The sequence below is a fragment of the Rhodopseudomonas faecalis genome, assembly GCF_003217325.1.
GTDB classification, from domain to species: Bacteria; Pseudomonadota; Alphaproteobacteria; order Rhizobiales; family Xanthobacteraceae; genus Rhodopseudomonas; species Rhodopseudomonas faecalis.
Map to the genome: position 1 here is coordinate 1 of NZ_QJTI01000006.1, position 57671 is coordinate 57671.

At 63.8% G+C, this 57671-nt stretch carries 50 protein-coding genes, 2 tRNA genes and 1 pseudogene; 18 read left to right on the plus strand and 35 right to left on the minus strand.

Annotation, left to right across the window (positions count from 1 at the left end):
• Positions 1 to 168: pseudogene (locus BJ122_RS19865) on the plus strand (IS110 family transposase); the annotation flags it as partial.
• A 77-nt stretch (positions 169 to 245) separates the two neighbouring features.
• On the opposite strand, the gene BJ122_RS06615 reads toward BJ122_RS19865, so the two are convergent.
• The 4 genes from BJ122_RS06615 to BJ122_RS06630 all read right to left on the minus strand — a co-directional run bounded on the left by BJ122_RS06615 (position 246) and on the right by BJ122_RS06630 (position 5354).
• Complete coding sequence (locus BJ122_RS06615) at positions 246 to 1151, minus strand: hydroxymethylglutaryl-CoA lyase (RefSeq protein WP_110780327.1); 906 nt, start codon at positions 1149 to 1151, stop codon at positions 246 to 248.
• Between the two features lie 114 nt (positions 1152 to 1265).
• Complete coding sequence (locus BJ122_RS06620) at positions 1266 to 3278, minus strand: acetyl/propionyl/methylcrotonyl-CoA carboxylase subunit alpha (protein ID WP_181418892.1); 2013 nt, start codon at positions 3276 to 3278, stop codon at positions 1266 to 1268.
• Positions 3278 to 4882 (minus strand): carboxyl transferase domain-containing protein, encoded by a 1605-nt coding sequence (locus tag BJ122_RS06625; protein WP_110780328.1) that lies wholly within the window; start codon positions 4880 to 4882, stop codon positions 3278 to 3280. Before BJ122_RS06625 ends, BJ122_RS06620 begins: the two co-directional genes overlap by 1 nt.
• 166 nt (positions 4883 to 5048) lie before the next feature.
• Positions 5049 to 5354: an ETC complex I subunit gene (locus tag BJ122_RS06630; protein ID WP_110780329.1), complete on the minus strand. Its 306-nt coding sequence runs from the start codon at positions 5352 to 5354 to the stop codon at positions 5049 to 5051.
• A 199-nt stretch (positions 5355 to 5553) separates the two neighbouring features.
• Here BJ122_RS06630 and BJ122_RS06635 point away from each other — a divergent pair, with 199 nt between their 5' ends.
• Positions 5554 to 6819 (plus strand): OpgC domain-containing protein, encoded by a 1266-nt coding sequence (locus BJ122_RS06635; RefSeq protein WP_110780330.1) that lies wholly within the window; start codon positions 5554 to 5556, stop codon positions 6817 to 6819.
• A gap of 159 nt (positions 6820 to 6978) precedes the next feature.
• Here BJ122_RS06635 and BJ122_RS06640 read toward each other — a convergent pair whose 3' ends face one another.
• The 5 genes from BJ122_RS06640 to BJ122_RS06660 all read right to left on the minus strand — a co-directional run bounded on the left by BJ122_RS06640 (position 6979) and on the right by BJ122_RS06660 (position 11209).
• The gene (locus BJ122_RS06640; RefSeq protein ID WP_110780331.1) at positions 6979 to 8427 is read right to left on the minus strand and encodes a tryptophanase; all 1449 of its coding nucleotides are present in this window, start codon (positions 8425 to 8427) and stop codon (positions 6979 to 6981) included.
• Between the two features lie 310 nt (positions 8428 to 8737).
• Positions 8738 to 8814, minus strand: a tRNA-Pro gene (locus BJ122_RS06645).
• 76 nt (positions 8815 to 8890) lie between these two features.
• Positions 8891 to 9373 carry a DUF192 domain-containing protein gene (locus BJ122_RS06650; protein ID WP_110780332.1) on the minus strand — a complete coding sequence of 161 codons (483 nt, stop codon included), beginning with the start codon at positions 9371 to 9373 and terminating at the stop codon, positions 8891 to 8893.
• A gap of 189 nt (positions 9374 to 9562) precedes the next feature.
• Positions 9563 to 10222, minus strand: a complete 660-nt coding sequence (locus BJ122_RS06655; RefSeq protein ID WP_110780333.1) for a cold-shock protein — start codon at positions 10220 to 10222, stop codon at positions 9563 to 9565.
• A 225-nt stretch (positions 10223 to 10447) separates the two neighbouring features.
• Positions 10448 to 11209 carry an SIR2 family NAD-dependent protein deacylase gene (locus BJ122_RS06660; RefSeq protein ID WP_110780334.1) on the minus strand — a complete coding sequence of 254 codons (762 nt, stop codon included), beginning with the start codon at positions 11207 to 11209 and terminating at the stop codon, positions 10448 to 10450.
• 291 nt (positions 11210 to 11500) lie between these two features.
• Between BJ122_RS06660 and BJ122_RS06665 the strand changes: the two genes are divergently transcribed.
• On the plus strand, positions 11501 to 11950 hold the full coding sequence (locus BJ122_RS06665) for a VOC family protein (protein ID WP_110780335.1): 450 nt from the start codon (positions 11501 to 11503) through the stop codon (positions 11948 to 11950).
• A gap of 224 nt (positions 11951 to 12174) precedes the next feature.
• On the opposite strand, the gene BJ122_RS06670 is transcribed toward BJ122_RS06665, so the two are convergent.
• Complete coding sequence (locus BJ122_RS06670) at positions 12175 to 12432, minus strand: PilZ domain-containing protein (RefSeq protein WP_110780336.1); 258 nt, start codon at positions 12430 to 12432, stop codon at positions 12175 to 12177.
• 292 nt (positions 12433 to 12724) lie between these two features.
• Here BJ122_RS06670 and BJ122_RS06675 point away from each other — a divergent pair.
• Positions 12725 to 12799, plus strand: a tRNA-Glu gene (locus BJ122_RS06675).
• Positions 12800 to 13174: 375 nt separating this feature from the next.
• Here BJ122_RS06675 and BJ122_RS06680 read toward each other — a convergent pair.
• Positions 13175 to 13441, minus strand: a complete 267-nt coding sequence (locus tag BJ122_RS06680; protein WP_110780337.1) for a DUF3551 domain-containing protein — start codon at positions 13439 to 13441, stop codon at positions 13175 to 13177.
• A gap of 310 nt (positions 13442 to 13751) precedes the next feature.
• Between BJ122_RS06680 and BJ122_RS06685 the strand changes: the two genes are divergently transcribed.
• On the plus strand, positions 13752 to 14258 hold the full coding sequence (locus BJ122_RS06685; protein WP_110780338.1) for a collagen-like protein: 507 nt from the start codon (positions 13752 to 13754) through the stop codon (positions 14256 to 14258).
• 271 nt (positions 14259 to 14529) lie between these two features.
• Positions 14530 to 14664, plus strand: a complete 135-nt coding sequence (locus BJ122_RS19755; protein ID WP_283808430.1) for a hypothetical protein — start codon at positions 14530 to 14532, stop codon at positions 14662 to 14664.
• Between the two features lie 372 nt (positions 14665 to 15036).
• Here the strand turns inward: BJ122_RS19755 and BJ122_RS06690 are convergent, their stop codons facing one another.
• Positions 15037 to 15300: a DUF3551 domain-containing protein gene (locus BJ122_RS06690; protein WP_110780339.1), complete on the minus strand. Its 264-nt coding sequence runs from the start codon at positions 15298 to 15300 to the stop codon at positions 15037 to 15039.
• A 305-nt stretch (positions 15301 to 15605) separates the two neighbouring features.
• Between BJ122_RS06690 and BJ122_RS06695 the strand changes: the two genes are divergently transcribed.
• Positions 15606 to 16193, plus strand: a complete 588-nt coding sequence (locus BJ122_RS06695) for an HdeD family acid-resistance protein (protein WP_110780340.1) — start codon at positions 15606 to 15608, stop codon at positions 16191 to 16193.
• 121 nt (positions 16194 to 16314) lie between these two features.
• On the opposite strand, the gene BJ122_RS06700 is transcribed toward BJ122_RS06695, so the two are convergent.
• From BJ122_RS06700 to epmA, 3 genes are all read right to left on the minus strand, one after another.
• The gene (locus BJ122_RS06700) at positions 16315 to 16578 is read right to left on the minus strand and encodes a hypothetical protein (RefSeq protein WP_110780341.1); all 264 of its coding nucleotides are present in this window, start codon (positions 16576 to 16578) and stop codon (positions 16315 to 16317) included.
• Positions 16579 to 16828: 250 nt separating this feature from the next.
• Complete coding sequence (locus tag BJ122_RS06705) at positions 16829 to 17956, minus strand: lysine-2,3-aminomutase-like protein (protein ID WP_110780452.1); 1128 nt, start codon at positions 17954 to 17956, stop codon at positions 16829 to 16831.
• A complete protein-coding gene (gene epmA, locus BJ122_RS06710) occupies positions 17953 to 19005 on the minus strand; it encodes an EF-P lysine aminoacylase EpmA (RefSeq protein ID WP_110780342.1) in 1053 nt (350 codons plus the stop codon). Before epmA ends, BJ122_RS06705 begins: the two co-directional genes overlap by 4 nt.
• Before the next feature lie 138 nt (positions 19006 to 19143).
• Between epmA and efp the strand changes: the two genes are divergently transcribed.
• Genes efp through BJ122_RS06730 form a run of 4 tightly spaced genes read left to right on the plus strand, consistent with a single transcriptional unit; the run spans position 19144 to position 23831 of the window.
• On the plus strand, positions 19144 to 19710 hold the full coding sequence (gene efp, locus BJ122_RS06715) for an elongation factor P (protein WP_110780343.1): 567 nt from the start codon (positions 19144 to 19146) through the stop codon (positions 19708 to 19710).
• Positions 19711 to 19744: 34 nt separating this feature from the next.
• Positions 19745 to 21451, plus strand: a complete 1707-nt coding sequence (locus BJ122_RS06720) for a M23 family peptidase (RefSeq protein ID WP_110780344.1) — start codon at positions 19745 to 19747, stop codon at positions 21449 to 21451.
• A 58-nt stretch (positions 21452 to 21509) separates the two neighbouring features.
• Complete coding sequence (locus BJ122_RS06725; protein ID WP_110780453.1) at positions 21510 to 22733, plus strand: lytic murein transglycosylase; 1224 nt, start codon at positions 21510 to 21512, stop codon at positions 22731 to 22733.
• A gap of 6 nt (positions 22734 to 22739) precedes the next feature.
• Entirely contained in the window at positions 22740 to 23831 is a 1092-nt protein-coding gene (locus tag BJ122_RS06730; RefSeq protein WP_110780345.1) for an FUSC family protein, read from the plus strand.
• Positions 23832 to 23999: 168 nt separating this feature from the next.
• On the opposite strand, the gene BJ122_RS06735 is transcribed toward BJ122_RS06730, so the two are convergent.
• The 7 genes from BJ122_RS06735 to BJ122_RS06765 all read right to left on the minus strand — a co-directional run bounded on the left by BJ122_RS06735 (position 24000) and on the right by BJ122_RS06765 (position 33039).
• The gene (locus BJ122_RS06735; protein ID WP_110780346.1) at positions 24000 to 25844 is read right to left on the minus strand and encodes an amidohydrolase; all 1845 of its coding nucleotides are present in this window, start codon (positions 25842 to 25844) and stop codon (positions 24000 to 24002) included.
• A gap of 162 nt (positions 25845 to 26006) precedes the next feature.
• Positions 26007 to 27845: a single-stranded-DNA-specific exonuclease RecJ gene (gene recJ, locus BJ122_RS06740; RefSeq protein WP_110780347.1), complete on the minus strand. Its 1839-nt coding sequence runs from the start codon at positions 27843 to 27845 to the stop codon at positions 26007 to 26009.
• 213 nt (positions 27846 to 28058) lie between these two features.
• Positions 28059 to 28778: a haloacid dehalogenase type II gene (locus BJ122_RS06745; RefSeq protein WP_110780454.1), complete on the minus strand. Its 720-nt coding sequence runs from the start codon at positions 28776 to 28778 to the stop codon at positions 28059 to 28061.
• 44 nt (positions 28779 to 28822) lie between these two features.
• Positions 28823 to 29821 (minus strand): class II fructose-bisphosphatase, encoded by a 999-nt coding sequence (gene glpX / locus BJ122_RS06750; RefSeq protein WP_110780348.1) that lies wholly within the window; start codon positions 29819 to 29821, stop codon positions 28823 to 28825.
• Positions 29822 to 29882: 61 nt separating this feature from the next.
• On the minus strand, positions 29883 to 31202 hold the full coding sequence (locus BJ122_RS06755; RefSeq protein WP_110780349.1) for a homoserine dehydrogenase: 1320 nt from the start codon (positions 31200 to 31202) through the stop codon (positions 29883 to 29885).
• Positions 31203 to 31307: 105 nt separating this feature from the next.
• Complete coding sequence (locus BJ122_RS06760; RefSeq protein WP_110780350.1) at positions 31308 to 32525, minus strand: LL-diaminopimelate aminotransferase; 1218 nt, start codon at positions 32523 to 32525, stop codon at positions 31308 to 31310.
• A 175-nt stretch (positions 32526 to 32700) separates the two neighbouring features.
• The gene (locus BJ122_RS06765) at positions 32701 to 33039 is read right to left on the minus strand and encodes a transposase (RefSeq protein WP_245407639.1); all 339 of its coding nucleotides are present in this window, start codon (positions 33037 to 33039) and stop codon (positions 32701 to 32703) included.
• Positions 33040 to 33298: 259 nt separating this feature from the next.
• On the opposite strand from BJ122_RS06765, the gene BJ122_RS06770 reads away from it, so the two are divergent.
• Together BJ122_RS06770 and BJ122_RS06775 are read left to right on the plus strand one after the other, a co-directional pair.
• Positions 33299 to 35104, plus strand: a complete 1806-nt coding sequence (locus BJ122_RS06770) for a PHA/PHB synthase family protein (protein WP_110780456.1) — start codon at positions 33299 to 33301, stop codon at positions 35102 to 35104.
• Between the two features lie 274 nt (positions 35105 to 35378).
• Positions 35379 to 37808, plus strand: coding sequence for a bifunctional diguanylate cyclase/phosphodiesterase (locus BJ122_RS06775; protein WP_245407640.1), 2430 nt, complete (start codon positions 35379 to 35381; stop codon positions 37806 to 37808).
• 12 nt (positions 37809 to 37820) lie between these two features.
• Here BJ122_RS06775 and BJ122_RS06780 read toward each other — a convergent pair whose 3' ends face one another.
• From BJ122_RS06780 to BJ122_RS06800, 5 genes are all read right to left on the minus strand, one after another.
• Positions 37821 to 38183, minus strand: coding sequence for a hypothetical protein (locus BJ122_RS06780; RefSeq protein ID WP_110780352.1), 363 nt, complete (start codon positions 38181 to 38183; stop codon positions 37821 to 37823).
• 116 nt (positions 38184 to 38299) lie between these two features.
• Positions 38300 to 38908 (minus strand): class I SAM-dependent methyltransferase, encoded by a 609-nt coding sequence (locus BJ122_RS06785; protein WP_110780353.1) that lies wholly within the window; start codon positions 38906 to 38908, stop codon positions 38300 to 38302.
• Entirely contained in the window at positions 38905 to 39963 is a 1059-nt protein-coding gene (gene argC / locus BJ122_RS06790; protein ID WP_110780354.1) for an N-acetyl-gamma-glutamyl-phosphate reductase, read from the minus strand. The genes BJ122_RS06785 and argC overlap by 4 nt, the downstream gene beginning before the upstream one ends.
• On the minus strand, positions 39960 to 40427 hold the full coding sequence (locus BJ122_RS06795) for a hypothetical protein (protein ID WP_146227163.1): 468 nt from the start codon (positions 40425 to 40427) through the stop codon (positions 39960 to 39962). The genes argC and BJ122_RS06795 overlap by 4 nt, the downstream gene beginning before the upstream one ends.
• A 288-nt stretch (positions 40428 to 40715) precedes the next feature.
• On the minus strand, positions 40716 to 41246 hold the full coding sequence (locus BJ122_RS06800) for a DedA family protein (RefSeq protein WP_110780356.1): 531 nt from the start codon (positions 41244 to 41246) through the stop codon (positions 40716 to 40718).
• Between the two features lie 232 nt (positions 41247 to 41478).
• Here BJ122_RS06800 and parE point away from each other — a divergent pair, with 232 nt between their 5' ends.
• From parE to BJ122_RS06815, 3 genes are all read left to right on the plus strand, one after another.
• The gene (parE, locus tag BJ122_RS06805; protein ID WP_110780357.1) at positions 41479 to 43539 is read left to right on the plus strand and encodes a DNA topoisomerase IV subunit B; all 2061 of its coding nucleotides are present in this window, start codon (positions 41479 to 41481) and stop codon (positions 43537 to 43539) included.
• A 126-nt stretch (positions 43540 to 43665) separates the two neighbouring features.
• Complete coding sequence (locus BJ122_RS06810; protein ID WP_110780358.1) at positions 43666 to 43854, plus strand: hypothetical protein; 189 nt, start codon at positions 43666 to 43668, stop codon at positions 43852 to 43854.
• Between the two features lie 17 nt (positions 43855 to 43871).
• Positions 43872 to 45308, plus strand: coding sequence for a DUF6880 family protein (locus BJ122_RS06815; RefSeq protein WP_110780457.1), 1437 nt, complete (start codon positions 43872 to 43874; stop codon positions 45306 to 45308).
• Between the two features lie 28 nt (positions 45309 to 45336).
• Here the strand turns inward: BJ122_RS06815 and BJ122_RS06820 are convergent, their stop codons facing one another.
• The gene (locus BJ122_RS06820; protein WP_110780359.1) at positions 45337 to 46815 is read right to left on the minus strand and encodes a caspase family protein; all 1479 of its coding nucleotides are present in this window, start codon (positions 46813 to 46815) and stop codon (positions 45337 to 45339) included.
• Between the two features lie 614 nt (positions 46816 to 47429).
• On the opposite strand from BJ122_RS06820, the gene BJ122_RS06825 reads away from it, so the two are divergent.
• Complete coding sequence (locus tag BJ122_RS06825) at positions 47430 to 48905, plus strand: DEAD/DEAH box helicase (protein WP_110780360.1); 1476 nt, start codon at positions 47430 to 47432, stop codon at positions 48903 to 48905.
• A gap of 146 nt (positions 48906 to 49051) precedes the next feature.
• Positions 49052 to 50119, plus strand: coding sequence for a GGDEF domain-containing protein (locus BJ122_RS06830; protein ID WP_110780361.1), 1068 nt, complete (start codon positions 49052 to 49054; stop codon positions 50117 to 50119).
• Positions 50120 to 50290: 171 nt separating this feature from the next.
• Here BJ122_RS06830 and BJ122_RS06835 read toward each other — a convergent pair whose 3' ends face one another.
• From BJ122_RS06835 to BJ122_RS06865, 7 genes are all read right to left on the minus strand, one after another.
• On the minus strand, positions 50291 to 50695 hold the full coding sequence (locus tag BJ122_RS06835) for a HesB/IscA family protein (protein ID WP_110780362.1): 405 nt from the start codon (positions 50693 to 50695) through the stop codon (positions 50291 to 50293).
• A 43-nt stretch (positions 50696 to 50738) separates the two neighbouring features.
• A complete protein-coding gene (locus tag BJ122_RS06840) occupies positions 50739 to 51110 on the minus strand; it encodes an SUF system Fe-S cluster assembly protein (RefSeq protein ID WP_027277056.1) in 372 nt (123 codons plus the stop codon).
• Positions 51107 to 52348 carry a cysteine desulfurase gene (locus BJ122_RS06845; protein ID WP_181418896.1) on the minus strand — a complete coding sequence of 414 codons (1242 nt, stop codon included), beginning with the start codon at positions 52346 to 52348 and terminating at the stop codon, positions 51107 to 51109. Before BJ122_RS06845 ends, BJ122_RS06840 begins: the two co-directional genes overlap by 4 nt.
• A 2-nt stretch (positions 52349 to 52350) precedes the next feature.
• Entirely contained in the window at positions 52351 to 53667 is a 1317-nt protein-coding gene (gene sufD / locus BJ122_RS06850) for a Fe-S cluster assembly protein SufD (RefSeq protein ID WP_110780364.1), read from the minus strand.
• Between the two features lie 16 nt (positions 53668 to 53683).
• On the minus strand, positions 53684 to 54439 hold the full coding sequence (sufC, locus tag BJ122_RS06855; RefSeq protein WP_110780365.1) for a Fe-S cluster assembly ATPase SufC: 756 nt from the start codon (positions 54437 to 54439) through the stop codon (positions 53684 to 53686).
• A gap of 248 nt (positions 54440 to 54687) precedes the next feature.
• Positions 54688 to 56208 (minus strand): Fe-S cluster assembly protein SufB, encoded by a 1521-nt coding sequence (gene sufB / locus BJ122_RS06860; protein WP_110780366.1) that lies wholly within the window; start codon positions 56206 to 56208, stop codon positions 54688 to 54690.
• Between the two features lie 93 nt (positions 56209 to 56301).
• Positions 56302 to 57468, minus strand: coding sequence for a cysteine desulfurase family protein (locus BJ122_RS06865; protein WP_110780367.1), 1167 nt, complete (start codon positions 57466 to 57468; stop codon positions 56302 to 56304).
• Between the last annotated feature and the right edge of the window lie 203 nt (positions 57469 to 57671).

Below are 57671 nucleotides of genomic sequence, written 5' to 3' on the forward strand. Positions count from 1 at the left end.
GTCGCCGCCCGCCACCACCCCAAGCTCCGCGACGACTACAACGCCCTTCGCCTGCAAGGAAAACCCGGAAAGGTCGCGCTCATCGCAATCGCCCGAAAACTGCTCGTCACAGCCAACGCACTCGTCAAAGCCGACACGCCATATCAAGGTAAGACCCTTGACACCTGAGACAGTCGCCGGGTTCGCCCGCCGCTGACGCGGCGGCCGCCCCGGAATGACGGGGGAGATGTTCCCCACCTGATGAGCTAAGACGCCCGCTTGTGCTTGGCGTTGAGCGCCGCGGTGACGCGGCTCGGCGCCGGCCGGCCGATTTCTGCGGCAATGGCGTTGCTGGCCGCCACCAGCCGCTCGAGATCGACGCCGCTCGTTACACCGAGGCCATTGAGCATGTAGACCACGTCCTCGGTGGCGACATTGCCGCTGGCGCCCGGCGCATAGGGACAGCCGCCGAGCCCGCCGGCGGCGCTGTCGATCACCCGCGCGCCCTCCTCCAGCCCGGCATAGATATTGGCGAGCGCCTGGCCGTAGGTGTCGTGGAAGTGCATCGCCAGGCTGTGCATCGGCACCGCCTCGGCGCAGGCACGCAGCAATTCGCGCACCTTTTTCGGGGTGCCGACGCCAATGGTGTCGCCGAGTGAAATCTCATAGCAGCCGAGATCCCACAGCAAGGTGGTGACATCGACCACGGATTGCGGATCGACCGCGCCGTCGTAAGGACAGCCGAGCACGCACGACACATAGCCACGCACCTTGATGCCGTCGGCAGTGGCGCGGGTAATCACCGGCTTAAATCGCTCGACCGATTCCGCGACCGAGCAATTGATATTGGCGCGCGAAAAACCTTCCGAGGCCGAGGCGAACACCGCGATCACCTTGGCGCCGGCGGCGCGGGCGGCCTCATAGCCCTTCTCGTTCGGCACCAGCACATGGAACTCGGCCGGCAGATGCTGCACGGCGCGCAGCACCTCATCCGAGCCCGTCATCTGCGGCACCGCCTTGGGCGACACGAACGAGCCGACCTCGACGGTGCTGAGCCCGGCGCCGACCAGCGCTTTGACGAAGGCAATACGCGCCTCGACGCTGATCGGGGTTTTCTCATTCTGCAGCCCGTCGCGCGGGCCGACTTCGACGATGCGGACGGTGTCGCTCATTGTGACGCTCCGATGGGGATGACGTCATGCCCGGCCTTGTGCCGGGCATCCACGTCTTGGCCAAGCGAACGGGACGCAGATGGCCGGGACGCGCCCGGCCATGACGGGGAAGGTTTACTCAGCCTCGGTCGGCTCGACCTCGGCGAGTTCGGCGCCTTCCTGGACGATGTCACCGACCTTGCAGCGCAGGCTTTTCAGCACGCCGGCAAACGGCGCCCGCAAGGTCTGCTCCATCTTCATCACTTCCAGCGTCAGGATCGCGTCGCCCTTCTCCAGCACGGCGCCCTCCTTGGCGAGCAGCGCCACCACGGTGCCGGGCAGCGGCGCGACGATGCGGTCTTCGCCGACATGCTCCTCATCATCGCCGCCGAACGGATCGACCCAGTGCAGATCGAAGCGGCCGTTGCGGGTGCGCAGATAGAGCTCGTGTCCTTCGATCACCGCCATGACATGGCTGCGAACGCCGCCAAGCGACAGGTCAAAGCCGCCGGTCGGCCGCGCCGCGTAGTCGAGCGCAATGGTGCGATCGCCATATTCCAGCTCGGCCGGGCCGCTGCCATAGCGCAGCGTCACGACCTGCTCCGGCCCATGGCCGATCCGGAACACAAAACGCCGCTGCCGGCGCCCGACCGGCATCCAGCCAGCGGTGCTCCAGGGCGAGCTTGTGTCGTGCTGCGCGGCCCCCTGTTCCTGAACCAGGATCGCGGCCACCGCGGCACAGCACTCCAGCTCGCCGGGCTGCACGCCGTCTTGCGTCAGCGCACTCAGCTCGCGCTCGATAAAGCCGGTGTCGATCCGGTTGGCACGCACCTCGTCGTGGGTGATCAGCGCCGACAAAAACGGGATGTTGGTGACCACGCCGCGGATGTCGCACTGCTCGAGCCCACGATTGAGTCGGTCGATCGCGGCATCGCGGGTTGGCGCGAAGGCGATCACCTTGGCCAGCATCGCGTCGTAATAGGGCGACACGGTATCACCGGCGCGGTAGCCGAGATCGAGGCGCAGCCCGTCGGTTTCCGGCGGCATCTGCCAGGTCTTGATGCGGCCGACCGACGGCATAAAATTCTTCTGCGGGTTTTCCGCATAGACCCGCGCCTCGATGGCGTGGCCATGCAGGCACAGCTGATCCTGCTGCAGCGGCAGTTTTTCGCCGAACGCGACGCGCAGCTGCCACTCCACCAGATCGATGCCGGTGATCAGTTCGGTGACCGGGTGCTCGACCTGCAGACGGGTGTTCATCTCGATGAAGAACACATCCTTGCCGTCGGACACGAATTCGATGGTGCCGGCGCCGACATAATTGACCGCGCCCGCCGCCTTGCGCGCCGCGGCGCACACCGCCTCGCGCTGCTCGGCATTCAAGGTCGGCGACGGCGCCTCCTCGATCACCTTCTGATGGCGGCGCTGCAGCGTGCATTCGCGCTCGAACAGCGACAAGAGATTGCCGTGGCTATCGCCGATCACCTGCACTTCGATGTGGCGCGGATTATCGACATAGCGCTCGATCAGCACGCGGTCATCGCCGAACGCAGCCTGCGCTTCGCGCTTGGCGCTGACGATCGCCGCGGCGAAATCGGCCGCTTCGCGCACGATGCGCATGCCGCGGCCACCGCCGCCGGCCGACGCCTTCACCAGCACCGGAAAGCCGATCTTCTCGGCAGCGGCGAGCAGCGTCGCCTCGTCCTGAGCCTCGCCGTGATAGCCCGGCACCAGCGGCACGCCGGCCTTTTCCATCAGCTCCTTGGAGCCGGATTTCGAGCCCATCGCGGTCATCATCGCCGCGGTCGGGCCGACGAACACCAGATTAGCGGCGGCGCAGGCCTCGGCGAATTCGGCGCGCTCCGACAAGAAGCCGTAGCCGGGATGAACCGCTTCGGCGCCGGTCTGCTTAGCAGCGGCAATGATGCGCTCGATATTGAGGTAGCTGTCACGCGCCCTCGCCTCGCCGATCAGCACCGCTTCATCGGCGAGCGTGACGTGCAAGGCGTCGCGATCGGCCTCGGAATAGACGGCCACAGTGCGCAAGCCCATGGCACGCGCGGTGCGGATAACGCGGCAGGCAATCTCGCCGCGGTTGGCGATCAGCAGGGTGCGGAAACGCCGGTACGGAGCCAAAACTTGCATCATTACATCCTGAAAACGCCAAAGCGGGTGGGCTCGACCGGCGCATTGGCGGCGGCCGACAATCCAAGACCAAGCACAAGCCGGGTATCGGCGGGGTCGATCACCCCATCGTCCCACAGCCGCGCCGAGGCGTAGTAAGGATTGCCCTGCGTTTCATATTGCGCCCGGATCGGCGCGCGGAATTCGTCCTCCTCCTCGGCCGACCAGCTGCCGCCCTTGGCTTCGATATTGTCGCGGCGCAGCTGGCTCAGCACCATGGCGGCCTGTTCGCCGCCCATCACCGAGATGCGGGCATTGGGCCACATCCACAGGAAGCGCGGGCTATAGGCACGGCCGCACATGCCGTAATTGCCGGCGCCGTACGAACCGCCGATCACCACGGTGAATTTCGGCACGGCGGCGGTGGCAACCGCGGTCACCAGCTTGGCGCCGTCGCGGGCGATGCCGCCGGCTTCGTATTTCTTGCCGACCATGAAACCGGTGATGTTCTGCAAGAACACCAGCGGAATCTGGCGCTGACAGCACAGCTCGATGAAATGCGCGCCCTTCAGCGAGCTTTCACTAAACAGGATGCCGTTATTGGCGATGATGCCAACCGGGAAGCCCCAGATATGCGCGAAGCCGCACACCAGGGTCTGGCCATACAGCTTCTTGAACTCGTCGAATTCAGAACCATCGACCACCCGGGCGATGATGTCGCGGATGTCGAACGGCTTGCGGGCATCGGCCGGCACCACACCATAAATGTCCTCGCGTGCGAAATTCGGCTCGCGGGGTGGCCGCCAGCCGCCAAGCGCGCGTTGTGGCGGTTTGAGGGTGGCGACGATCCGGCGCGCGATGCCGATCGCATGGGCGTCGTTGTGGGCGTAGTGATCGGTGACGCCGGACTGCCGCGAATGCACGTCGGCGCCGCCGAGTTCTTCGGCGCTGACCACTTCGCCGGTCGCGGCCTTCACCAGCGGCGGGCCGCCGAGGAAGATGGTGCCCTGATTGCGCACGATCACGCTCTCGTCGGACATCGCCGGCACATAGGCGCCGCCCGCGGTACACGAGCCCATCACCACCGCGATCTGCGGAATGCCCTGCGCGGACATCTGCGCCTGATTGTAGAAGATCCGGCCAAAGTGGCGTTCGTCTGGAAACACCTCGTCCTGCTGCGGTAGGAACGCGCCGCCGGAATCGACCAGATAGATGCAGGGCAGATTGTTCTGCCGCGCGATATCCTGGGCGCGCAGATGCTTCTTCACCGTCAGCGGATAATAGGTGCCGCCCTTCACGGTGGCGTCATTGGCCACGATCATGCATTCGCGGCCTGCGACCCGGCCAATGCCGGTGACGATCGAGGCGGAATGCACGTCGCCGCCATAAAGCCCGTAAGCGGCCAGCGGCGATGTTTCCAGAAAAGCGGTGCCGGGATCGAGCAGCAGGTCAACGCGCTGGCGCGCCAGCATCTTGCCGCGCGCGATGTGCTTGGCACGGGCGGCCTCGCCGCCACCATTGGCCACCTCACTCAGCTTGTCGCGTAGCTCGGCCACCAAGGCGCGCATCGCCTCGGCATTCTTGGCAAAATCCGAGGAGGCAGGGTCGATCGAAGAACGTAGCTGCATGCGTTTCCAGTCGTTTCTTGTTGTGCGCCCTCATGGCGGGTCGCTCATCGTGTCATTGCGTGCATAGCGCACGCAACCCAAACTTTTCGGCGAGGCTTGAAAAGATCGCACGCCGTCGCGGCGCCGAAGCGCCAGCATCCACTGTCACAAGGCGGCGCAGGCCGCCTTAGTGCGTCCAGGGCTCGGTACGGCGGAAGGCGAAATTGTCGGAATAAGCGACACGGCGACGCACCGCCGGTTTCGGTTCGATCACCTGGTAGGCGATACCGTTGCGTTCGCAATAAGCGACCGCGTCCTCGCGGGTCGCAAAGCGCAGCGAGAGCTGCTGGCGCATATCGGTCGAACTGGTCCAGCCCATCAGCGGCTCGATCACGCGCGGCTGCTCCGGCTCATAGTCGAGCTGCCATTCCTTGGTCTTGGCGGTGCCAGATTGCATCGCGTTCTTGGCGGGCTTGAAGATGCGTGCGGTCACGGAAGGAGCCTCATCGGTGCGTGTCGTCGGACCGATCTGGCGCTCGTATCGGTCCTCGTATATGATTGTTGTTTAGGGAAATTTCTATGATTCCCGACAAGCGTTTGCGTTTCCTTGTTTCGTATAGTCCTTCCGGCCGCCCCTGACAATCACGCCGGACCCGCAGCACCGCTCCGCAGGATCAGCCCGAAGCGCGCCCATGGAAATCCACGCGACCCTTCCCCCCAAAGGACGAGACCTGCGGCTCGATCTGTTCCGCGGTTTGGCGAATTGGGCGATCTTCCTCGACCATATCCCCAACAATGTCGTGAACTGGGTCACCACCCGGAACTACGGTTTTAGCGACGCCGCCGACCTGTTCGTGTTCATCTCGGGCTACACCGCCTCGTTCGTGTACGCCAAGATGATGCTGGAGCGCGGCTTCGTGGTCGGCGCCACCCGGCTGATCAAGCGGGTCTGGCAGCTTTATGTCGCGCATGTGATTCTGTTCGTGATCTACATCGCCGCGATCGGCTATGTCGCGCAGCGCTTCAACGACGTCGACATCATCAGTGAGTTCAACGTCGCCGGACTGATCGCCGATCCGATCCAGACCCTGACGCAAGGGCTGCTGCTGAAATTCAAGCCGCTCAATCTCGACGTGCTGCCGCTGTACATCGTGCTGATGGCGCTGTTTCCGCCGGTGCTGTGGCTGATGCTGCGCAAGCCGGACCTGACCATGCTGGCGTCGCTGGCGCTGTATTTTGCCGCCCGGCACTATGGCTGGAATCTGAACGCCTTTCCGGAAGGCCAGTGGTATTTCAACCCGTTCACCTGGCAGTTGCTGTTCGTGTTCGGTGCCTGGTTCGCGCTCGGCGGCGCCACCTCGTCGCGCTGGCTGATTACTTCGCCCTATGTGCTGTATTTCGGCGTCGCCTATCTGCTGTTCGCGCTGGTGATGACCATGGCCGGCCGTTTCCCGGCATTCGGCGAGATGTTTCCGACCTGGCTTTATGATGCGTTCAACCCGAACGACAAGACCTTCCTGGCGCCGTATCGGGTGCTGCACTTCGTGCTGATCGCGTTCCTGGTGGTGCGATTCCTGCCCAAGGAATGGCCGGGCCTGGAGTGGCGGGTGTTCCGTCCGCTGATCAAATGCGGCCAGCAATCGCTGGCGGTGTTTTGCGTCGGCATCTTCCTGTCATTCGTCGCGCATTTCCTGCTGACGATGAGTTCGGGTTCGCTGACCGCACAGGTGCTGGTCAGCGTGATCGGCATCGCGATCCTGTGCGGCGTGGCCTATTACATTTCCTGGTCGAAACAGCAGGACAAGCCGCGGCCGAAGACGGCGCCGAAGCCGGCGGTGCCCGTGGTCGCCCCCGCCCCGGCCGAGGCCGAGGTCGCCCCGGCGCCGCACACCCCGTCCGGCGTGCCGGTGATCGTTGCGAGCCAGACCAGCGATTCCGCCGACGCAGGCAAAGCGTGAGCGCTCCGCCGTAGCGGCGTCCAACACGCCCTGCCCGTCCAGCCGACAACTTCGAAGCGACAACCGCCCAACCGCCAACAAAAAAGCCACCCCGCAACGCGGGATGGCTTTTCAGATTGATGGCTGCCGCGCCGGCTTGGCCGGCGCGCGCTGTTGTTGTTAGAGGCTGTCGCCGAAATCTTCGCGGAACTTGGCGACCAGCTTGTTCTGCCAATCCGACACCGGCTTCAGCCGGCCGTAGAAGAAGCGCAGCACTTCCGGTTCTTCGATGAACTGCAGGCCGCCGATCAGCTTGCGGTTGTCATAGAGCCAGGCCAGCCGGTCGACCGCATATTTGACCTGCGACAGCGTGAACACGCGCCGCGGCATCGCGAGCCGCACCAGTTCCATATTGGCGAAGATCTCGCGGCCATCGGGCTCGCGCTGCTCCGACAGGGTGCCGCGCTCCATGCCGCGGATGCCCGAGGCGATGTACAGCGCCGCGGCCAGCGCGCCGGCCGGATACTGCGCCTGCGGGATGTGATCGATGAAGCGGCCGGCATCGACGTGGCAGCCGAGGCCGCCGGCCGGGGTGATCACCGGCACGCCGCGCTCCTGCAGTTGATCGACCATATAGGCGATGAACTGCGGGCCCTGGTTGATCATCTCCTCGTCCATGGTCTCTTCGAGACCGACGGCGAGCGCTTCCATTTCGCGGACCGACATGCCGCCATAGGTCAGGAAGCCTTCGTAGAGCGGCACCAGCGGCCGCATCTTCTCGAACAGCGCCTGGTCACGAACGCAGATGCCGCCGCCGCGGGCGCAGCCGAGCTTGCGCGCCGAGAAATAGATCACGTCGCACAGATCAGCGGTGCGGCGGGTGATCTCGCGGATCGACAGCGACTTGCAGTGTTCTTCGCGGGTCTTGTTGAAATACAGATTGTCGGCCAGCAAGCTGGCATCGAGCACCAGCGGAATGCCGTTTTCCTTACAGACATTGCTGACGTCGGCGAGGTTTTGCAGCGAGAACGGCTGACCACCGATCAGGTTGGTGCCGGATTCCATCCGCACGAACGCGATGCCCTCAGGACCATATTTCTCGATGGTGGCGCGCAGCTTGCCGATGTCCATATTGCCCTTGAAGGGGTTGACGCTGACCACTTCCAGGCCCGCGTCGGACACCAGCTCCTCGACCACGCCGCCCTGCAGGGTGATGTGCGCCTTGGTGGTGGTGAAGTGATAGTTCATCGGCACCGCCTTGCCCGGCGACACCAGCACCTTGGCCAGGATGTGCTCGCAGGCGCGGCCCTGATGGGTCGGCAGGAAGTAGTGCATGCCGAAGATGTCGCGCAGCTGGTGCTCGAGCCGGGAATAGGTGGCGCTGCCGGCATAGGAATCGTCGGCCACCATCATCGCGGCCTGCTGACGATCGCTCATGGCGTTGACGCCAGAGTCGGTCAGCATGTCCAGGAAGATGTCGTCGTTCCTGAGCAGGAAGGTGTTGTTGCCGGCCTCGGTCATCTTTTCGAGGCGGCGCTCGACCGGCGGCAGGTTGAGCTTCTGGACAATGCGGACCTTGTGCATTTCCAGCGGCACTGGCTCGTTGCCGTAAAACTTCACTGTCGCCATATGGGTCTCCTTGCGCCCGCGCGGCTGCGCACGCAGGGCTATGCCTCGTTTGCCGTCTCAGATGTCGGGAAGAACCGCCGGGTCACATCAGGGCCGCAGTGACAGCGGCCGACGGCCGCCACATCCGGCAGCCCCCCGATGCGCGGTCAGTGGCTTTCCTCTCAGCGCGAAGGCCCTGACATATCCAGCCACCAGCCGCACGAAATTGCTTTGAATCAAACAGCCGGCGTCAGCCGCAGGTTCTCAACCGTTGCGACGCCACTCGCCCATGGGGCGAAAAGCTGTTCACTGGCAATCAGAAGGCGTGGGATGGTCGGGGCAGCTGGATTCGAACCAACGACCTGCAGTACCCAAAACTGCCGCGCTACCAGGCTGCGCTATACCCCGATAGTACGAAGCGATTACACGGTTCGGGCCGCGGCGGCAAGGTATCGCAGCGGTGTGCCGCTAGCTGGAACCGGGCTCAACGACGGGTGAACCATGGGTGCGCCACCCGGTCGCCAACCGCGATGCCATATTTCTGCGCGGTGCCGGCGATCACCTCGAGCACGGCCCGGGCCGGCGGCCCGGAGGCGATGATCGCCAGCGATTGCGGCTCGGTGTTTTCCGCAATGCGCGAAATGCGGCCGTCGCTGCGGATGAAGATCATGTCGAGCGGAATGAAGGTGTTCTTCATCCACATCGAGATCGGCTGCTCCGGCGAGAAGTCGAACAGCATGCCGCGGCCGTCGGGCAGCTCCTGCCGGTACATCAGCCCGGTGGCCTTCTCCTGCTCGGTGCTCGCCACCTCCACCGTAAACACGTGCACCCCGGATTTGGTGACGATTTCCAGCGTCTGAATGTTCTTGGCGGCGGCATCTTTGGCGAAGGCGCCCGTGATCCCGACAACGCAGATCAGCAGCGCTAGCCCCAGCAACGAGCCCGCCACACGAATCACTCGCGACATTGAACAACTCTCGGATCAAACAGGAGCACCGCCCCAAGCGGGCGGCGCAGTAACGGCAGGCTGCATTAGATGGCGGCCGGCTGCAAGCCACGCCACGGCGAGGAGGCGTGCGCGCACCAAACCCGCGGCGCGGACTGGCAGCCGCCAATAGACAACACCGCGGACCAGCACGGTCCGCGGCTTGCGCGATCAATGAGAGGACAGGCCCGGCGCGCCGTTTTCCGGCTGGATTTCGGCGGCCATCATGCCCTTGGAGCTAGGCCCGAACCGCACCAGCACATATTGTCCGGGGCGCAGCTCGGTCATGCCGAAGCGCCGCAGCGTCTCCATATGCACGAAGATGTCGGGCGTGCCCTCGCCGCAACTCAGGAAGCCGAAGCCGCGCAAGCGGTTGAACCACTTGACCTGGGCGCGTTCCAACCCGCTGGTCGGGGTGACCGACACATGGGTGCGCGGCGGCAGCATCTGCGCGGGGTGGATCGCGGTCGACTCGTCCATCGACACCACGCGGAACGCCTGAAAGCCCTTGGCGCGCTGCACGCATTCGCAGACGATGCGCGCGCCTTCATAGGCGGTCTGGAAACCGTCACGACGCAGCACCGTGACGTGCAGCAACACGTCGGGCATGCCATTGTCCGGCACAATGAAGCCGTAGCCTTTGGAGGCGTCGAACCATTTGATGACGCCCCTCATCTCGACGAGGTTTGCAGCGTCGCCCAGCTCGAGCGGATCGATCACGCCCGCACGATCAAGGCCGGACGAGTAATCGCCTGCCCCACGCCGGAACGGATTGGACCCGCCCGCCGGCGTTCCCCCTGGCCTCTTGGACTCAAATCCGTCCGACCCCATGACCCCCGGACCTCACATTCGCATCTTCGTTCACGCGGCTCCGCGAAAAGCGGAGAGATCGTCAGTCCCGTTCACGATGTCTCAACGACAATCGTTCCCGGCGACCGCGAATCTACCGATTTGAAGATAACATTCTGCCGAGAGGCGCAAAGCCTAAAAAGCCGTGCCATTGCAGCTATGAACAGCCTTGCTTCCACAGCAATCGACTTGGCATCACTGCTGAGGTCAGTTTCCGACGAACGGACCTAGTACTTCTCCGATATCGTAACGAATCACCAAATCGGCCAGCTCATCTTGGTCAGTCGATTCGTTGTTGATGATCACCAGCTTGGCGCCGCTGTTTTTCGCGGTAATCGGCAGACCGGCGGCGGGCCAAACCACCAGCGACGAGCCGATCGCCAGCATCAGATCGCATTGCTTGGCAAGCTCGGCCGCGCGGTGCATCTCGGCCTCCGGCATCGCCTGGCCGAACGAAATCGTCGCGGTCTTCACCGGCTCGTCGCAAGCGGTACAATGCGGCGCGTGCCCGGTGCGATCCCAGCACCATTTGACCCAGTCGATTTCGTAGCGTTTGCCGCAGCCGATGCAGCGGGCATAGGTGGTATTGCCGTGCAACTCGACCACGTCGTGCTCAGCAAAGCCCGACGCCTGATGCAGATTGTCGATGTTTTGGGTCAGCACCGCCGGGATCTTGCCGGCGCGATACAGATTGGCGAGCGCGCGGTGGCCGCGCCCCGGCCGTGCCGTCTTGAACACCGATTCCATCGCAAAACGGCGCCGCCATGCTTCGTCGCGGGCATCCTGGCGAGCGACGAACGCATCGAACGGGATTGGTTGGTTGCGGCTCCACAGGCCGCCGGGGGATCGGAAATCGGGAATGCCGCTTTCGGTGGAGATGCCGGCCCCAGTAAACGGCACCACAACCGAAGCTTCCGCAATCATGTCACCGAGCCGATCGATGGCACTCCGAAGATCAGACGCAATCATGACACACGCTCAATTCACACGGCGAGCCATCGCAGTTTAGCCGGCCGGCCGCAAGATCTGTCGGCGCGATCGCCGCAACAAAACGCCAGTTCCGGTAACATGGAACGGAGCTCCGCCGACCCCACATTGTTTTGATTTGCGAAATGAACGGGCTCAGCCGACAACAGGGCTGGCAGCACGCCATCATGATCCATCTTCTCCCACGAAGTAGAGCCTCGTATCCTCCATACGGGGCTCTTTTCGTTTGGGAAGAGCGAAGCCCCGCACCACCACCTGCACGATGGAGTCCCCATGCGCTTTCTTCACACCATGCTGCGCGTCCACAAGCTCGATGCCGCCATGGCGTTTTATGTCGACATGCTTGGCCTCAAGGAGGTGCGTCGCATCGACAGCGACAAGGGTCGCTTCACGCTGGTCTATCTGTGCGCGCCCGACGACGAAGCGGCGTTGCAGCGCCGCGATGGCCGCGGCTCGCCGCTGATCGAACTGACCTACAATTGGGATGAGGAAAGCTATGGCGAGGACCGGTTCTTCGGCCACCTCGCCTTCGAGGTCGACGACATCTACGCCACCTGCCAGCGGCTGATGGACGCCGGCATCACCATCAACCGGCCGCCGCGCGATGGCCAGATGGCGTTCATCCGCTCGCCGGACCTGCATTCGATCGAGCTGTTGCAGAAGGGCGAGGCGCTGCCGCCGCAGGAGCCGTGGGCCTCAATGGCCAACACCGGTCATTGGTAAAGCACGCCGCCAATCGCCGGAACACCACTGCGCACGCCGCGTTGTCCTCCAAAGCAACAGCCCAGGAGGACCTATATGACGCGCAGCATTCTGTTGTGGCTTTTGGGGGTGCCGATCCCGATCATCATCTTGCTCTGGTTCTTCATGAAATAAGGGGCAGCGCGGCCAGCCGCGTGCCCCTCTCCCCATCATCATGACAAACCAGTTCGCCCGCTGACGCCGCGTCAGCGGGTGAATTTCAATCCCGCCATCTTGCCTTCGCGCCACACCACTTCGCAGTTGCGACCGCTGCGGGCATCTCGCGAAAAAGCCAGCCTCAGCTTGGAATTGAGCGCCTGCGGCGCCTCGACCACAATCTTCGCTCCCGACGGCGACAGATCGAGCACCGTACACGGACGGGCAGCAAAACCGCCCTCCAGCGTGATCCAGGCTTCTTGTCTCACTGATTTGCGCGGCTCGCGCTTTTTTCGGATCGGCGTCATCTGACCAACACTCCCACTCGCCTTTGGAGTTACGGGAAAGCCGTTGCAGAACGCTTGCATTGTTCTCGAAAATGCGTGGACCGATGTTAACGTTTCGGTGGTAAATAAAGATGCGTCACAGAACGCTTGCTCCCCGCCAAAAACGCCACTATACGTTCGCCCGCTCACGGCAACGCAGCGACTCGTCCTGCTGAGATTGTGGGTGAGACAATGCCCAAAAGACATTGATCTCGTGAGAATAAACGGCTTGATTTGCCGCAGTTGGTTCCGCTAGAAGCAACTGCCGATTTAAGCTCCCTTCGTCTATCGGTTAGGACGCCACCCTTTCACGGTGGAGAGAGCGGTTCGATTCCGCTAGGGAGCGCCACCCCTTCTGAAATCAATGATCTGCCAGCAATCCGGCCAGTTTTGGCGCGGGTTGAGTGTTCCTGCATCTGTTGCGGCAGGATCGCGGCGCTCATTGCTCCAGATCGCTCGCATCTCACCAATGGCTATCACGCCTTTGGCAGCGCGGCGGCACCGCCCCAAATTTCGAGATCTTCCGCCCAACGATGGGCCGCTGCCGCCCCACCTCAAGCAAGCGGAACGCACGCCCTCAGACCGATCCGGCAGCGACCATGGTGCCCATCGTCGCGCTGGGAGCTGCGCACGTTCGGCCAGACGATCAGCAGCTCCCACACACGATCAAGCCGCCGCAGCAAGTCGCGGCGGCGGCACATCGATCACTCCAATGCCCCGCCGATTAGTACGGTAGCGGCGCGCGCCACTGATCGGCCGGCGCGTAGAACGCTGCGCCATAGGCAAAGCGCGGATTGATGTCGCAATAGGAGTTGGTGCCGGAGGCCGCGGCCCGGCACTGGCCATAGCTGACAAAACTGCAATTACCGGGATAACCCGGCTGCGCGCCGCGCAAGCAGTACGGGTAGTCCCAGGCCGCAGCGGGCGTGCTGCTGGCAGCAAAACCGGTCAGCGAGGCCGCCGTGGCAGCAGCAATCAGCAATGAGCGCATCGGATCATCCTCCCTCGATGGTTGCGGGACGAAAACCCCTGCCCGGCGCGTTCGTTCCCTGTGATTGCCCGAGGACCGCCGGCCTCCGGCGCCAGCGCCCAGATAACGGCTTGCACCTTGGCAACCGCGCGCGAAGATCGACAACCGATGGAACCAGAGTGATTTGGCTCAAGGCATCGTAAAGGCGTCGGTGCTATCTGGTTGGTCGTGGGGGAACCGTCCGCAGACGTCGGTCGCTTTTGGCGTTCAGCAGGTCGGCGTTCAGCAGGTTAATGTCGAGCCGCCATCGCGGCTGAGATGGAAGAAACAGATGGAATTTCTAGCGGCGATTGGATCACTGCTTTTGGTGCTGCTGTTCGGCGGCGGCACGATCATGGTTGGTTACTTTGCCTGGCGGGAATACAGCGCGTCAGACCGTCCCGCGTGGCGGCGGCCGGAATTGCCGAAGCTGACCTGGGAACAGATCCGCAATCGGGCGATGATCGGCTTCATTCTGCTGGTGGCATTCAGCGTGCTGGCGCTGGCGATCAGCAACCGCAACCTGCAAGGTCCGCAGGGCGACCCGGGCGTGCAAGGCCCGCAGGGTCCCGCTGGTCCGGCCGGCACCGCGGTCCGCACCATCGTCTCGACGTCGTGCGCCAAGGATGGCTGCCCGGTTTCGTGCGAGCCCGACGAGACCTTGGTGACGGCGTTCTGCATCAGCCGTAACGGCGCCCGCCTGACCGACAATCTGGTGGTCGATCGCGGCCAGCTGCGCGCCAAATGCTCATCGAGCGCCTTGAGCATCTCGGTGACCTGCACTGCCACCAAGCAATAACGCCAAAACCGCTGCGGTCCTGACACCATCAGGGCCGCAGTTTTTAAGCGTCGCGCCGCGCGCCCGCCGAGGCCGCCGCGCGCCTGTCGGAGCGCAGCAGCGTTCTTTATTGACCTGCGTTGTTGATCATCATCACAGCGCGAACGCGATCGCCGTGCCCATGCGCGCAACGCTGGCGCACAATGATACAATGCGCCTGTTATTTGATCGGCATCAACGAACCCGCCCGATTTCGGACACAGACTTTTAACGAAATCGAGGGGGTAACATGATGGCTTTCGAGATTCTGTTGCTATCAGCAGCCGCAGTGTCCACCGTCGTCATTCTGTTCTCAGTAGTGATCGTCGGGGACATTCAGGACCATGCGACTCGTCGCCAGTCCTATCGTCGGCAGGTCAAGCACTAGAGCCGCCGCTCCGCTAGATGCGACCGAGACTCTGGTTTCTTGATGGATGCGCTGTCTTGACGCGAGCGAAACGCGAAGGTTGACGTTTCGCCCGAGGAAAGCTCCTTCGCTCGAAGAACGCCACTTCGTCCGAAGTAAGTTATCTTTGTCTGTCAGCAGACTTGGTTTGTCAGCAGACTTGGTTTGTCAGCAGAGTTGGTTTGTCAGCAGAGTTGGTCTGCCGGCAGCTATGCCTGCCAGCCAACGGCTTTTTGCATCCACTCAATTAGCGCCGCTCAAGTAGCGCCGCTCAAATGACGTCGCATCACTGCGACAGCGCCAGCTCGCTGGGCCAGCGCATGTGTTCGCGGCCCTTGTGGAACGGGCGGCTTGTTACCAGCGCGGCTCGCGATAACGATAGCGCCGATCGTCACGATAGCTGTTGCGCGGCCCGAAAGCGGTCCTTGGATTGATGATGCAATCCGCCAGCCGCCCGGAAGCCGACGCCCTGCATTGCGCATAGGTCGAATAGCTGCATTCGCCGGGATATCCGTAGCCGGGCGACGTCAGACAATACGGATAGTCGCGCGCCTGCGCTTGCACCGAACTCCCTGCGGCAATCGCCAGCGTGAACAAGCCCACAGCCAGATATTTCATGATGCACTCCTTCCCACAAACCAAAGCGGTCACGGCGTTGTCGAGGCAAATTGGCGCTGATCGTCAGGGAACCGTCGGCCAGCGTCCCGCATTCTAATGCCCAGAGTTCTTTCTGGTTCAATTTCGAAGATCGCCCCCTTGGAGACAACAGTGCCGCTGGTATCCCGCCCGTATGAATGTCATCATCACGCGCTAACCAACGCAGCCTGGTGACACCAGACTGTCAGATCACAGCGTCGCGCCATGCTGCGCAATGGATCATCAGCTTGTAGCCGTCGAGCCGGCACAGACCGACGAGGCCTATTATGTCCATTCCCGACGATACCAATCTCAATAGCACCAATCCCATTTCTGAAGCGATGGAAGCCGAAGCCCGCAAATACTGGAAGTCGCTGCTATTCGAGGGCATCCTGCTGACGGTGTGCGGCCTGGCTGCGATCCTGCTGCCGGTGGTGGCGAGCCTCGCCATCACGGTGCTGCTCGGTTGGCTGCTGATTCTGAGCGGCGGCTTTGCGCTGGCGCTGACGTTCTGGTCGCGGCAATCGCCGGGCTTTTGGTGGTCGCTGCTGTCCGCCGTGGTGGCGCTGATCGCTGGCGTCGTGCTGTTGCTGCGCCCGATCGAAGGCACGCTGACCCTGACCATCATCGTCGGCGCTTATTTCCTGGCCGAAGGCGTGGTCACCGTCATGTATGCGATCCAGAACCGAGAGAAACTGACCGAGCGCTGGGGCTGGCTGCTGGCGGCCGGCATCGCCGATCTGTTGGTGGCGGCCATCATCATCTCCGGCTTCCCGGGCACCGCGCTGTGGGTGATCGGGCTGCTGGTCGGCATCAACCTGCTGTTCGGCGGCGCGTCGATGATCGGCGTCGCGCTCGCCGCCCGCCCTCGTTAGCTCGAGGACGCGCCTGACGCCCCCTTTGGCGGGCGTCAAAGGATAACGGGTGTTGCGGTTTCTGATCTTTCGAAAACCGCGACACCCCTCAGCTCCGAGGCGTGATCAGCAACCGACCTGATCAGCAGCCGCGGCAGATGCTGCGGATCTTGCGATCGAGCACGACGTCGGCCGGATCGCGGGTGGTCTCCGACGATTCCAGCTCAGGATTGCGGCGCGGCTGCCGGTGTCCGATTGGCGCATTGCCGATCAAGGGCGTTCCCGAGATCGACGGGTCGGAGGCCGGAGGCCGGGTGCCAGTAGATGTAGATGATGAGGTTTGCGCGAGCGACATCCCGCCAGCCGCCAGCAGCAGCGCCGTCGCGATCGTGGTAATTCTGAGCATGGTTCTCCCTCCCGGCAACCGATTCGGCGGTCGCCTCGCTCGACGCATGCTATCGCGTTTTTGAGCGAAGTGGATTCCGGTTCGCGTCTTGAAAACGCGCCAGAACAGGAAACAACACTCCTTGCACCCATAACTATAGCACATAACCGGCCGCCGCACGCCGCTTGCCGCTAATGACTACTGCTTGAATACAAGCCTGCCGGGCAGCGTTCTCCAGGTTCCATCCCCTGCCCTGCATGGCCACTAGCGATTACGCCGCCGATGACCTGACCTCAGAGGAACCGGTCTCGTCCTGCGTTTGCGGCTCCGGCGGATAGGCATGCAGCTCGCCGCCATGGTCCGCGACCTGGTAGCGCATAGAACCAGCCTGATCCTGCATGTGCAGATAGTCCGGGCCGACCGGCGCCTTGCCGTAACCGCCAGGAATATCGAGCACATATTCCGGCTGGCACAGGCCGGACAATTTTCCGCGCAATTGCCGCATCAATTCGCGGCCCTCGGCGAGCGTGGTGCGCAGATGCGCGGTGCCATGCGCCAGATCGCCATGATGCAGATAATACGGCTTGATCCGGCATTCGACGAAGGCGCGCATCAGCGCCGCCAGCGTGTCGAGGTCGTCATTGACGCCGCGCAGCAGCACCGATTGGCTGACCAGCGCGATGCCGGCGTCCACTAGGCGCGCACAGGCTTGCCGCGCGCTTGCCGACAATTCGCGCGGATGATTGGCGTGCACCGCCATCCAGACCGCGGCGCCCTTTGGCTGCAGCGCCGCTACCAGCTCGGCGCTGATCCGCGCCGGATCGGCCACCGGCACCCGGCTGTGAACCCGCACAATCTTGACGTGATCGATCGCGGCGAGATCGGCCATCACCTCGGCCAGCCGCCGCGGCGACAGCATCAGCGGGTCGCCGCCGGTCAAAATCACTTCCCAGATTTCGGGATGGCAGGCGAGGTAATCGATCGCGGCCCGATAGGCCTGCGGCGACAGCGCGCTGTCCTTGCCCGGCCCGACCATTTCGCGCCGGAAGCAGAACCGGCAATAGACCGCACAGACCCCGACCAGCTTGAACAGCGCCCGGTCGGCATGGCGATGCACGATGCCGGCGACCGGCGAATGCGCGTGATCGCCGATCGGATCGGATCGCTCGACGGCGCTGACCTCAAGCTCGCGCGCGCTTGGAATGTATTGCCGCGCGATCGGGTCGTTGGGATCGGCGGGATCGATCAGCTCGGCGACCGCGGCGCTGACCGCGACCGCGTAGCGCGACACCACTTGATTGAGCACGGCGAGGTCGGAAGCCGGCGCGAGGCCATGCGCCACCAGTTCGGCCGGCGAGCGCAGCGTAGCGCCTTCGGGGACAGGACGGCGAACGGTCATGCCGCGCCCGCCGGCGGCGTCCACACCACCTGATCGATCCGGGTCGCGCCCGCGGCCAGCATCACCAGCCGGTCGAAGCCGAGCGCCACGCCGCTCGCTTCCGGCATTTCGCCGAGCGCGGCCAAAAACTCCTCATCGAGCGGGTAGCATTCGCCATAGCGGCGCTGCTTTTCCGCCATCGCGTGGTCGAAGCGGGCGCGCTGCTCGGCTGGATCGGTCAGTTCGCCAAAACCGTTGGCGAGTTCGACGCCGCAGGCATAGACCTCAAAACGCTCCGAAACCCGCCGGTCGGCGGCCGACAGCCGCGCCAGCGCCGATTCGGGCGCCGGGTATTCGTGCAGCAGCGTCAGCCGGCCCTGGCCGAGATTGGGTTCGATATGCTCGACCAGAATTTTGCTAAAAATGTCGGACCAGTCGTCATCGCCGGACAGCCGCACCCAGCGATGCGCCGCCGCCGCCAGCGCGTCGCGGTCGCCGCGGCCGTCAACGATGGTCGCCAACAGATCGATGCCGGTGAAATCGGCAAAAGCCTGCGCCACGGTCAGAAGCTGCGGTTCGGCGTGCGGATCGGCGATGCGGCCGCGGAATGAGAACAGCCGGGTGCCGGCGGCGCGCGCGGCACGCACGATCACCGCGACGCAATCGGCCATCACCGCCTGATACGGGGCGTTGGCGCGATACCATTCCAGCATGGTGAATTCCGGCAGATGCAGGTCGCCGCGCTCGCGGTCTCGAAACACCCGGGCGAATTCCACAATGCGCGGCTCGCCAGCCGCGAGCAGCTTTTTGCAGGCGAATTCGGGCGAGGTCCGGAAATAGCGGGTCAGCGGATCGCCCTCGGGACCGTGCAACACGGTGCGCGGGGCGTGCAAATGGGTTTCATTTCCTGGAGAAACCTGCAGGATTCCGGTTTCGACCTCGACAAACCCCTCTTGCACGAACCACTCGCGGACCGCCCGGGTGATGTCGCTGCGGGCGCGCAGGAACGGCCTGCGGTCGAGGTGGCGGAGCGGCGTCCACCAGGGTGAAACAGGCTCGATCGCGGTCATTGAGCATGTTCTCCAAGCCGCCGCAAAAGGCTGGCATCGGCACCGGAAATCAGTATGTTGCCCCCCGAAACGGCTTCGCCGGCCACGGAGCACAGTCCCCCGGCGCGGTCCCCGACCGCAACCTTAGGAAAAAGTCCTTTGAGAGTCATCGCCAGTTCTATTCGCAAGGGCAACGTCATTGAGCAAGATGGCAAGCTGTACGTTGTCCTTTCCGCGGAAAATATCCACCCCGGCAAGGGAACTCCGGTCAGCCAGATCGAGATGCGCCGCATCAGCGACGGCGTGAAGATTTCGGAGCGCTACAAGACCACCGACCAGGTCGAGAAGGTCACCATCGAAGAGCGCAACTACACCTACCTATATGAGGACGCCGAAGGCTTCCACTTCATGAACGGCGAAACCTATGATCAGGTTCAGGTGCCGAAGGATGTGGTCGGCAACGCCGCGCCGTATTTGCAGGAAAACATGGTGGTGAAGCTGTCGATGCACGACACTTCGCCGGTGTCGATCGCGCTGCCGCAGCGCGCGACGCTGGAAGTGGTCGAGACCGAGCCGGTCACCAAGGGCCAGACCGCGTCGTCGTCGTACAAGCCGGCCGTGCTGTCCAATGGCGTGCGCACTGCCGTGCCGCCGCACGTCGCGGTCGGCACCCGCGTCGTGGTGATGACCGAAGACGGCTCCTACGTCGAGCGCGCCAAGGACTGACCTGACACCAAGCGAATGTGAGCATGGGAGCATCATGGGTGTAAGCTTCACGGCAGCGGGACATCTCCGCAACCGAGCCGTCAAGCTCATTGCTGGTGTGCTGCTGTCAGCAGCCGTGCTCGCATCCGCCGATGCCAGCGAATTCCGCACCGCCGCGGTGTCCGTGGCCCGTGTCGATTGGCGGGCCGCCGCCGAACAGTTGAAGGCCGAGATCGGCCCCGATAGCGCGGCAGCGTCGCGCTTCAACTTTACCCCGCAGCGCCGTTTCCGGCCCTATGACCCCCGTTCGCTGCCCGCGATCGTACAGTTGAACGGCGTCACCGCGACGCTGTTTACCGGCATCAGCCGCAGTACGGTGCCGGTGCTGCTACCCTTCGACACCGCCGCCTATTTTGCCGACCGTGCCCGCGGTGTGCCCGAAAGCCTGTCGATCGGCCATTATCAATCGGGCTTCCGCACCCTCGATCTGTTCGATCCCGGCCCCGCCGGCTACAGCGCGCTGTTCACGCTCGAGCCCGGCAAGGACGCCGCCGAAGGGCTGCCGCCGCGCACCTTCACCAAGCCGGTCGAGGTGCAGATCACCGGCTCGCTGCTGACTTACGACATCAACGACCCGCAGGCCGGCAAGGGCGAGCCGGTGAAGGCGCTCGCCGCGCAATATCCCGATCTGCGCCGCACCGTGCGCGAGGGCTTTGTGCGCTATGCCTTCACCAGGTTCGGCGTGCCCTATGTGGTGTCGATCCAGTGCCTGGATTCCAAGCCGCGCGCCAAGCGCCTGGCGTGCCGCGAAGCCAGCCCGATCGCCGAGCGCTTCATCAAATCGCTGCGCATTGTTGGCGGCAAGCCATCGCGGCCGCGCGGCTATCTCGCTTCGCAGCCGGCCGAGCGGCCGGCTACGCCGTCGCCCGACTTCACCTATCGGCCGAGCGGCGCGATTCTGCCCGGCACCGGCTATCGCGGCCAGCCCGGCCATGCCGATTTCACGGTGTATTCGCAGATCCGCTTTCCGCTGCAAGGCGCGCCGGCCTATGCGAATTCGCAGTCGTTCCTGAACTGGGGCGACTGCTTCCATCGCGGCCGGGTGCCGCGCCCGACCGGCAAGGGCGCCAGCTATCGCTGCAAGTCGAGCGACAAGAAGCTGGTGCTCGATGAAACCGCCGGCGAGAACTACGCCTATCCGTGGCAGGACAATTTTTGCGAAGCCCGCGATTTCAATGTCGGGCAGTGCGCGCAGGGCTATGGCCATCAGGGCCAGGACATCCGCCCGGCGAGCTGCCCGCAGCGCCATGGCAATGCCGACCGCTGCGAGCCGAACCATTTTGGCGTGGTGGCGGTGCGCGATGGCGTGCTGCTGCGCTCACCCAAGCAGCAGGCCGCGACCTTGCTGGTCAACACCTCGGCCGAACACATCCGCTTCCGCTACATGCACATGAACCCGTCGATGATGGATGCCGACGGGGTTTTGCATGGCCGCCGCGTCAATGAGGGCGAACGGCTCGGGCTGGTGTCGAACTATCAAGACTATCCGGGCGGCACTACCACCCACCTGCATTTCGACGTCCAGGTGTTCACCCGCGAGGGCTGGCTCTGGGTGAACCCCTACGTCACCCTGATCGCCTCCTATGAGCGCTTGCTTGGCCAGCGCGGCCGCGAGGTCGCGGCCGAACCCGTTGAAATGCCGGCCGGTCCGCCGCCCGACGACGTCGCCAAACCGGAAGAGGCGGTCGAAGGCAGCGAATAATCGCCGCCGCTCGTCTCAGGCTTTGCCGCAGCGGCGCCAGTACCGCTACACTGTGGCCATGTCCCAGAGCGATTCCAGCTTCGCCCTCACCCGCCGCAGCCTGCTGGTCGGCGCCGCCTTGAGCTGCGCGCTGCCGCAAGCGGCAGCCGCCGAGCCCGCCGGCTTTGATCAATGGCGCGAGGCGTTTCGTGCCAAGGCGCGCGCCAAAGGCATCTCCGATCAGACCTACAGCCGGGTGATGGGCCGCATCGAGCCGGACATGAGCGTGTTCCGCAAGATGCAGAAGCAGCCCGAGTTCCACGAGCAGCTCTGGCAATATATCAACCGCCGGGTTTCCGACTGGCGCATCACCGCCGGGCGCGAGGCGCTGCGCCAGAACGAGGCGGTGTTCGGCAAGATCGAGCGCGATTTCGGCGTCGAGCGCGGCACGCTGCTGGCGCTGTGGGGCGTCGAGAGCGCCTATGGCGATCCGTTGGTGCAGCAGAACCATATGCGCCCGGTGTTTCCCTCGCTGGCCGCGCTGGCCTGGAACGAGCCGCGCCGCCGCTCTTATTGGGAGACCGAGCTGATCAACGCGCTGACTATCGTGCAGCGCGGCTGGTCGACACCCGATGAAATGCGCGGCTCCTGGGCCGGCGCCATGGGCCACACCCAATGGATGCCGGAAGTCTGGCTCAATGTCGGCATCGATTATGACGGCGACGGCCGGGTGTCGCCTTTCGGCCGCCCGGATGACGCGCTCGGCTCGACCGCCCGCTTCTTGGTGAACCGCGGCAAATATCGGCGCGGCGAGCACTGGGGCTATGAAGTGCGCGCGCCGGGCCTGAGCGGCGGCGCAACGCGCAGCTACGCGGCCTGGGCCGAGGCTGGGGTGACGCGCGCCGACGGCCGGCCGTTTCCGCTGCCGGGCGCCAGCGCGCAGCTCTGGATTCCGGTCGAAGGCGGCCCGGCGTTCCTGATCGGGCCAAATTTCATGGCCGTGAAAAGCTACAATCCGTCGATGAACTACGCGCTGGCGATCTGCCATCTCGGCGATCGCATCCTGGGCGCGCCGCCGTTCCTCAATCCGTTCCCCGGCTCGGAACGGGCGTTGACGCTGGCCGAGGTCAAGGAGCTGCAAACCCGGCTGACCGCACTCGGCTTCGACACCGGCGGCACCGACGGCCGGGTCGGCAACGACACCATGAAGGCGGTGCGCGACTTCCAGCTCAAGGCCGGCCTGCTGCCGGCCGACGGCTATGGCGGCCTCAAAGTGCTGGCGCGGCTGCGGCAGGGCTCGTAGCACCCGATGCAGAAATCGGTGCTGCATAAGGTCGTCGCCCAGCTAAGGCTGGAATGGCACGAGCTGATCACCATCCATCCCAGCGACCGGCCATGGCAGATGGCATTGGCCGCCGCGCTCGCCACCGGCCTGCCGCTGATGGTCGGCGCCTGGTTCGATCATCTCGACTACGGGCTGATCTCCTCGCTCGGCGGCCTGAGCTTCCTGTATCTGCCGGCAACGCCGCTGCACCATCGCATGGTGTCGATGATGGCGCTGAGTTTTGGCATGATCGCCTGCTACGCCTGCGGCGTGATCAGCCATTTCTTCCCGATGCTGCTGGTGCCGGTGCTGACGCTGGTGGCGATACTGGTGACCATGCTGTGCCGGTTCTATCGCGTCGGCGCGCCGGGCAGCATGTTCTTCGTGATGGCGGCCTCGATCGCGGCCTACACGCCGACCACGGTGACGGACGTGCCGCTGAAAGTCGGCCTGCTGACCATGGGCTGCCTGCTGGCAACGCTGATCGCGTTTTTCTACAGCCTGGTAATCCTGCGGCTGCGCGAACCGCAGCCGATCGCGCCGCTGCTCAAGGCCGATTTCGACTTTGTGGTGGTCGACGCCGTGGTGGTCGGAACCTTTGTCGGCGTGTCGCTGGCGCTCGCCCAGGCACTGCAATTGGAGCGGCCCTATTGGGTGCCGGTCAGTTGCCTCGCGGTGATCCAGGGCATGTCGCTGCGCGCGGTGTGGATGCGGCAGCTGCATCGCCTGCTCGGCACCATACTCGGCCTGCTGGTGGCGTTCGCACTTCTGATGCTGCCGCTCGGCAAATGGAGCGTCGCGCTGCTGCTGACCACCTTGTCATTCATCATCGAGACCGCGGTGATGCGACACTACGGCTTTGCGGTGATCTTCATCACGCCGCTGACGATCTTCTTGGCCGATGCCGCAACGCTCGGCCTTGAACCGCCCGGCCAAGTGATCGAGGCGCGGCTGATCGATACCGTGGTCGGCTGCGCGGTCGGTCTTGTGGGCGGCGTCTGCCTGCACAGCACGCGGTTTCGCGGGATCATTACGCCCCTGATCCGGCGCGCAATCCCGAGCCGACTGGTGCCGTGACAGCGACCAGATCAATCGCCGTCGTGCTCCTGACTACGCGTCATGGCCGGGCTCGTCCCGGCCATCTACGTCTTCAATCTTGCGCAGCCTTCAAGACGTGGATGCCCGCGACAAAGCGCGGGCATGACGGCACCCAATTGACGACCATTGGTGTTACTTCGCTGTCGGCTATCCGCGCGCCACCGGATAGACCCTGCCCTCGAACACCGTGCCCCAGATCGGCACGTCGTGCAGCTTGAGCGGATCGACCGCGTATGGGTCCTGCCCCAGCACCGTGAAATTGGCGATTTTGCCGGGCGCGATCGAGCCGAGCCGCGTTTCCTGCCGCCAGGAATGGGCCGCGCCGATGGTAATGGCGCGCAGCGCGTCATCAACGCTGATGCGCTGCTCCGGCCCGGCAACGCGGCCCGACGCCGTCACGCGATTGACGCCATAGGACGCCAGCAGCAGCGGCGCCGCCGGCCCCATCGGCAGATCGGAATGATAGGACAACGGAATGTTGTGCTTCAGCACCGAGGCGGCCCGCACCATCACGTCGGCGCGCTCTGGGCCAAGACCGACCTTGGCGTATTTGTCGGCAAAGCCGACCGGATAATACGGATTGGCGCTGACGATCGCGCCGAGCCGCGCAATGCGCGCCACCTGATCTTCCGATGAATTGGCGAAATGCACGATCACCGTGCGATGATCCTGGCGCGGCTTCTCGGTCATCAGCTTCTCGATAATATCGAGCAGCACTTCGAGGCCGAGATCGCCATTGACGTGGATATGGATCTGATAGCCGGCATTCCAGAACAGCCGCATACGCTGTTCGAGCTGATCGGGCGGAATGATCCATTCGCCCTTATGGCCGTCGAGATAGCCGTCCTTCATCTGCATCAATTGGGAGATGATAGCGCCATCGGCAAACAGTTTGATCTGCTTGTCGAAGAACATCACCTTCTTGCCCGGCGCCGCCGGCGCCACCGCGATCTGCTGTTCGACCGCTTGCAGCCCATTGTCGAGACCGACGCGGTCGATAATGCCGCGGCCATCGGCGAGAAACGTCGAATACATCGGCGTGTTCGGCGCGCCGAGGATCTGCTCATAGAGCGTCCACATGTCGGGCGTGTACAGCGCGCCCGGCTCGTTATAGGCGGTGACGCCATTGGCGTGCAGATAGTCCACCATCTGTTTCAGACCGAACGTCAGCCGCTCCGGCGTCGCCAGTGCTTTCATCATCGGCGTGATGATGAAATTGAGCCCGCCCTCCCAGAAATGACCGCTCGCGAAATCGACCTGCGTGCTCCACTCGCCTTTGCCGCGGGTCGCGTCCTCGGTGATGCCAAGCGCGGCGATCGCGGCATCATTCAAATAGAACTCGTGGCACGAGCGCTGCCACACCGCGATCGGCTGGGTGGCGCTGAGCGCGTTGAGATCGGCGCGCGACAGCGGGCCATGCCAGAGCGCGTGATAGCCCCAGGTAAAAAACCAGTCCTTGGGATTGGACGCCGCGATCGCGGCCTGCAGCCGGGCGCGGTACTGATCCTGCGAGGACGCCGCCTTGATGGTGCGGCCCGGCAGCACCCAATCCTCCGGCGCGATCACTTCGACCGCCAGCGTCAGCGCGCCGAGGATCGGATGGAGATGCTGATCGATGAAGCCGGGGAGCACCACCTTGTCAGCAAGGGTCTCGTCGATGCGATATGCACTATTGCCGAGCGCGGCCTTGACCTCATCGAGCGATCCGGCGGCGACGATGGTCTGCCCCGACACCGCAACCGCCGTTGCGGTCGGCCGGTCGCGCTCCATGGTGATGATCTTGTTGGCGACGAAGATCGTGGCCGGCGGCTTTGCCAGTCCGGCGGCCAGGGTCTGGTTCATCGCGCCATCGGCCTGGGCCGGGCCGGCGACGGCTTCGGCGACGAAGGCCCCGGTACTGAGCGCGGCGGCGCCGATCAGGAATTGCCGGCGAGATTTGAAGCTGAGGGCGCGGAAGGCATTCGCTAGTTCGGGACTACAGACGATGCACATGGCTGATCTTCTCTGCGAACTGTGCGAGTTTGCAGAGCCGAACCACCGCGGTCAACGGAACAGGTGCGATCCGCCCCTCTATTGCAACGAATATGGGGTCAATTCCGTCAATGCCCCGCCAGGATCGGACTGATCAGCACACCAAGAAGCCCGCAACGCGAACTATCTGATCATGTTCGGACCCGGGTCCGGCACCGCGACGTCGATCACCCGAAACTGCACCCGCTCGGCACCCTGCCAGCGATCGACCGCGAGGCAGCCGGCGACATGCAGCTGCTGACCACGGTTTTCGGTGAGCGCCTGGCCGAGCTTCTGACCCAGCACCCGGAACGCGATGCCATTGACCATCGCGCCGTCGCCGGACTTGAAGCGCAGCCGCAGATGCGCCTGGCCGACCTCCTCGGCATAGACCAGCTCATGTGACGGCAGCGCGATCACCGGCTCGGGATTGGCGCTGCCGAACGGCCCGGCACGGTTGAGCGTTGCGGCAAGCTGCGTCGTCACCCCGCGCGCCGACACCGCGCCGTCGATGAACAGCTCATTGACGTGGCGGGCCTGCGCGACCTCGGCCGAAAGCGCCGCTTCGATATAGCCGCGGAATGCCGCGAGCTTGTCCTTGCGCAGCGTGACGCCGGCCGCCATGGCGTGGCCGCCGCCCTTGACCAAGATGCCCTCGTTCACCGCCTGCCGCACCGCTTTGCCGAGATCGACGCCCGGGATCGAACGCCCCGAGCCGGTGCCAAGCCCGCCCGGCTCAAGCGCGATCGCAAAAGCCGGCCGGCCGAACTTCTCTTTCAGGCGCGACGCCACCAGGCCGACCACGCCCGGGTGCCAGCCTTCCGACGCGGTCACGATCACCGCGCCCTTGTCCTCCAGACCGAGCGAGGCCAGCGCCTCGGCCTCAGCCTGCGCTTCGGCCATCTGCTCGATCTCGCGGCGCTCGGTGTTGAGACGGTCAAGCTCGGCGGCGATCTTGGCGGCTTCCGAGACGTCGTGCTCCAGCAACAGCCGCACGCCGAGATCGGCGCGGCCAATCCGGCCGCCGGCATTGATGCGCGGGCCGAGCATGAAGCCGAGATGCCAGGCCTCCGGCGGGCCGTTGAGCCGCGCCACATCCATCAGCGCGGTGTGGCCGACATGGTCGCGGCGCCGCATCGCGATCAGGCCCTTGGCGACGAACGCCCGGTTCAGCCCGATCAGCGGCGCAACGTCAGCGACGGTGCCAAGCGCGACGTGATGCAGCATGTCGAGCAGATTGGGCTCGGGCCGCTCGGCGTTCCAGAAGCCGCGCTGGCGCAGCTCGCGGTTGACCGCGACCAGCGTGACGAACACCAGCCCGACCGCGGCGAGATGGCCAAGGCCGGACAGATCGTCTGGCCGGTTCGGATTGACCAGTGCATCGACGATCGGCAGCTCATCGCCGCATTGATGATGATCGATCACCACCACCGCCATGCCGAGCCGCCGCGCTTCCGCCAGCGGCTCCAGGCTGGTGGTGCCGCAATCGACCGTCACCAGCAGCTTGGCGCCTTTTTCGGCGAGGCCGCGCACCGCGTCGACATTGGGGCCGTAGCCTTCAAAAATCCGGTCCGGAATGTGGATCAGCGGATCGAGCCCGCAATGGCGCAGATGCCAGGCGAGCAACGCCGCCGAAGTCGCGCCATCAACGTCATAATCGCCAAAAATCGCGATCTGTTCGCCGCGCATCACCGCATCGGCCAGCCGCTTGGCGGCCGCTTCCATCTCGGTGACCGTGTGCGGATCGGGCAGCAGCTTGCGGATGGTGGGATCGAGGAAATCCGGCACCGCGTCGAGTTCGACATCGCGGCCGGCGACCACGCGCGCCAGCATTTCCGGCAATTGATAGCGCTGCACGATCGCGAGCGCGCGCGCCGCGCCGCGGGCGTCGAGCCGGTCGCGCCAGCGCCGTCCGGTGGCCGAACGGGTGACGCCAAGGAACGCCGGCACCGACTCGGTCGGCAAAGCAATCGGGGGAGACATCAGTCGAAGCATCCTACGTCGCTGACCATCGCGACCAACCACACAAGGGATGATAGCTCGAATTGCCAAGGCGCAGCAGCCAAGGGCCACGCTGCCCACAAGCGTTGTTTGGACCCATAGCGTTTTCGAGCGACGAGGAGACCGGTTCGCGTCAAGAAAATGCGTCAATGAATAAAGTTTAGCTTTGGTTCTGATTCCATCAGAACCAAAGTTCTAACAGCCCATCTTGTCGGCGAGATCGACAAAATCCTTGGCGACCAGGTCCCAGCTGCCTTCCGGCTGGAAATCGCGCACCTGCAGCGGGCCATATTCGGTGCTGCGCGGCACGAATGCGGTCTTCAGGCCGAGCGCCTGCGCGGCGAACAGATCGTCATTATGGGCCGCGACCATCATCAGCTGGTCGGGCCGCAGGCCGAGCAGCCTCGCCGCACCGAGATAGGTTTCCGAATCGGGCTTGTAATGGCCGAACAGCTCGGCGCTCAGGATCAGATCCCAAGGCAGGCCGGCATATTTCGCCATATTGGTCAGCAGCGCGACATTGCCGTTCGACAACGGCGCGATGATGAAATTGCGCTTGAGCGCGGTCAGCCCGGCCACGCTGTCCCGCCAGGGATCGAGCCGGTGCCAGCCGCGGGTCAGATAATCGAGATGCAGATCGGTAAGATTGGCGATGCCGAACTGCTCGACCAGCCGTTCCAGCGAGCGGCGATGCAGCTCATCGAGTGGCACAAAGCCGTTTTCGGGATGCCGCCGCACCTCGTCCATCGACGGCACATAGGCCTGCCGCCAGGCATCGACCAGCGCAGTCCAATCGGCCTTAATGCCGTGGGTTTGCGCCCAGCGCGTGAAGTCAGCAATCAGACTGCTACGCCAATCGACGACGGTGCCGAACACGTCGAACACCATTGCCTTCACTGCGTGTAAATCCGGCATGGCGCGCATTGCGTTGATCCTGCAGAGCGCGCCATCAGCGCGGCTCAGTCGAGATGGAACTTGTCGAGCTGGCGGTGGTCGGCCTTGATGTAACGCACCGTGCCGGTGACGGAGCGCATCACCACGGTTTCGGTCTGGATCACGTCCTTGCGGAATTTTACGCCGGACAGCATCGAACCGTCGGTGACGCCGGTGGCGGCGAACAGACAGTCGCCCTTCACCATGTCTTCGATGCTGTAGATCATGTCCGGATCGGAGATGCCCATCGACTCGGCGCGGTTGCGCTTCTCATGGGTGTCGAGGATCAGCCGAGTGTACATCTGGCCGCCGATGCAGCGCAGCGCCGAGGCCGCCAGCACGCCTTCGGGGGCGCCGCCGGTACCGATATAGATATCGACGCCGGTGTTGTCGGAGTCGGCGGTGTGAATGACGCCGGCGACGTCACCGTCGCTGATCAGGCGTACCGAAGCGCCGGTCTTGCGGATCGAGGAAATCAGCTCGGCGTGGCGGGCACGATCGAGCACCAGCGCGGTGATCGACGAAGTCGGCACGCCCTTGGCTTGCGCCAGGCGGCGGATGTTGTCTTCCGGCGGCGCGTCGATGTCGATCAGGTGCTTGTCATAGCCCGGGCCGATCGCGATCTTCTGCATGTAGACGTCGGGCGCATGCAAGAGCGTGCCGCCTTCGGCCATCGCCATGGTGGCAATGGCGCCCGGCATGTCCTTGGCGCACAGCGTGGTGCCTTCCAGCGGATCGACCGCGATATCAACCTGCGGGCCGGCATTGATGCCGACCTTTTCGCCGATGAACAGCATTGGGGCTTCGTCGCGCTCGCCCTCGCCGATCACCACGGTGCCCTCGATCGGAATCCGGTTGAGTTCGCGGCGCATCGCGTCGACGGCGGCCTGATCGGCCGCTTTTTCATTACCCAGGCCGCGCAGCCGGGCCGCGGACACCGCCGCGCGCTCGGTAACGCGCACGATTTCGAGCGTCAGAATGCGCTCCAGCAATAGCTGCGGCGGAACGGAAATCGTCGTCGACATTATTAAACTCCTCAAAAGCGCCCGCCTCTCGCGTCCGGAATGGACGACCTGCGGCGGACGATTAGTTCTTCTCGATCCGGATCACCTGCGGCCGACCGCTGATCACCTTGTCGCGCTGCACGGCCGCAAGCGCGCGCCGCACCGCATCTTCAGTGGTGGCATAAGTAATCAGGATCACAGGCACCGGCACGGATTTCTTGCCGGTACCGACCTCGCGGCTTCCATCAGGATGCCGCTGCACAATGGACTCGATGGAAATACCCTGCTCCGCCAGCCGCGCCGCAATGGTCGCCGCGGTGCCGGGCAGATCGCGCGCCAAGAGCCGGATGTAGTAGCCACCTTCGTGACGCTCCATCGGCGCCTTCTTCGTGGTGCCGAGCTTGGCAACCGGACGGCCAAACGGCAGCGCACGCAGACCGCGCGCGGCGTCAGCGATGTCGGCCACCACCGATGCGGCGGTCGCCGCCGCGCCGGCGCCGGGACCGACCAGCGTGATCGGCGAAAATCCTTCGCCATCGACGGTCACCGCATTGGTGACGCCCATCACCTGGGCAATCGACGACGAGCGCGGCACCATGGTCGGATGCACGCGCTGTTCAATGCCGGTCTTGGTGCGCACCGCGACGCCGAGCAGCTTGACCCGGTAGCCGAGGTCCTGCGCGGCGTTGAGATCTTCCGGCGTGATCGACGAGATGCCTTCGACCGACACCGCGCCTTCGGCGACCTTGGTGCCGAACGCCAGGCTGGCCAGGATCGACAGTTTTTGCGCGGTATCGTGGCCATCGACGTCGAACGACGGATTGGCCTCGGCATAGCCGAGCCGCTGCGCGTCCTTGAGACAGGCCTCGAACGACAGCCCCTCCTGCTCCATGCGGGTCAGGATGTAGTTGCAGGTGCCGTTCAGGATGCCATAGATGCGATTGACATCCGTTCCGGCCAAGCCCTCGCGCAGCGTCTTGATCACCGGAATCGCCGCGCAGACCGCGGCTTCAAAATTCAAGGCAGCGCCTTGGCGCTCAGCCAGTTCGGCGAGCTTGGTGCCATGCTTGGCGATCAGCGCCTTATTGGCGGTCACAACCGATTTGCCGGCGCGCAGCGCCGCTTCGATCGCCGACAGCGCCGGTTCGTCGGCACCGCCCATCAATTCCACGAAGCAATCGACATTGGGATCGTTGGCGAGCGCCAGCGGGCTCTTGGCCCACACCACGCCCTTGAGATCGAGGCCGCGCTTCTTGGCCTTGGAGCGCGCGGTCACCGCGGTCACTTCGATGCCGCGCCCACAGCGCTGCGCCAGAGTTTTCTGCTGCCGTGCGATGACACGGACCACTTCGGCACCAACGGTGCCAAGCCCCGCGATACCCAATTTCAGGGGAGCGACCATAACGCGATCTAACCTGCCGGAACGTTGCTACTGGAGCATGATCGGCACCGGGCTACAGCGACTCCGCGGGGGCATCCCCGCGGAGAACTGTCGGAACGATCATGCCTATCGCCGGGTGGCGATCGGGACGACGTTGTGCAACGTTTCGACGCCGCATTCAAGGAACCGGCGCACACCGCGCGCCGCTTGCCGGATGCGCTGTTCGTTTTCCACCATGGCGATGCGGACGTAACCTTCGCCGTGCTCGCCGAAAGCGACGCCCGGCGACACCACGACGCCCGATTTTTCGACCAGCAGGGTCGCGAACTGCATCGAGCCGATGTCCTTGAAGGCCGGCGGCAGCGGCGCCCAGGCGAACATCGAGGCGCGCGGCGGCGGGATCTCCCAGCCGGCGCGGCCGAACGATTCCACCAGCGCGGCACGGCGCTTCTTATAGGTCTCGCGCATCTCGCGGATGCAGTCGTCCGGGCCATTGAGCGCCGCGGTGGCCGCGACCTGGATCGGGGTGAACGCGCCGTAGTCGAGATAGGACTTCACCCGCGACAGCGCAGCGATGATGCGCTCGTTGCCGACCGCAAAGCCCATGCGCCAGCCGGCCATCGAGAAGGTCTTCGACATCGAGGTGAACTCGACGGTGACGTCCATCGCGCCCGGCACCTGCAGCACCGACGGCGGCGGCTCGTCGTCGAAATAGACTTCGGAATAGGCCAGATCGGAGAGAATGAAGATCTCGTGCTTTTTTGCGAACGCGACCAGATCCTTGTAGAAATCCAGCGACGCGACATAGGCAGTCGGGTTCGACGGATAGCAGACGATCATTGCGATCGGCTTCGGAATCGAATGGGTAATCGCGCGCTCGCAGGCCTCAAAGAACTGCGGGGTCGGCTCCGACGGCACCGAGCGGATCACGCCGCCCGCCATCAGGAAGCCGAAGGCGTGAATCGGGTAGCTCGGATTCGGACAGAGCACCACGTCGCCCGGCGCGGTGATCGCCTGCGCCACGTTGGCAAAACCCTCCTTGGAACCGAGAGTCGCCACCACCTGGGTGTCCGGATTGAGCTTCACGCCGAACCGGCGCTCGTAATAGGCGGCCTGCGCCTTGCGGAGCCCGGTGATACCGCGCGACGCCGAATAGCGGTCCGTGCGCGGCTTACCGAGCGTTTCCTTCATCTTCTCAATGACATGGGCCGGCGCAGGCAGGTCCGGATTGCCCATACCGAGGTCGATGATGTCCGCTCCGGCGTTGCGCGCGGCGGCCTTGGCTCGATTGACCTGCTCGAACACGTAAGGCGGCAAACGGCGGATACGGTAAAATTCTTCCATGGCTGCAACTCCCGAACCTTCAAGGACAGGACCGTTAGCGCGTTCTTACCCGAAGGGAAATCCGATTCGCGTGAAGATTCGCGCAACTTGACGTTTTGGCGCAGGTGACCGGCTTGGCGGGCTGACCTGCTATGCGCACTGGTTGTTCCTGCCGGCGGCAGGTCTGGCGCGGTGACTATTGTGCGGTCGCGGTGGTTGCGCCGGCAGCAGCTGCGGCGGCCGCGGCCGCCTGTCTCTCCCGTGCTGCAATCAACTCGTTCTCGACCTTGGCGCGCTCTTCCGGCGGCAGCACCTTTTCCGGGCGCTGCGCCGGGGTGAGATTGACCGCCATATAGCCGTCGGCATCCCTGGCGGTCGCCGGATCGCTGCCCCCCAGCGACGGCAATTCAGCCAATGGAATCGAACAGCCGGCCAGCGCCAGCGATGCCAGCACGGCAGCCGTGACATGCGCAGCAGCGCGGGCACCGCGCTGGCCTGTGTTCAGTCCGGACAATCGCACGTCGTTCTCTTGCATCTGGCATCCAATCTCTCGGCGGCACACGACCACCCCCACGTCCCTCGTGGGCCGCCTTCCCCGGCGCACACAATCCTTCCTCCGCGTTCCGAATGCAAGATCGGCGCTCTCCGCCATCCCCCGCCAATCGCCCGGGCCCGCCATCTTTTGCCGCAGTGCAACACATTGAAATCAACGGAATTAACCGAACTGTGTCATGATGCCATGCAAGCGGTGGAAAACCGCACCGGGAAAACCGAAACGCACTTAGAGTGGCATGATGACTGACGTGATTGTTGCCGACCCCAAGGATCGCCCTAGCTTCAATCCAGACGCCTTCGCCCTCAATCTTGCGAAAGCGATGCAAGCATCCGGTCAGGCGCTCGCTGCCTACCTGAACCGCAGCGCCACCCAGCCCCCGGACAAGCCGCCGCCGGAACTGGCGGAAGTGGTCAAAACCTTCTCCCAGGTCGCCGAATACTGGCTGTCGGATCAGAAGCGCGCCGCCGAACTGCAAACCAAGCTTGGCCAGTCCTATCTCGATCTGTGGGGCCAGGCGATGCGCCGGATGGCCGGCGAAAAGGCCGAAGCGACCATCGATCCGCCGCCGCGCGACAAGCGCTTTGCCGATCCGGAATGGCGCTCCAATCAGTTTTTCGATTTCGTGCTGCAGGCCTATCTGCTGACCACGCAATGGGCCCATGCGCTGGTGCGTGACGCCGAAGGCCTCGATCCGCATACCCGCAAGAAGGCTGAATTTTACATCCAGCAGATCACCAACGCGCTGGCGCCCTCGAACTTCGTACTGACCAATCCCGAAGTGCTGCGCGAAACGCTGTCATCGAATGGCGACAATCTGGCGCGCGGCATGCGCATGCTGGCCGAAGATCTCGCCGCCGGCAAAGGCATGCTCAAGATCCGGCAATCCGACCCGAGCAATCTCGAAGTCGGCGTCAATATGGCCACCACGCCGGGCAAGGTGATCTATCAGAACGAGCTGATGCAGCTCATTCAATATCACCCGACGACTGAGACCGTGCTGCGCACGCCACTGCTGATCGTGCCGCCCTGGATCAACAAATACTACATTCTCGATCTGAAGCCGGAAAAGTCGTTCATCAAATGGTGCGTTGATCAGGGGCTGACGGTGTTCGTGATCTCCTGGGTCAACCCGGACAAGTCGCTCGCCCATAAATCGTTCAGCGACTACATGAAGGAAGGTCCGCTGGCGGCGATGGACGTGATCGAAAAGATCACTGGCGAACTCAAAGTGCACACGCTCGGCTATTGTGTCGGCGGCACCCTGCTCGCCACCACCCTCGCCTGGCTCGCCGAACAGCGCCGGGTGCGCGTCACCTCGGCTACCTTCCTGACCACCCAGGTCGACTTCACCCATGCCGGCGATCTGATGGTGTTCGTCGACGAGGAACAGGTCGCGGCGCTCGAGCAGGAGATGCAGGTCACCGGCGTGCTCGAAGGCTCCAAGATGGCGATGGCCTTCAACATGCTGCGGCCCAACGACCTGATCTGGTCCTACGTGGTCAACAACTACCTAAAAGGCCAGCAGCCCTCAGCATTCGACCTGCTGCATTGGAATTCCGATGCCACGCGCATGCCGGCCGCCAACCACTCCTACTATCTGCGCAACTGCTATCTCGATAACCGGCTGTCGGCCGGCAGCATGGTGCTCGACGGCGTGCAGCTCGATCTCAGCAAGGTCAAGGTGCCGATCTATAATCTCGCCACCCGCGAGGACCACATCGCGCCGGCGCAATCGGTGCTGTTCGGCTCCAAATTCTTCGGCGGCCCGGTGAAATTCGTGCTGTCAGGCTCCGGTCATATTGCCGGCGTGGTCAATCCGCCCGCGGCCGGCAAGTATCAATTCTGGACCAATGAGTCGATTGCCGCTGACACGGTCGAGGAATGGCTGAAGGGCGCCGAGGAAACCCGCGGCTCCTGGTGGCCGGACTGGCGGCAATGGCTCGAGACCCAGGACGCCGAACAGGTACCGGCCCGCACCGTCGGCACCGCCGAACTGCCGCCGATCGAAGACGCGCCGGGCAGCTACGTGCGAATCCGAGCCTGACAGGCTTGTTTCAAGCTAAAGTGAGCGCGGCGGCCTGCGCCGCGCCATTTGGCGACACTGGTCAGCGGCCGTTGGGATCACGACCGCGAACATCATCGCGACGTCTCAACGAATCTCGTGTCGCGCGAGCAAAGATCAAAACGCTCGCCCTAGTGGTTCCACGTATTCGGCACTCCCTCGTACGACTGCGCACTGCTAGAACTTGTTGTTAGTCAATTCATCGAAAACGACTGCTGTCTTTACTGCTCTGTTACCACTCTGGTCGGCTAATTCCGTGAAACGCGAGATCAGCCACCGGATGCTCAAGATCTATACTTGCTTAGCTGTGGACCACGACCTCCGCCTGCTGGTGGTGGCCTCGGCGATTTGCCTGTTTGTGTCGACCGTCGGGGTCGCCCTGTTCAACCGGGCCAGGGCCGCATCCGGTCGCATGCAACTCGTCTGGCTGACTTTCGTCGCGATGTCGGCCGGATTTGGTGTCTGGTCGACCCACTTCATCGCCATGCTGGCCTATATCCCGGCGGCCCAGGCCAGCTATGACCCAGGCTTGACGCTGGTGTCGCTGGCGCTGGCCATATTGGTGATCGGCGCCGGCGCCGCGATTGCGTTGGTCGGTCCGTCGATCTGGTACGTCGCAACGGGTGGCGCGGTTGTCGGTCTCGGTTTTGCGGCCATGCATTTCTGCGGCGTTACCGCAGTGCAGCGTCCGGCACTGATGATCGCCTCGCCAGAATACGCCTCTCTCGCGGCGACATTGGGGGTGTCGCTGTCGATCCCGGCCGCTGTGATCGCGGTACGCCGTGACGACATCATTCACACCGTTATCGCCGCACTGCTGTTCTCGCTGGCGATCCTGTCGCTGCATTTCACGGCGATGGCCTCGCTTGCAGCCGTGCCTGATCCCGATCAGCTGACAATCGACTCGTCGATGTCCGCCGCCACATTGGCGCTCGTGATCGCGGGCGCCGCAGCCGCCATTCTTGGCGGCTGCCTGATCGCGGCGCTGATCGACCGCCGTTCGTCGAGCGTCATTCAACGGCAAAAAATGCTGCTCGACATCGCCACCGAGAACATTCCGCAGGCACTGTGCATGTTCGACGCCGAAGGACGGGCGAAGCTGTTCAATACCCGCTATGCCGCGCTGATCGACATCGATCCGGAGCAGCTGAAGGGCATGAAGCTCACCGATCAGTTCCAGCTGCGCAAGACACGCGGACAGTTTGCTGGCGATCCCGAAGCGACCTTCAACGCGATCCTCACCGACATCAACTCCGGTGAGATGGTATCGCGCACCGATCAATCGGTGCTGCCCGGCCACGTGTTGCGCATCATCGAACAGCCGCTGCCGGATGGCGGCTGGGTTGCGACCATCGAGGACATCACCGAATGGCGAAAGACCCAGGAACGCATGGTGCATCTGGCGCGCCATGACTCGCTGACCGATCTGCCCAACCGCTTTACGCTGCGCGAGGAGCTCGATCGCGCGCTGCGCTATTCCCGGCGCGAGACCGGGGTCGCGATCCTCTACATCGACCTCGATCATTTCAAGGAGATCAACGACACGCTCGGCCATCCGATCGGCGACGCCCTTCTGATCGAGGTCGGCCGTCGGCTGGTCGGCTGCGTGCGCGGCGAAGACACCGTGGCGCGGCTCGGCGGTGATGAATTCGCCATCATCCAGATGAGCCACCACGATCCGGAATCCGACGCCGCGGCGCTGGCGATGCGGATCGTCAGCGTGATCAGCATGCCTTACGAGATCCAGGGACACCATATCAGCATCGGCACCAGCATCGGCATCGCGCTGGCGCCGGCCGATGGCAGCGAACCCGATCAATTGATCAAGAATGCTGACCTCGCGCTGTACCGTGCCAAGTCTGAAGGCCGGGGCGGCTATCGGTTCTTCGAGCTGGATATGGATGCTCACGCTCAGACGCGCCGGCTGCTGACCACCGAGCTGCGGCTGGCGCTGGCGCGCGGTGAATTCACCCTGCGCTATCAGCCGATCCGAGACACGGAAAGCAACCGCATCCTGTGCTTTGAAGCGTTGCTGCGCTGGGAGCACCCGACCCGCGGCACGCTGCTGCCCGATCAATTCCTCGATCTGGCTGAAGACACCGGGCTGATCATCCCGATCGGCGACTGGGTGCTGCAGACCGCCTGCACTGACGCTATGCAATGGCATAGCGACGTCGGCGTTGCGGTGAATCTGTCGGCTTCGCAATTCCGGCACCCGCACCTAGTGCCATCGGTGGCCGCCGCGCTATCGTCCTCTGGGCTGGAGCCGCGTCGGCTGGAGCTGGAAATCAGGGAATCGGTGCTGCTGCGTGAAGCGACCACAGCACCCGCGACCTTGAAGGCGCTGCGGGCGCTCGGCGTGCAATTGTCGATGGACAATTTCGGCGCCGGCTACTCGCTGCTGAACTCGCTCAACACCTTTGTTTTCGACCGGGTCAAGATCGACCGCAGCTTCATCCCGGAGATCGACCGCAGCAGCGATGCGCTCTCAACCTTGAGCGCGGTCACGGGTCTTGGCAAACGGCTCGGCCGGGTCACGGCCGCAACCGGCGTGGAGAACGCCGAACAGTTGCGGCTGTTGCGGCTCGCCGGCTGCTCCGAAATCCAGGGCCTGGTGGTCAGCCCGCCCTGCACGGCGGCGGAAATGAAGCGCCTCGCCAAGCACGACGACCGGTTCGTGGCCTGATCGGCTGCGCCGCTACATATTCGCCAGCCACAGCAGAAACAGCACGAAGCCGGCAGCGCCGAAGCTGGAATGGGTGGCGACCACGATATTGGCCGACATCGCCGAACGGCGCGCGATCATCGCGCCAGTAAGCCCGGTGAACATCGCGATGCCGAACAGCGCGGCGGCGGCGATGCCGAGTTGCCCGGTGCTTTCGGGCGCACCTGCGGGGGTGCCGCGCATCAGCATGATCAGCAATTCCAGCCCGCCCATGCCGAGCAATAGGTGGACGCCGATGATCACCGACTTACGTTCGCGGCGCAGGAAAGCCAGCACCAGATACAGTCCGAGCAGCAGCGATGCCGTCAGCATCCCCAGCACGGGCAGTACAGTCATGTTTGACGATCTCCGTTCGCAACCACCGCCATTGAAGGTCGGCACGCCGGGAGCGTCAACCGCGTTTCAGGCGAGGATGCGGTCTGCCCCCTCGCCAGGCCATCACGCTTTGGCGATCAGGACTGACCCGGCTTACGCGCCGTGACGTGGAGGAACTGCGCGGCTTCCTGATCGAACCCCTTGCCGTCGCTGGTGCCGACCACCAGCGACGACCAGCGGCCGGCCTCCGCATAGCGTTCGCGCAGCCAGAGTTCGGACGGGTAGTTGTAGTAACGCGAGAACTTGTCGCGTCCTTCGCCCTCGCCCGATTTGAAGCTGGCGTAGAACAGCCCGCCCGGCTTGAGCGCCCGCCACACTCGCGCCAGCACCGCGGACAGTTCGCTACGTGGCACATGCAGCAGGCAGGCATAGGCCCACACGCCGTCATAAGCATCGACGGCCTCCAGCTCGTGGAACAGCATGGTCGCGACCGGCCGTCCCAGCCGCTGCGCCGCTTTCGCCGCCAGCTCCGGCGAGCCGTCGGTGGCGTGCACGTCGAACCCGGCCTGCAACATCACCTCGGCCTGATAGCCGGCCCCGCACCCAAGTTCGAGGATCGAACCGCCTGGCGGCAGCGCTTCCAGAAACGTGGTCAGCGGCCCCGCCAGCGGCGGCTTGCGTCCCTCATAGCTGTCGGCATGGCCCTGGTAGAACCGCAGGGTGTCCTGATCGACCGCGCCGCTCATGGGAACACCGCCGGCTGATCGATGCCCACGGTCTCGGCGAAGCCGAGCAGCAGATTCATATTCTGCACCGCCTGCCCCGACGCGCCCTTGGTGAGATTGTCGAGCGTCGACACCACGATCGCCCGTCCCGGCACCCGATCGGCGGCAACGCCGATCATGGTCATGTTGGAGCCGCGCACATGCCGCGTTTGCGGCGTTTTTCCGAATGGCAGCACGTGCACGAAAGGCTCCTTGGCGTAGAACTCAGCAAGAATGGCGTGAAGGTCTTGGGCGGTGCGGCCGCGCCGGCCGCGCACATAGATGGTCGACAGGATGCCGCGATTGATCGGCAACAGATGCGGCGTGAACGACGGCGTCACCTCTTTGCCCGCGGCCTTGGAAAACTCCTGATCGAGTTCGGCCATGTGGCGGTGATGACCGACGCCATAGGCGTGAAAGCCCTCGGAGACTTCCGAAAACAGCATCTCTTCCTTGGCGGAGCGGCCGGCGCCGGTCATGCCCGACTTGGCATCGATCACGATCTCATCGGTCTCGATCGCCTTGGCTTTCAGCAGCGGCACCAGCGGAAGAATGGCGCACGACGTGTAGCAGCCGGGATTGGCGACCAGACGCGCCTTCTTGATATCGCGGCGATAAAGCTCCACCAGGCCGTACACCGCCTCCTGCTGCAGATCGAGCGCGTGGTGGGCGTGGCCGTACCACTTCTCATAGGCAGCCGGATCGGTAAGCCGGAAATCGGCGGACAGATCGACCACCTTGGTGTCGGGCGCCTTGCTCAGCAACTCCTGCACCACCGTCTGGGTGGTGGCATGCGGCAGCGCACAAAACACCAGATCAAGGCCGGCCGCGGCCCAATCGACGCTGTCGATCGTCACCAATTGCGGCAGCTGGTAAGGCGCGAATTGCGGAAACACATCACCCATCATCTGCCCGGCGCGCCGGTCGGCGGTCAGCAGCCCGATCTCGACCTTGGGGTGTCGCAGCAGTAGCCGTACCAATTCCGCGCCGGTGTAGCCGGAAGCGCCGAGGATGCCGATCTTCTTCTTGTTACTCATTCCGTATCTCCTGTCGGCTTGGCCGCAGCCTCAGCCCTGATCGATGCTGCAATCAGTTCAAGCCGCAGCGTTGGCACAGCTTCGGCGATCTGCCGCGCCCCGGGTCGGCCCCGTTGCATCTGCGCGGTCGTATCGATGACGCGCCCGGTGCGGCGTTGCTGATCAACGGGGTTGTCAAAACACCCGGTCAAGCGATGGCTCCCCAGCGACTGTTTGGCGTTCACATGGCTCCTGGCCTCGTGCCGCTCGGATGTGCACACGGCCTGGCGCGGATTCGGTAGTCTTGAGGTTTCGAATGTTGCCATCACGGCGTCAAGAGACCGGGCCATGGCGCGCCGCCTGATCGCTGCCGGCGGCCCGGTGCGATGCACGTCACGGCGCAGCCGCCGCGTGCAGGCCGTGGGCGCAGCATCGGCGACACCCAAGGTGGCGGCATCCAATTCAGAGTGATGTGAAGCGATCATGACGGGCTCCTGAAAGTGAGCCACCGGACCTGATCGTTGAAAGGAGTTACCACACCTGCCGCGGACCGGATCCGGCGGCAGGGACGATGATTTCTATACGAAGTCGACCACCCATGCCGCGATGATGCGGCGGCGGCGCTGCGTGAGCTGGCAGGTCGGTGCAGAAATCATGGGCCCCGAATAAGTGCAGACCGGGTTGTGGTCAAGCACCCGCCAAGGCGATGCCTGCTCTGCACGCAGCGCGGAACTCAAGCCACGCACTGCAACCAATCATGTGCCTTCATTTGGTCAGGTGCTGGACCACAGCCAGCCGATGATCAGCGACAGGCCATCGCCGAACAGCAGCAGCACTGCCGACCACACCAGCGCGGACAGAAAGTTGGCGGTCTGGAATTGCCAATAAGGCATCTCGAAAATGCCGGCGGCCAGCGGCACCGAGGCGCGCAGCGGCCCAAAGAACCGGCCGATGAAGATGCTCGGCACCCCCCATTTGCGCACAAAGGCCTCGCCGCGTGGCAGCAGCGTCGGGAACAGCGACAGCGGCCAGATCGCGGCGACCTGCTCCTTGTAGCGGTCGCCAAACCAATACGACACCCAGTCGCCGAGCGCGGCGCCAAGCGCGCCCGCCAGCCACACCGGCCAAAAACTGACGCCGCTGACCCCGATCAGCGCGCCGATGCCGACCAGGGCACCCCAGGCCGGAACCAGTAGCGACACAAATGCGATTGATTCACCGAACGCCAGCAGAAATACCACTGGCGCCGCCCAGACCTGATGCGTGCGTACGAACGCAATCAGGTCCTGTACCGCGGCTTCCATCGTGCAACGTCCTCAAGTGGCGGCCGCGGAAACCCGACCCCCTCGCGCATCGAACCCGTTCATCGGACCGATGTATGACACAGGTAATCTGCCGTCTGGGCTGGCTCAAGGCGCATCGCGTCACATCCCCGGTGTCGTCACAGCCGCGCTGGCGTCACATTTGCAACTCTTCCGTGGCATAGTCACGGACGCCGATTCGTGCCGGCACCTCTCACAAGACATATCAGGACTCATGGCCAAATCTCTGAAGGCTAAAGCTAAATCCAAAACGGCTGACGATCTGTTCGGGGCTGCGCCGCCGCCTGCGGCGGCCGCCGCCAAGGCCAGCAGCCGCCATGTCCCCGAGGCCGCCGGCGATTATACGGCAGCCGACATCGAGGTTTTGGAAGGTCTTGAGCCGGTCCGGCGCCGGCCCGGCATGTATATTGGCGGCACCGATGAGAAGGCGCTGCACCATTTGTTCGCCGAGGTGATCGACAACTCGATGGACGAGGCGCTGGCCGGCCACGCCGATTTCATCGAGGTGGAACTGTCGGCCGACGGCTTTTTGACCGTCACCGACAATGGCCGCGGCATCCCGGTCGATCCGCACCCGAAATTCCCAAAGAAGTCGGCGCTCGAAGTGATCATGTGCACGCTGCACGCCGGCGGCAAATTCGACAGCAAGGTCTATGAGACCTCGGGCGGTCTGCACGGCGTCGGCGTCAGCGTGGTCAACGCGCTGTCGTCGCGACTCGAGGTCGAGGTGGCGCGCGGCCAGCAGCTTTACCGCATGAGTTTTGAGCGCGGCCACCCGGTCGGCAAGCTGGAAGACCTCGGCAGGGTCCATAATCGCCGCGGCACACGGGTGCGCTTCAAGCCCGATACCGAGATTTTTGGCGCCAAGGCGGTGTTCAAGCCGCAGCGGCTGTTCAAGATGGCGCGCTCGAAAGCCTATCTGTTCGGCGGCGTCGAAATCCGCTGGAAATGCGCGCCGGAACTGCTGAAGGGCCAGGAGGACGTCCCGGCCGAGGACAAGTTCCACTTCCCCGGCGGCCTCAAAGATTTTCTGGGCGCCGCGATCCACAACGACACCCTGGTTCATCCGGACATTTTTGCCGGCCGCTCCGGGCGTAATGGCGCGCATGGCGCCTGTGAATGGGCGGTGGCCTGGACCGCCGATGCCGACGGTTTTCTGTCGTCGTACTGCAACACGGTGCCGACCCCCGATGGCGGCACCCATGAATCCGGGCTGCGCTCCGCGCTGCTGCGCGGCCTGAAAGATCACGCCGAGCGGGTCGGGCTTGGCAAACGCGCCAGTTCCGTGACCTCGGAAGACGTCATGACCGGCGCCGCGGTGATGCTGTCGGTGTTCGTGCGCGAGCCGGAATTCCAGGGCCAGACCAAGGACCGGCTGGCGACCGCGGAAGCCCAGAAGATCGTCGAACAGGCGATCAAGGACCCGTTCGATCACTGGCTGTCCGCCAATCCCGGCCAGGCCAACAAGCTGCTGGAATTCGTGATCGAGCGCGCCGACGAGCGGCTGCGCCGCCGCCAGGAAAAGGAGATTTCCCGCAAAACCGCGGTGAAGAAGCTGCGCCTGCCCGGCAAGCTCGCCGATTGCACCTCGACCGCCGCGGAAGGGTCAGAGCTGTTCATCGTCGAGGGCGACTCGGCCGGCGGCAGCGCCAAGCAGGCGCGCGACCGCAAGACGCAGGCCGTGCTTCCGTTGCGCGGAAAAATCCTCAACGTCGCCTCCGCCGGCAAGGACAAGGTGGTGGCCAATGCCCAGCTCGCCGACCTGATCCAGGCGCTCGGCTGCGGCACCGGCGCGCAGTACCGTGAAGACGATTTGCGCTATTCGCGCGTGATCATCATGACCGACGCCGACGTTGACGGCGCCCATATCGCTTCGCTGCTGATCACCTTCTTCTATCGGCAGATGCCAAAGCTGATCGACGGCGGCCACCTCTATCTTGCGGTGCCGCCGCTCTATCGCCTGACCCACGGCGCCAAGACCGTCTATGCGCGCGACGATGCGCACAAGGACGAGCTGCTGAAAAAGGAATTCAACGCCAACGCCAAGGTCGACGTCGGCCGCTTCAAAGGTCTTGGCGAAATGATGCCGGCGCAGCTCAAGGAAACCACCATGGACCCGGCCAAGCGCACGCTGCTGCGCGTGGTGCTGATGGCGGACGACCGCGAAGGCACCGCCGATTCCGTCGAGCGGCTGATGGGCACCAAGGCCGAAGCGCGCTTTGCCTTCATCAGCGACAAGGCGGAATTTGCCAGCGACGAGATGCTGGACGTGTAGCGCTACCGGTGCCGGTGCGAGCTGAGTTCGGACCGGCCTCCAGCCCCGTCGATAGGCTATTCTACAGGGTGATTGCGCGGCTCGCTGGGCCGCGCCATGATGGCGCTCTGATATGAGGAGCTCGCCATGCGCACGCTGCTGCTGATTGTCGGCATCTTCATTGTGCTGATCGGCCTGATCTGGACCGGCCAAGGCGCCGGCATTGTCCGCTGGCCGGTGCAGAGTTTTATGATCGATCAGTCGAAATGGATGCTCTATGGCGGCTTGACCGCGCTCGGCGGCGCGCTGCTGATCTTTCTGTCGCGGCGTTCATAGCCGGATAATTCGTGATCATGGCATCGAAAACAGCCTTGAAGGCAGAACACCTTGAAACACTCGGCGCGCGGCGCCTCGCCGAGCTGCTTTTGGACATCACCGCCAACGACGCAACCGCGAAACGGCGGCTTCGACTCGAACTCACGGCCCTCACCGCACCCAAATCTATCGCTCCCGAAATCGGCAAGAGGCTCGGCCAAATTGCTCGCGCAAAAAGCTTTCTCGACGCGCGGAAGGTCAATGAACTCGCTACCGATCTCGATGCGCAGCGCCGTGCAATCGTTGAGCGCGTCGCTGCGATCGATCCCACTGAAGCGTTGGATCTGATGTGGCGATTGGTCGAGATGGCCGACGCTGTACTAGAACGCAGCGACGACAGCAACGGACGGCTGGACAAGCTCTTCAGCAGCGCCTGCCGCGACCTCGGGAAGCTTGCAGAAGCGGCAAAACCCGATCCGATCGCCCTGGCCGATCGCGCGCTCAGCATGCTGGAGAAGCATCACTTCAGTTCCTGTGAAAATCTGATCGAAACGATCAGCTCCTCGCTCGGGAGCACCGGCCTCCAATACTTGGGGCAGAAGCTGGTCGAATTGTCCAAACAGCCAGTGCTGCGCCCCGCCGACGAGGACCGAGAAGTGATAGGATGGGGATCGGGTGGCCCGATCTACCTCGACCAAGTCTTGGGAAGCGCTCGCGAGTCGATGATCCGCCGCAACCTCAAGATAATCGCAGACCTTCAAGGTGACGTCGATTCCTACATCGCCCAGTACAGTAAGGAAGCACGAAAGCAGCCCGGAGTCGCCGCAGGTTTTGCACGGCGCTTGCTCGCAGCTGGCCGCGCCAATGATGCGCTACGCGCCCTCGATGACGCCAAGCCGGTTCGACGCAACCTGTTCAATCTTCCTTGGGAAGACGCCAGGATCGAAGTACTCGATGCGCTCGGCCGCAGCGATGACGCGCAAGCCGGCCGATGGTTGTGCTTCGAGCAATTGTTGAGCCCAGAACATTTGCGCTCCTACCTCAAGGTCCTTCCGGATTTCGACGATGTCGAAGCCGAACTTCGCGCGCTCGATTACGTCGAACGCTTTGAGTATTTCATGCCGGCTCTGGCATTTCTGGTATCGTGGCCCGCGCTTGATCGCGCCGCGCGCCTGGTGACGCGACGTGCCGCGGAGCTGCAAGGCGACCACTACGAACTTCTCTCACCAGCGGCTGATGCACTCGCCGGCAAGTATCCGCTCGCCGCAACGCTGGCGCTGCGAGCCATGATCGACTTCACCCTGATCCAGGGCCGCTCGGCCCGCTATCGCCATGCCGCGCGACATTTGTTGGAATGCGAGAGCTTGGCCAGCGCAATCACCGACTTCGGAGCTTTCGAGAGCCACGTCACGTACAAGACTCGCTTGCGCGTGGAGCACGGCCGCAAGACCGGCTTCTGGAGCCTTCTTTCCTGACGCGAAGTCGGCCGCTGCAACGTCGCAGCTACTTCCGAAACGTCTTGATCTCCGAGACGCTGCCATCGCGATAGGAGAGCTCGATCGAAACTTGCTGGGTGGTCGGCGCGATTTTTAGGTACGGCTGCGCGTCGGCGGGAATCCGCACCGGATCGCGCAGATCGCAGGGCGGCAGTTTCAGCACCCGATCCGGCACGGCGCTATCGATGCCGATCCGCGCTTCGCGGATCGCGCAGCGATAGGACATCAGATGCGTGTAGTACAATAGCGAGCTATTGGCGCCGCCGAACGCCAGCCAGCTCGTCGCGGTCATGTCGAGGATTTTGCGCTGGTCACGGATCAGCGCCGCCTCGGGCTCGAACTTGATCGGAAACGGCCCCTGCATGTCGCCATTGGCATCGACATAGCGCACCTCGATGGTGGCGGCGCCAGCATCGGGCGGCAATTGCATCGAGGGGTTCGGCATGCGCTTGCGGGTGCGCGAGTCGAGCGCGTCGAGCTGCCCGGTTTCGCGAAACTCGCCATTGCCGATCCGCCACGAAATCGCCAGTGCCGGCTCGGCGAGCGAGAACGACACGGCCCAGCCGCCATTGTGACGCGAGAAGCTGGCAATCGGCGCATTGACGGCGGCCGCGGCCGGCGGGCGCTGCACCGGCAGCGCCGCGAGTTTGGCGGGTGGCGGTTCGCCCGCGGCACTGTCGGCGCGGGCCGCGCCACTCAGCACCACGTCGTCGACCATCTGGTCGAAATACACCGGCACCTGGCGATGGCCGGCCGCTTCGGCCAGCTCACTGACAATGCGCCGGGTGCGCTGCGCGACCTGCACCAACGTGTCGCCCGGCTGCAGCAATTGCTTGGCAAACACCCGGGTGAACACCGAATTCGGATCGGTGTCGCTATCCGACAGCCGGTCGAGCGCGGTCTGCCGCGGGCCGGCGGAAAACACCGAAAACACCCCTTCCGGCAGCGCCGTCATCGGCGCCAGCCCGCCGTCACCGCCGAGCGCTCGCACGCCGCTGCGCGCGAATGGATTGTTGCGGCAGGCGTCGAACACCAGAATCGAACTGCGCACGCCGCGATTCTGCAGCCGCTCGATGATGCGGTCGGCCTGCATCGCGGCGTCGCGCACCAACTCCTCCTGGCCCGCGGTGACGGCCGGAACGTCGGTCGGCAGCAGAAAATTCTGGCCGCCGATCTCAAAGCCATGGCCGGCATAGAAGAAGAACGCGGTGTCGCCGGGATCGAGCGCGGCATCGAATGCCAGAAGGCTTTGGCTAAACGCCTGGCGGGTCTGGTTCTCCGCCACCATCACCGCAAAGCCGAGCTGCTTGAGCGTATCGCCCATGGTGCGGGCGTCGTTGACCGCCTTATGTAGCCTCGGCAACGCGCGATAATCGTTATTGCCGATCAGCAGCGCGACGCGCTTGGCAGCAGCGGGCAGCGGCACCGCACTCAGCATCGCCGCGATCGCCGCCATCATCGTCATTCGCCGACATCGTCGCAGCATCGCCCTGCCCCTGGTTTGAGCTTTTTCGGTCCTGATGGCATCAGAACCGAAGCTCTCAACTGATGTTCTGACGCGCTTTCTTGACGCGAACCGGCATCCACTGCGCGCGAAAACGCCACCTGGGCGCGCCGCCGCACCCTGGCGATAGTCGATCAGGATTTAGTGCCGGTTCAAGAGCCCGGCGCGCGCAGTTCCGGCTCGTCACCGCCACACCATTGAGGTATCGCGGCACAGCTTTCGCGTGTGGTGACGCGCGCGTTGATGCCGGCTGGCGGAAACAGCCGGTTCGGCCGGTGCTCAGACCCGCCGCAGCCGCGCGGCAGGTCTGCCATTTATCCGAAAACATTAAGCTTTTCGGCGCCGGCCGCGCGATTCGGATTGACTTTGAGCGAATTCCCCCTATGTTCCGGCGCAACACGGCCAAGTATCGACCAAGTATCATACGCACTAGTCGATGTGGCCGCCTGTTCGCGTAGCCCATTTCCCCGTGCAAAATTGCGTGCCGTTCCGGGGTTGAACGCGACGGGTTTTTCCCCCGAATCCAAGCGGCGGTTTCGACCAGAGGAATGATGATCCGATCAGACAGGATCGCTCGTTCCGACAACAGAGGCGCAATGTCTTTCAACCATCTCGGCCTGTCCGAAAAGGTCCTCGCCGCCGTCGCGGCCACTGGCTACACCGCCCCCACTCCGATCCAGGACCAGGCCATTCCCCACGTGCTGGCACGACGGGATGTGCTCGGCATCGCCCAGACCGGCACCGGCAAGACCGCGGCATTCGTGCTGCCGATGCTGACGCTGCTGGAAAAGGGCCGCGCCCGGGCGCGCATGCCGCGCACGCTGATCTTGGAGCCGACCCGCGAGCTCGCCGCCCAGGTCAAGGAACAATTCGACAAATACGGCGCCGGCCAAAAGCTCAACGTCGCGCTGCTGATCGGCGGCGTGTCGTTCGGCGACCAGGATGTAAAACTGACGCGCGGCGTCGATGTGCTGATCGCCACCCCGGGCCGCCTGCTCGACCACACTGAGCGCGGCGGGCTGCTGCTGACCGGCGTTGAACTGCTGGTGATCGACGAAGCCGACCGCATGCTCGACATGGGCTTCATTCCGGACATCGAGCGGATCTGCAAGCTGGTGCCGTTCACCCGGCAGACGCTGTTCTTCACCGCGACCATGCCGACCGAAATCCGCCGGATCACCGAGACGTTCCTGCACAACCCGGTGAAGATCGAAGTGTCCCGGCCCGCTTCAACCGCCGTGACCGTGACGCAATCGCAGGTCGTCGCCGGCCGCGAGCCGCATCAGAAGCGCGACATGCTGCGCCGGCTGCTGCGCGGCGCCGTCGATCTCAAGAACGCGATCATCTTCTGCAACCGCAAGCGCGACGTCGCGCTGTTGACCCGCTCACTGCAACGCCACGGCTTTAGCGTCGGCGCGCTGCATGGCGATATGGATCAGACCGCGCGCATGGCTGCGCTCGATCAGTTCCGCAAGGGCGAGCTGCCGCTGCTGGTAGCGTCCGACGTTGCCGCGCGTGGCCTCGACATTCCCGAGGTCAGCCACGTTTTCAATTTCGATGTACCGCATCATCCCGATGACTACGTGCATCGTATCGGCCGCACCGGCCGCGCCGGCCGGCTCGGCACTGCGGTGACGCTGGTGACCTCGGCCGACGCCAAGGCGGTCGCCGCGATCGAGAAGCTGATCGGCAAGGAAATTCCGCGCGACAGCATCGCCGACGCGCCGGTGGAAGCTGACGCCGCCGGCGAAGAGGATGCCGCGCCGGCGCGCCGCTCGCGTTCGCGCAAGTCGAGCGCCGAACCGCGTCCGGCTCGCGAACAGAAGGCGGAACCGCGCGCCAATCGCGAAGAGCGTCGGCCGCGTCGCGAACGCAGCGACAACAACCGGCGTGATCGTGAAGCGCCGCGTCCTGAAAATCAGGAGATCGACGACAATGCCGCGGTTGCGGCACTGCCGCCGTCGATCGGACGCATTCCCGCGCCGCGCCCGCAGCGGCAGCGCGATCTGGAACCGGCGGACCACTCGCATCTGCCTGCGTTCCTGTTGCGTCCGATTCGTGCACGCGGTTGACAGCACAGGGCTTTCTGAGCTGTCATCCCTGAACATTTACGCAATGTTCACCCCATCTTCGTAGACGTACGGGGAATATTATCGCGCGTTAGAATTGCCGCGGTCGGGGTTTCGGGCCTAGCGCCCGAAGGTGGGGACGCGAAAAGATGATTGCTGCGCAGGAAGAATATGAACGCACCATGGCTTATGCCGAGGTGGCGTTTCATCAGCTGAAATCGTTTCGACAAAGTCCCGTCCCGCGCAACTACGAGATCTGGTACGTCTACGCCACCGGCCACAACGCCGACCTCAACAAGATCATCAACGAGACGCTGGCGCGCAGCGGCAAACTCACCGAAGCCGATCTCGATCAGATCTACGACGCTTATCTGTCGCACGGCCGCACCAACGATCGCATCGACAAGATAGGCGCGCGCGTCGTTGCCGAAATTGAAGATGTCATGTCGCTGATCGGCGACGCGCTCGGCCTCACCTCCAGCTTCGGCAGCAATCTCGACAACGCCAACCAGATCCTGTCGCTCGCCAGTGATCGCGAGCAGGTGCTGGCCGTGGTCGAGCGGTTGGTGGCCTCGACCCGGCAGATGCAGCAAGCCAATCGCGCGCTCGAGCACCGTCTGTCGACCTCGAAGATCGAGATCACCAATCTGCAGCAGAATCTCGAAGCGATCCGCGCCGAGAGTCTGACCGATGCGCTCACCGGGCTCGGCAATCGCAAGCATTTTGACCGCGCCGTCGATGAGGCGATCCGCCAGGCGCTGGCTCAGTCCGAACCGCTGTCATTGTTGATGATCGATATCGATCACTTCAAGAACTTCAACGACACCTACGGCCACCTCACCGGCGATCAGGTGCTGCGTCTGGTCGGCATGTCGCTGAAGCAGACCATCAAGGGCCAGGACATCATGGCGCGCTATGGCGGCGAGGAATTCGCCGTGGTGCTGCCCAACACCACGCTGCGCCATGCGGTCGGCGTCGCCGAAAACATCCGCCGCACCGTGACCTCGAAAGAGCTGAAGAAGAAATCGACCGGCGAAATTCTCGGCCGGGTCACGATCTCGATCGGCGTGTCGTCGCTGCGCCCCGACGAAGACATGGATTCGCTGATCGAGCGCGCCGACGGCTGCCTGTATGCCGCCAAGCGCAACGGCCGCAACCGCGTGATCTGCGAGACCGACCGCGAATATCTCAGCGAAATCCGCATCAACGTCGCCTAGCGCGGCCGCGGTGCTGACGGCTGATCCAACTCATCAAAATTGGCGCAGCTCAAAAACGAAGATGGCCGGGACGAGCCCGGCCATGACGTGCGGATGGGTTGGTATCAATTTCCGTTGGTATTATAGCTTGGTGGATCAGGCGCGCATTCGCTCGCGTAGCAACCGCGCCGATCAGCCCTCGATACGCGCTGGCGTGAGCTGCACCGACTCGCCGCAACCGCAGGCGCTGGTCTGGTTTGGATTGTTGAACACAAAACTTGCCGACATCTTGTCGGTCTTAAAATCCATCTCGGTGCCGAGCAGGAACAGCACCGCCTTGGGATCGACCAGGATTTTTACGCCCTTGTCTTCCACCACCTCGTCAGACGGCAGGATCTCGCTGGCATAGTCAACGGTGTAGGACTGGCCGGCACAGCCGCCATTCTTGATGCCGACCCGCAGCCCGACCATGCTGCCCTCGCCGCGCGCCATCAGCTCACGCACGCGCTGCGCCGCAGATTCGGTCAGCCGCATCACCTGCGGCCGCGGGCGCGGCTTTGAAGCGGTGGCCTGGGTCGCGCTGCTGGTATCGGTCATCTCGTCTCCCTGCACGAAAGCTTGGTACGAAGGTGGGTCACCCTCACCACATGTTGAGGACCAAACGCGCCTCATCGCTCATCCGTTCCGGGGTCCATGCCGGATCCCAGACGATGTTGACGCTGACGACGCCCACACCTGGCACCGTGGCGACCGCGTTCTCGACATTAACCGGAAGGTCGGCCGCCGCCGGACAATTCGGCGTGGTCAGCGTCATATCCACTTCGACCGAACGGTCGTCCTTGATATCGACCTTGTAGATCAGGCCGAGCTCATAAATGTCGGCCGGGATTTCCGGGTCATAGACCGTCTTCAGCGCCGCGACGATGTCGCTCGCCAAGCGTTCGGTTTCCGCCGGCGGCAGCGCCGACGATGTTTGCATGTTGCTTAGTCTGGCTTCAGCCGTGTCGGTCATGCGAACATATCCCGTGCCTTGATCAACGCCTCGACGAATTTGTCGACTTCATCGTGGGTATTATACATCCCGAATGATGCCCGGCAGGTGGCGGTCACCTGGAATCGCTCCAGCAGCGGCATCACGCAATGAGTTCCGGCGCGCACCGCAATGCCCTGGCGATCGATCACGGTGGCGATGTCGTGCGGATGAGCGCCTTTGAGCTCGAACGAGATCACCGGACCCTTGTTACGCGCGGTTCCAATCACCCGCACCGCATTGATCTCGCGCAGCCGCTGTTGCGCGTAGTCGAGCAGCGCCATCTCATGCGCCGCGATCCGCTCCTTGCCGATCGCGTTGATGTAGTCGATCGCCGCGCCCAGCCCGACCGCCTCGACGATCGCCGGCGTGCCGGCCTCGAATTTATGCGGCGGGTCGCCATAGGTGACCCAGTCGCGCGCCACCTCGCGGATCATCTCGCCGCCGCCATTATAGGGCCGCATCGCCACGAGGTGCTCGTGCTTGGCGTACAGCGCGCCGATGCCGCTCGGGCCATACAGCTTGTGGCCGGTGCAAATGTAGAAGTCGCAATCGATGTCCTGCACGTCGATCGCCAGATGCACCGCGCCCTGGCTGCCATCGACCAGCACCGGAATGCCGCGGGCATGGGCGATCCGCACCACGTCCTTGACCGGCACCACGGTGCCGAGCGCATTGGACATCTGGGTGATCGCGACCAGCTTGGTTTTTGGCGTCAGCAGCTTCTCGAACTGATCGAGCAGGAAATTGCCTTCGTCATCGACATCGGCCCATTTCAGCACGGCGCCCTGGCGTTCGCGCAGAAAGTGCCACGGCACGATGTTGGAATGATGCTCCATGATCGAGAGCACGATCTCGTCGCCCTCGCCGATATTCGGCCCGCCCCAGGACGACGCCACCAGATTGATCGCCTCGGTGGCGTTGCGCGTGAAGATGATTTCCTCGGTGCGCCGCGCGTTCAGGAACTGCGCCACGCGGGTGCGGCCGCCCTCATAGGCTTCGGTCGCGGCATTGGCGAGGTAATGCAGACCGCGGTGCACATTGGCGTATTCGCTCTCGTAGCACTTGGTCATGCGGTCGAGCACCGCGCGCGGCTTCTGCGCCGATGCGGCGTTGTCGAGATAGACCAGCGGCTTGCCATAGACCTGCATTGACAGCGCCGGGAAATCGGCGCGGATGCGCTCGACGTCATAAGCTCCATTGGTCACGGCGGCGTGCATGTTCATGCCCGTGCCTCCAGCCAGCGCTCGCCAACGGCAATGGCCAGCGCGCGAAGTTGATCATCGACGATCGATTCAATCGCTTCGCCAATGAAGGCTTGAATCAGCAAGGCCTGCGCCTCCTTTTCGGGTAGTCCGCGAGCGCGCAGATAGAACAGCAGCGTGTCATCGAGCGCGCCGGTGGTGGCGCCGTGGCCGCAGGTCACGTCGTCGGCGAAAATTTCCAGCTCCGGCTTATTGTCGGCCTCGGCCTCGTCGGACAGCAGCAGCGCCCGCGTCATCATCTTGGCGTCGGTCTTCTGCGCATGCGGGCGCACCATGATGCGGCCCTGGAACACCGAATGGGCCCGGCCATCCAGCACCGCGCGGAACACCTCGCGGCTGACGCAATGCGGCACGGCATGATCGAGGAACAGCGTGGTGTCGGCGTGCTGGGTGCCGTTCAACAGGTTGACGCCGTTAGCGGTCACTTCCGCGCCTTCGCCATTGAAGCGCACAAAACCCTGATAGCGGCTGACACCACCGCCGGTGGTCAGCGCACAGGCGTTGTAGCGCGCCTGGCCATGCAGCGAGGCGAACAGCGAGGCGATGTGGAAGGCGTCAATGGCGTCTTCGTTGAGGCGCAGATGATCGAGCCGCCCGCCCTCAGCGATCGTGACATGAAGCGCATCATGAAGCTGGTAGCGCGTGCTGCCATCGGCCGCGACAAAGCTCTCGACCAGCGTCGCCGTGGCGTTCTGTCCAACGCGCAGCAGCGAGCGCGTCACGATCGACGCCGGCTCGGTCGCCGCTGCGACGTGCACGATCTGCAGCGGCCGCTGCAAGGTGATGTCGGCGCCGACTTCGATCACCACGCCATCGGTCATCAGCGCGGCATTGAACGCCACCATGGCGTCTGCGGTGTCAGGCGCCGGCCAGCGATCATCGAGCGCTTCGCCAGCTGCCAGCACCTCGCGCAGCGGCCGGATGCTGAGCCCGGGCTCGAGTTCGGCAAGGTCGGACAAATCGGCGACAAACACGCCGTCCACCAGCACCAGGCGGCGCACGCCGTCGATCGCGTGCAGTTGCAGCGCGTCGGCGGCACGGGCGAGATGGGCGTGGTCGGGCGCCGCAGCGAGCGGCAGCACTTCGCGCATCAAAACGCGCAGATCGGTGTACTTCCAGTCCTCGACCCGGCGATGCGGCAAGCCCTGGCTCGTGTAGCGGTCGAACGCGGCTTGGCGCTGCTCGGTCACAGCGGCAGCACCGGGCAGCCGGCTACGCGCCGCCTCGAAGGCATTTGCCGCCTGTCCGTCTGGTTTGGTCGCAACAACAGTCATCACAGCATCCGCCAGCTCAGGCCGCCGCCTCGGTGTATTGCGCATAGCCGGTGGCTTCGAGCTCCAGCGCCAATTCCTTGCCGCCGCTCTTCACCACCCGGCCCTTGGCCATCACATGCACCACATCGGGCACGATGTAGTTCAACAACCGCTGATAGTGCGTGATCACCACCATCGAGCGCTGCGGCGAGCGCAGCGCATTGACGCCTTCGGAAGCAATGCGCAGCGCATCGATATCGAGGCCGGAGTCCATCTCGTCGAGGATGCACAGGCTCGGCTGGAACAGCGCCATTTGCAGCACTTCGTTGCGCTTCTTCTCGCCGCCCGAAAAGCCGACATTGACGCCGCGCTTCAGCATCTCCTGCGGAATGCCGAGCGAGCCGGCGACCTCACGCACCTTCTTCAAAAATTCCGGCGTCGAGAACTCGCCCTCGCCGCGCGCCTTGCGCTGCGCGTTCAGCGCGGTGCGCAGAAAATTCATGGTGGCGACGCCGGGAATTTCCACCGGGTATTGGAAGGCGAGAAATACGCCCTTGGCGGCACGCTCCTCCGGCTCCATCGCAAGCAGATCCTCGCCCTTGAACAGGATCTCGCCGCCGGTCACTTCGTAGCCCGGCTTGCCGGCGATCACGTGACTAAGCGTCGATTTGCCGGAGCCGTTCGGCCCCATGATGGCGTGCACCTGGCCTTCCTCGACCGTGAGCGTCAGGCCGTGCAGGATTTCCCGCTCCTCGACACGCACCTGCAAGTTTTTGACTTCGAGCAATGCCATTGTTGTCTTTCGTCCTCTAGTCTCGTCAGTATCCCGAGGTGCAAGTACACTCAGCGCCTGCGCGGATGACCGTCGTCATTTTCCGTTGCTCATTGTCCGGGATGTGCGCTTTGCGACCATCTCGGGCGATGGGTGATGTTCTGTTGTCGACCGTGCAAATCTCGCACCAAGTCTGACACCAAGTGGCGACCTTGCGGGGTGAGCGTCGTCCGGAGCGTTGCGGACAAACCGCTGCCCCGGTGCCACTATCAGCCGACGCTCCCCTCCAGCGAAATCGAAATCAGCTTCTGCGCTTCCACCGCGAACTCCATCGGCAGTTGCTGCAACACGTCCTTGACGAAGCCATTGACCACCAGGCCGACGGCTTCCTCTTGGCTGAGCCCGCGCTGCACGCAGTAGAACAGCACATCCTCTGAAATCTTCGAGGTGGTCGCTTCGTGCTCGAACACCGCCGATGAGTTTTTCGCTTCGACATAGGGCACGGTATGCGCGCCGCACTGATCGCCGATCAGCAGCGAATCGCAGGCCGTGAAGTTGCGCGCGCCGGCCGCTTTACGATGCGCGGTGACTAGGCCCCGATAGGTGTTTTGCGATTTGCCGGCCGAGATGCCCTTGGAGATGATCCGGCTCGAGGTGTTCTTGCCGAGATGGATCATCTTGGTGCCGCTATCGACCTGCTGATAGCCGTTCGAGATCGCGATCGAGTAGAACTCACCGCGCGATTCGTCGCCGCGCAGAATGCAGCTCGGATATTTCCAGGTGATCGCCGAGCCGGTCTCGACCTGGGTCCAGGAAATCTTCGAGCCACGGCCGCGGCAGTCGCCACGCTTGGTGACGAAATTGTAGATGCCGCCCTTGCCCTCGGCATTGCCGGGGTACCAGTTCTGCACCGTCGAATATTTGATCTCGGCATCATCGAGCGCGACCAGCTCGACCACCGCGGCATGCAGCTGGTTCTCATCGCGCTGCGGCGCGGTGCAGCCTTCGAGATAGCTGACATAGGAGCCCTTGTCGGCGATGATCAGCGTGCGCTCGAACTGGCCGGTGTTGCGCTCATTGATGCGGAAATAGGTCGACAGCTCCATCGGGCAGCGCACGCCGGGCGGCACGTACACAAACGAGCCGTCGGAAAACACCGCCGAGTTCAGCGTCGCAAAGAAGTTGTCGGTGGTCGGCACCACGCTGCCGAGATATTTTTGCACGAGCTCAGGATGCTCGCGGATCGCCTCGGAGATCGGCATGAAGATCACGCCGGCCTTCTTCAGCTCCTCCTTAAAAGTGGTGGCCACCGAGACGGAATCGAACACCGCATCGACCGCGACCTTGCGCTGTTCGACCGGAGCCTCGCCATCGTCCTCGCCCGCCGGCTTGGCGCCGGGCGCGACCACGCCTTCCAGCACCGCCACTTCGCGCAGCGGAATGCCGAGCTTCTCGTAGGTCTTCAGAATTTCCGGATCGATCTCGTCGATCGACGACAGCTGCTTCTTCTGCTTGGGCGCCGCGTAGTAATAGAGATCCTGGTAATCGATTTTCGGATAGTCGACGCGCGCCCAGGTTGGCTCGCTCATGGTCAGCCAGCGCCGATAGGCTTCCAGCCGCCAGTCCAGCATCCAGGCCGGCTCGTTCTTCTTGCCGGAGATGAAGCGGATCGTGTCTTCGGAAAGCCCCTTGGGGGCCTTTTCGGATTCGATGTCGGTTTCGAACCCATAGCGATACTGATCGACGTCGATACGGCGAACCCGTTCGACCGTCTCTTGTTCAGCCGGCATTCTGTCCTCCGCTCGCGGTTTCAAGGACCGCGGTGGATTGTTTCAGCTTTGCTTACGCAACTGCGAACATGAAATCAGCTAGTTTGGAACCGTTCAAGCTCTGTTTCGTGCTTCCGCGTAATTTTCGTGGCCCCCTGTAGCTAAGGTGCCGGACAGCTTTCGCCAGACCTCGGCGCAGCGATCGACGTCATCTGCGCTGGTCTGCCAGCCCAGGCTGATCCGAATCGCGCTACGCGCCAGTTCCGGCGGTAACTGCATGGCTTGCAGCACGTGTGAGGCCTCGACTTTGCCCGAGGAACAGGCCGATCCGGCCGATACCGCGATCCCGGCGAGATCGAAACCGATCACCGTGGTTTCCGCTTTCATGCCCGCGCGTGCCACCAGAGTGGTATTGGGCAGCCGCGGCTGCTGATCCGCGATCACTTCGGTTCCCGGAATCTGCCGCAGAGCTCGCTCGAGCTGATCGCGCAGCGTACCAACCCGTTCCATGTCGGACTCACGACTCGCGATCGCAGTCTCCGCCGCCGCGCCAAACCCGACAATGCCAATGACATTCTCGGTGCCGGCGCGCCGGCCCTGTTCCTGGCCACCGCCGCGCAGCAGCGGACCAGGCGGCAACCGCCCCGGCGCCAGCACCAACGCGCCGACGCCTTTCGGGCCACCGATCTTGTGCGCCGACAGCGTCAGCCAATCGGCCTGCGATTCGCCGATCGAGAAAGCGATCTTGCCGAACGCCTGGATGGCATCGACATGGAGCAGGCCGCCGGCGCCATGCACCAGCTCGGCAATCTTTGCGATCGGCTGGATCACCCCGGTCTCGTTATTGGCGAGCATCACCGACACCAGCGCCGGGCCAGCCGCGGCCAGCAGGGCTTGCAGGTGATCGAGGTCGAGCAGCCCGGACCGCGTCACCGCGATCTCGGTGACCTGCGCCGCCAGATAGAGGCCGCCGGCCCGCACCGAGGGGTGCTCGATCGCCGAAACCAGCAGCCGATCATAGGTTTGGCCGGAATTATTCAGGCTCGGCGTGAGCGCCAGACCATTGGCCTCGGTGCCGCCTGAGGTGAAGATCACATCTTGCGGCCGCGCGCCGACGGCGGCTGCGACCTGCAGCCGGGCGCGCTCGACCGCGCCGCGCGCCTTGCGGCCCTCGGCATAGACCGCCGACGGATTGCCGAGCTCAAACGCCGCCTGCATGGCGGCGCGCGCTTCAAGGCGCAGCGGTGTGGTGGCGTTCCAGTCGAGATGGATACGGTGCAAGGCAGCAGGGTCCCAATGCGGATGGCGACGTCACGGTAGGCGCGCCGCGTCAGTAATGCCAGTCAATCCCCCGACATCGACGCCGCCCGAACCATGGCCACGGCCCGGATGTGCTTAATATGCTTGCATTTAGCCCGCTGCCTTATGCTAGAACGCGGCCTTCGTTCAATCCGCCGTTCCATCACTGCAATGGCGCTGATCGT

Coding starts and splice junctions, on each gene's coding strand:
- glpX (WP_110780348.1), bottom strand. CDS start 29,821: ATGTCGACGACGATTTCCGTTCCGCCGCAGCTATTGCTGGAGCGCATT.
- BJ122_RS06795 (WP_146227163.1), bottom strand. CDS start 40,427: ATGATCGCTTCACATCACTCTGAATTGGATGCCGCCACCTTGGGTGTC.
- BJ122_RS06780 (WP_110780352.1), bottom strand. CDS start 38,183: ATGACTGTACTGCCCGTGCTGGGGATGCTGACGGCATCGCTGCTGCTC.
- BJ122_RS06620 (WP_181418892.1), bottom strand. CDS start 3,278: ATGATGCAAGTTTTGGCTCCGTACCGGCGTTTCCGCACCCTGCTGATC.
- argC (WP_110780354.1), bottom strand. CDS start 39,963: ATGAGTAACAAGAAGAAGATCGGCATCCTCGGCGCTTCCGGCTACACC.
- BJ122_RS06730 (WP_110780345.1), top strand. CDS start 22,740: ATGCAGAAATCGGTGCTGCATAAGGTCGTCGCCCAGCTAAGGCTGGAA.
- BJ122_RS06660 (WP_110780334.1), bottom strand. CDS start 11,209: ATGATTGCGTCTGATCTTCGGAGTGCCATCGATCGGCTCGGTGACATG.
- epmA (WP_110780342.1), bottom strand. CDS start 19,005: ATGACCGCGATCGAGCCTGTTTCACCCTGGTGGACGCCGCTCCGCCAC.
- BJ122_RS06760 (WP_110780350.1), bottom strand. CDS start 32,525: ATGGAAGAATTTTACCGTATCCGCCGTTTGCCGCCTTACGTGTTCGAG.
- recJ (WP_110780347.1), bottom strand. CDS start 27,845: ATGTCTCCCCCGATTGCTTTGCCGACCGAGTCGGTGCCGGCGTTCCTT.
- BJ122_RS06670 (WP_110780336.1), bottom strand. CDS start 12,432: ATGACGCCGATCCGAAAAAAGCGCGAGCCGCGCAAATCAGTGAGACAA.
- BJ122_RS06800 (WP_110780356.1), bottom strand. CDS start 41,246: ATGGAAGCCGCGGTACAGGACCTGATTGCGTTCGTACGCACGCATCAG.
- BJ122_RS06680 (WP_110780337.1), bottom strand. CDS start 13,441: ATGCGCTCATTGCTGATTGCTGCTGCCACGGCGGCCTCGCTGACCGGT.
- BJ122_RS06615 (WP_110780327.1), bottom strand. CDS start 1,151: ATGAGCGACACCGTCCGCATCGTCGAAGTCGGCCCGCGCGACGGGCTG.
- BJ122_RS06815 (WP_110780457.1), top strand. CDS start 43,872: ATGGCATCGAAAACAGCCTTGAAGGCAGAACACCTTGAAACACTCGGC.
- BJ122_RS06745 (WP_110780454.1), bottom strand. CDS start 28,778: ATGCCGGATTTACACGCAGTGAAGGCAATGGTGTTCGACGTGTTCGGC.
- BJ122_RS06640 (WP_110780331.1), bottom strand. CDS start 8,427: ATGGCGACAGTGAAGTTTTACGGCAACGAGCCAGTGCCGCTGGAAATG.
- sufB (WP_110780366.1), bottom strand. CDS start 56,208: ATGCCGGCTGAACAAGAGACGGTCGAACGGGTTCGCCGTATCGACGTC.
- BJ122_RS06665 (WP_110780335.1), top strand. CDS start 11,501: ATGCGCTTTCTTCACACCATGCTGCGCGTCCACAAGCTCGATGCCGCC.
- BJ122_RS06720 (WP_110780344.1), top strand. CDS start 19,745: ATGGGTGTAAGCTTCACGGCAGCGGGACATCTCCGCAACCGAGCCGTC.
- BJ122_RS06810 (WP_110780358.1), top strand. CDS start 43,666: ATGCGCACGCTGCTGCTGATTGTCGGCATCTTCATTGTGCTGATCGGC.
- BJ122_RS06635 (WP_110780330.1), top strand. CDS start 5,554: ATGGAAATCCACGCGACCCTTCCCCCCAAAGGACGAGACCTGCGGCTC.
- BJ122_RS06650 (WP_110780332.1), bottom strand. CDS start 9,373: ATGTCGCGAGTGATTCGTGTGGCGGGCTCGTTGCTGGGGCTAGCGCTG.
- BJ122_RS06725 (WP_110780453.1), top strand. CDS start 21,510: ATGTCCCAGAGCGATTCCAGCTTCGCCCTCACCCGCCGCAGCCTGCTG.
- BJ122_RS06765 (WP_245407639.1), bottom strand. CDS start 33,039: ATGCAAGAGAACGACGTGCGATTGTCCGGACTGAACACAGGCCAGCGC.
- BJ122_RS19755 (WP_283808430.1), top strand. CDS start 14,530: ATGGCTTTCGAGATTCTGTTGCTATCAGCAGCCGCAGTGTCCACCGTC.
- BJ122_RS06835 (WP_110780362.1), bottom strand. CDS start 50,695: ATGACCGATACCAGCAGCGCGACCCAGGCCACCGCTTCAAAGCCGCGC.
- sufC (WP_110780365.1), bottom strand. CDS start 54,439: ATGGCATTGCTCGAAGTCAAAAACTTGCAGGTGCGTGTCGAGGAGCGG.
- BJ122_RS06685 (WP_110780338.1), top strand. CDS start 13,752: ATGGAATTTCTAGCGGCGATTGGATCACTGCTTTTGGTGCTGCTGTTC.
- BJ122_RS06735 (WP_110780346.1), bottom strand. CDS start 25,844: ATGTGCATCGTCTGTAGTCCCGAACTAGCGAATGCCTTCCGCGCCCTC.
- BJ122_RS06700 (WP_110780341.1), bottom strand. CDS start 16,578: ATGCTCAGAATTACCACGATCGCGACGGCGCTGCTGCTGGCGGCTGGC.
- BJ122_RS06785 (WP_110780353.1), bottom strand. CDS start 38,908: ATGAGCGGCGCGGTCGATCAGGACACCCTGCGGTTCTACCAGGGCCAT.
- BJ122_RS06705 (WP_110780452.1), bottom strand. CDS start 17,956: ATGACCGTTCGCCGTCCTGTCCCCGAAGGCGCTACGCTGCGCTCGCCG.
- BJ122_RS06625 (WP_110780328.1), bottom strand. CDS start 4,882: ATGCAGCTACGTTCTTCGATCGACCCTGCCTCCTCGGATTTTGCCAAG.
- sufD (WP_110780364.1), bottom strand. CDS start 53,667: ATGACTGTTGTTGCGACCAAACCAGACGGACAGGCGGCAAATGCCTTC.
- BJ122_RS06695 (WP_110780340.1), top strand. CDS start 15,606: ATGTCCATTCCCGACGATACCAATCTCAATAGCACCAATCCCATTTCT.
- BJ122_RS06840 (WP_027277056.1), bottom strand. CDS start 51,110: ATGACCGACACGGCTGAAGCCAGACTAAGCAACATGCAAACATCGTCG.
- BJ122_RS06655 (WP_110780333.1), bottom strand. CDS start 10,222: ATGGGGTCGGACGGATTTGAGTCCAAGAGGCCAGGGGGAACGCCGGCG.
- BJ122_RS06845 (WP_181418896.1), bottom strand. CDS start 52,348: ATGCACGCCGCCGTGACCAATGGAGCTTATGACGTCGAGCGCATCCGC.
- BJ122_RS06825 (WP_110780360.1), top strand. CDS start 47,430: ATGTCTTTCAACCATCTCGGCCTGTCCGAAAAGGTCCTCGCCGCCGTC.
- BJ122_RS06770 (WP_110780456.1), top strand. CDS start 33,299: ATGACTGACGTGATTGTTGCCGACCCCAAGGATCGCCCTAGCTTCAAT.
- BJ122_RS06820 (WP_110780359.1), bottom strand. CDS start 46,815: ATGCTGCGACGATGTCGGCGAATGACGATGATGGCGGCGATCGCGGCG.
- parE (WP_110780357.1), top strand. CDS start 41,479: ATGGCCAAATCTCTGAAGGCTAAAGCTAAATCCAAAACGGCTGACGAT.
- BJ122_RS06690 (WP_110780339.1), bottom strand. CDS start 15,300: ATGAAATATCTGGCTGTGGGCTTGTTCACGCTGGCGATTGCCGCAGGG.
- BJ122_RS06830 (WP_110780361.1), top strand. CDS start 49,052: ATGATTGCTGCGCAGGAAGAATATGAACGCACCATGGCTTATGCCGAG.
- BJ122_RS06755 (WP_110780349.1), bottom strand. CDS start 31,202: ATGGTCGCTCCCCTGAAATTGGGTATCGCGGGGCTTGGCACCGTTGGT.